Origin of the sequence: Pseudomonas sp. NPDC087697 (assembly GCF_044743155.1) — a bacterium.
GTDB lineage: Bacteria > Pseudomonadota > Gammaproteobacteria > Pseudomonadales > Pseudomonadaceae > Aquipseudomonas.
Window position 1 is genome coordinate 14083 of the sequence record NZ_JBIUVW010000014.1, and the last position, 56203, is coordinate 70285.

General features: G+C 58.0%; 53 protein-coding genes, 1 tRNA gene and 1 pseudogene (1 of these 55 cut by a window edge). 32 read left to right on the plus strand and 23 right to left on the minus strand.

The features are described from left to right. Window positions 1-104: 104 nt before the first annotated feature. Window positions 105-2375, plus strand: a complete 2271-nt coding sequence (clpA, locus tag ACIPIN_RS12620; RefSeq protein ID WP_401118986.1) for an ATP-dependent Clp protease ATP-binding subunit ClpA — start codon at window positions 105-107, stop codon at window positions 2373-2375. A gap of 955 nt (window positions 2376-3330) precedes the next feature. Here clpA and infA read toward each other — a convergent pair. From infA to trxB, 4 genes are all read right to left on the minus strand, one after another. Then, window positions 3331-3549, minus strand: coding sequence for a translation initiation factor IF-1 (infA, locus tag ACIPIN_RS12625; protein WP_401118989.1), 219 nt, complete (start codon window positions 3547-3549; stop codon window positions 3331-3333). A 112-nt stretch (window positions 3550-3661) separates the two neighbouring features. Then, window positions 3662-4369, minus strand: coding sequence for an arginyltransferase (locus tag ACIPIN_RS12630; RefSeq protein WP_123425891.1), 708 nt, complete (start codon window positions 4367-4369; stop codon window positions 3662-3664). Between the two features lie 58 nt (window positions 4370-4427). After that, on the minus strand, window positions 4428-5108 hold the full coding sequence (gene aat / locus ACIPIN_RS12635) for a leucyl/phenylalanyl-tRNA--protein transferase (RefSeq protein WP_401118991.1): 681 nt from the start codon (window positions 5106-5108) through the stop codon (window positions 4428-4430). A gap of 64 nt (window positions 5109-5172) precedes the next feature. Then, entirely contained in the window at window positions 5173-6123 is a 951-nt protein-coding gene (gene trxB / locus ACIPIN_RS12640; RefSeq protein WP_401118993.1) for a thioredoxin-disulfide reductase, read from the minus strand. Window positions 6124-6465: 342 nt separating this feature from the next. Here trxB and ftsK point away from each other — a divergent pair, with 342 nt between their 5' ends. The 6 genes from ftsK to cysG all read left to right on the plus strand — a co-directional run bounded on the left by ftsK (window position 6466) and on the right by cysG (window position 14107). Further along, the gene (gene ftsK / locus ACIPIN_RS12645) at window positions 6466-8871 is read left to right on the plus strand and encodes a DNA translocase FtsK (RefSeq protein WP_401118996.1); all 2406 of its coding nucleotides are present in this window, start codon (window positions 6466-6468) and stop codon (window positions 8869-8871) included. Between the two features lie 58 nt (window positions 8872-8929). Beyond that, window positions 8930-9553, plus strand: a complete 624-nt coding sequence (gene lolA / locus ACIPIN_RS12650; RefSeq protein ID WP_123425895.1) for an outer membrane lipoprotein chaperone LolA — start codon at window positions 8930-8932, stop codon at window positions 9551-9553. Between the two features lie 165 nt (window positions 9554-9718). Continuing rightward, window positions 9719-11041, plus strand: a complete 1323-nt coding sequence (locus ACIPIN_RS12655; RefSeq protein WP_401118999.1) for a replication-associated recombination protein A — start codon at window positions 9719-9721, stop codon at window positions 11039-11041. Then, window positions 11041-11415 carry a fluoride efflux transporter CrcB gene (gene crcB, locus ACIPIN_RS12660; RefSeq protein ID WP_123425897.1) on the plus strand — a complete coding sequence of 125 codons (375 nt, stop codon included), beginning with the start codon at window positions 11041-11043 and terminating at the stop codon, window positions 11413-11415. Before ACIPIN_RS12655 ends, crcB begins: the two co-directional genes overlap by 1 nt. Window positions 11416-11431: 16 nt before the next feature. Then, window positions 11432-12712: a serine--tRNA ligase gene (gene serS, locus ACIPIN_RS12665; protein ID WP_401119002.1), complete on the plus strand. Its 1281-nt coding sequence runs from the start codon at window positions 11432-11434 to the stop codon at window positions 12710-12712. Next, window positions 12713-14107: a siroheme synthase CysG gene (gene cysG, locus ACIPIN_RS12670; protein ID WP_401119005.1), complete on the plus strand. Its 1395-nt coding sequence runs from the start codon at window positions 12713-12715 to the stop codon at window positions 14105-14107. 148 nt (window positions 14108-14255) lie between these two features. Here cysG and ACIPIN_RS12675 read toward each other — a convergent pair whose 3' ends face one another. The 9 genes from ACIPIN_RS12675 to ACIPIN_RS12715 form a co-directional block, all read right to left on the minus strand. Next, a complete protein-coding gene (locus ACIPIN_RS12675) occupies window positions 14256-15263 on the minus strand; it encodes a glutathione S-transferase family protein (RefSeq protein WP_401119008.1) in 1008 nt (335 codons plus the stop codon). Window positions 15264-15351: 88 nt separating this feature from the next. After that, on the minus strand, window positions 15352-16335 hold the full coding sequence (locus ACIPIN_RS12680; protein WP_401119156.1) for a glycosyl transferase family protein: 984 nt from the start codon (window positions 16333-16335) through the stop codon (window positions 15352-15354). A 14-nt stretch (window positions 16336-16349) separates the two neighbouring features. Further along, complete coding sequence (locus tag ACIPIN_RS12685) at window positions 16350-16685, minus strand: TusE/DsrC/DsvC family sulfur relay protein (protein ID WP_401119011.1); 336 nt, start codon at window positions 16683-16685, stop codon at window positions 16350-16352. Continuing rightward, complete coding sequence (gene tusB / locus ACIPIN_RS12690; RefSeq protein ID WP_401119014.1) at window positions 16682-16981, minus strand: sulfurtransferase complex subunit TusB; 300 nt, start codon at window positions 16979-16981, stop codon at window positions 16682-16684. The genes ACIPIN_RS12685 and tusB overlap by 4 nt, the downstream gene beginning before the upstream one ends. Then, complete coding sequence (tusC, locus tag ACIPIN_RS12695; RefSeq protein ID WP_401119017.1) at window positions 16981-17343, minus strand: sulfurtransferase complex subunit TusC; 363 nt, start codon at window positions 17341-17343, stop codon at window positions 16981-16983. Before tusC ends, tusB begins: the two co-directional genes overlap by 1 nt. A gap of 3 nt (window positions 17344-17346) precedes the next feature. Beyond that, window positions 17347-17739, minus strand: a complete 393-nt coding sequence (tusD, locus tag ACIPIN_RS12700) for a sulfurtransferase complex subunit TusD (RefSeq protein ID WP_401119019.1) — start codon at window positions 17737-17739, stop codon at window positions 17347-17349. Window positions 17740-17804: 65 nt separating this feature from the next. Next, window positions 17805-18509 (minus strand): YoaK family protein, encoded by a 705-nt coding sequence (locus ACIPIN_RS12705; RefSeq protein ID WP_401119021.1) that lies wholly within the window; start codon window positions 18507-18509, stop codon window positions 17805-17807. Between the two features lie 3 nt (window positions 18510-18512). After that, on the minus strand, window positions 18513-18842 hold the full coding sequence (locus ACIPIN_RS12710; protein WP_401119023.1) for a DUF6388 family protein: 330 nt from the start codon (window positions 18840-18842) through the stop codon (window positions 18513-18515). Window positions 18843-18901: 59 nt separating this feature from the next. After that, window positions 18902-19150, minus strand: coding sequence for a hypothetical protein (locus ACIPIN_RS12715; RefSeq protein ID WP_123425907.1), 249 nt, complete (start codon window positions 19148-19150; stop codon window positions 18902-18904). 211 nt (window positions 19151-19361) lie between these two features. On the opposite strand from ACIPIN_RS12715, the gene ACIPIN_RS12720 reads away from it, so the two are divergent. Then, the gene (locus ACIPIN_RS12720; protein WP_401119025.1) at window positions 19362-19700 is read left to right on the plus strand and encodes a hypothetical protein; all 339 of its coding nucleotides are present in this window, start codon (window positions 19362-19364) and stop codon (window positions 19698-19700) included. A gap of 12 nt (window positions 19701-19712) precedes the next feature. On the opposite strand, the pseudogene ACIPIN_RS12725 reads toward ACIPIN_RS12720, so the two are convergent. Further along, window positions 19713-20156: pseudogene (locus tag ACIPIN_RS12725) on the minus strand (GNAT family N-acetyltransferase). Window positions 20157-20469: 313 nt separating this feature from the next. Between ACIPIN_RS12725 and ACIPIN_RS12730 the strand changes: the two are divergent. The 3 genes from ACIPIN_RS12730 to ACIPIN_RS12740 all read left to right on the plus strand — a co-directional run bounded on the left by ACIPIN_RS12730 (window position 20470) and on the right by ACIPIN_RS12740 (window position 22252). Then, window positions 20470-21105 (plus strand): lytic polysaccharide monooxygenase auxiliary activity family 9 protein, encoded by a 636-nt coding sequence (locus ACIPIN_RS12730; RefSeq protein WP_401119027.1) that lies wholly within the window; start codon window positions 20470-20472, stop codon window positions 21103-21105. A gap of 145 nt (window positions 21106-21250) precedes the next feature. After that, complete coding sequence (locus ACIPIN_RS12735) at window positions 21251-21850, plus strand: NUDIX domain-containing protein (RefSeq protein ID WP_401119030.1); 600 nt, start codon at window positions 21251-21253, stop codon at window positions 21848-21850. Window positions 21851-22060: 210 nt separating this feature from the next. Beyond that, the gene (locus ACIPIN_RS12740) at window positions 22061-22252 is read left to right on the plus strand and encodes an SPOR domain-containing protein (RefSeq protein ID WP_401119032.1); all 192 of its coding nucleotides are present in this window, start codon (window positions 22061-22063) and stop codon (window positions 22250-22252) included. Window positions 22253-22334: 82 nt separating this feature from the next. Here the strand turns inward: ACIPIN_RS12740 and ACIPIN_RS12745 are convergent, their stop codons facing one another. Further along, complete coding sequence (locus tag ACIPIN_RS12745) at window positions 22335-22535, minus strand: hypothetical protein (protein WP_401119035.1); 201 nt, start codon at window positions 22533-22535, stop codon at window positions 22335-22337. A 93-nt stretch (window positions 22536-22628) separates the two neighbouring features. Beyond that, entirely contained in the window at window positions 22629-23342 is a 714-nt protein-coding gene (locus ACIPIN_RS12750) for an SOS response-associated peptidase family protein (RefSeq protein ID WP_401119037.1), read from the minus strand. Window positions 23343-23768: 426 nt separating this feature from the next. Here ACIPIN_RS12750 and ACIPIN_RS12755 point away from each other — a divergent pair, with 426 nt between their 5' ends. The 4 genes from ACIPIN_RS12755 to ACIPIN_RS12770 all read left to right on the plus strand — a co-directional run bounded on the left by ACIPIN_RS12755 (window position 23769) and on the right by ACIPIN_RS12770 (window position 27729). After that, complete coding sequence (locus ACIPIN_RS12755; protein WP_401119039.1) at window positions 23769-25004, plus strand: tyrosine-type recombinase/integrase; 1236 nt, start codon at window positions 23769-23771, stop codon at window positions 25002-25004. Between the two features lie 96 nt (window positions 25005-25100). After that, entirely contained in the window at window positions 25101-25682 is a 582-nt protein-coding gene (locus tag ACIPIN_RS12760; RefSeq protein ID WP_401119042.1) for a hypothetical protein, read from the plus strand. A 126-nt stretch (window positions 25683-25808) separates the two neighbouring features. Next, entirely contained in the window at window positions 25809-26030 is a 222-nt protein-coding gene (locus tag ACIPIN_RS12765; RefSeq protein ID WP_401119044.1) for a helix-turn-helix transcriptional regulator, read from the plus strand. Window positions 26031-26331: 301 nt separating this feature from the next. Further along, window positions 26332-27729 carry an AAA family ATPase gene (locus ACIPIN_RS12770; RefSeq protein ID WP_401119047.1) on the plus strand — a complete coding sequence of 466 codons (1398 nt, stop codon included), beginning with the start codon at window positions 26332-26334 and terminating at the stop codon, window positions 27727-27729. A 455-nt stretch (window positions 27730-28184) separates the two neighbouring features. Here ACIPIN_RS12770 and ACIPIN_RS12775 read toward each other — a convergent pair whose 3' ends face one another. Together ACIPIN_RS12775 and ACIPIN_RS12780 are read right to left on the minus strand one after the other, a co-directional pair. Beyond that, complete coding sequence (locus tag ACIPIN_RS12775; RefSeq protein WP_401119050.1) at window positions 28185-28550, minus strand: hypothetical protein; 366 nt, start codon at window positions 28548-28550, stop codon at window positions 28185-28187. 173 nt (window positions 28551-28723) lie between these two features. After that, window positions 28724-28811: transfer RNA gene (locus ACIPIN_RS12780), tRNA-Ser, on the minus strand. Between the two features lie 124 nt (window positions 28812-28935). Between ACIPIN_RS12780 and ACIPIN_RS12785 the strand changes: the two genes are divergently transcribed. After that, complete coding sequence (locus ACIPIN_RS12785; RefSeq protein WP_123425923.1) at window positions 28936-29607, plus strand: Bax inhibitor-1/YccA family protein; 672 nt, start codon at window positions 28936-28938, stop codon at window positions 29605-29607. 134 nt (window positions 29608-29741) lie between these two features. On the opposite strand, the gene ACIPIN_RS12790 is transcribed toward ACIPIN_RS12785, so the two are convergent. After that, the gene (locus ACIPIN_RS12790) at window positions 29742-30179 is read right to left on the minus strand and encodes an Lrp/AsnC family transcriptional regulator (protein WP_019690796.1); all 438 of its coding nucleotides are present in this window, start codon (window positions 30177-30179) and stop codon (window positions 29742-29744) included. Window positions 30180-30311: 132 nt separating this feature from the next. Between ACIPIN_RS12790 and ACIPIN_RS12795 the strand changes: the two genes are divergently transcribed. Further along, a complete protein-coding gene (locus ACIPIN_RS12795; RefSeq protein WP_401119054.1) occupies window positions 30312-31205 on the plus strand; it encodes a DMT family transporter in 894 nt (297 codons plus the stop codon). Window positions 31206-31212: 7 nt separating this feature from the next. On the opposite strand, the gene ACIPIN_RS12800 is transcribed toward ACIPIN_RS12795, so the two are convergent. Together ACIPIN_RS12800 and ACIPIN_RS12805 are read right to left on the minus strand one after the other, a co-directional pair. After that, window positions 31213-32292, minus strand: coding sequence for an FUSC family protein (locus ACIPIN_RS12800; protein ID WP_401119057.1), 1080 nt, complete (start codon window positions 32290-32292; stop codon window positions 31213-31215). A gap of 29 nt (window positions 32293-32321) precedes the next feature. Then, a complete protein-coding gene (locus ACIPIN_RS12805) occupies window positions 32322-33947 on the minus strand; it encodes an NADP-dependent glyceraldehyde-3-phosphate dehydrogenase (RefSeq protein ID WP_401119060.1) in 1626 nt (541 codons plus the stop codon). Window positions 33948-34153: 206 nt separating this feature from the next. Here ACIPIN_RS12805 and ACIPIN_RS12810 point away from each other — a divergent pair, with 206 nt between their 5' ends. The 12 genes from ACIPIN_RS12810 (at window position 34154) to ACIPIN_RS12865 (ending at window position 51308) form a co-directional block, all read left to right on the plus strand. Continuing rightward, complete coding sequence (locus ACIPIN_RS12810; RefSeq protein WP_401119062.1) at window positions 34154-35566, plus strand: TolC family outer membrane protein; 1413 nt, start codon at window positions 34154-34156, stop codon at window positions 35564-35566. Window positions 35567-35699: 133 nt separating this feature from the next. Then, window positions 35700-37838, plus strand: coding sequence for a type I secretion system permease/ATPase (locus ACIPIN_RS12815; RefSeq protein WP_401119064.1), 2139 nt, complete (start codon window positions 35700-35702; stop codon window positions 37836-37838). Window positions 37839-37932: 94 nt separating this feature from the next. Next, the gene (locus ACIPIN_RS12820; RefSeq protein ID WP_401119066.1) at window positions 37933-39348 is read left to right on the plus strand and encodes an HlyD family type I secretion periplasmic adaptor subunit; all 1416 of its coding nucleotides are present in this window, start codon (window positions 37933-37935) and stop codon (window positions 39346-39348) included. 39 nt (window positions 39349-39387) lie between these two features. Then, a complete protein-coding gene (locus ACIPIN_RS12825) occupies window positions 39388-39846 on the plus strand; it encodes a hypothetical protein (RefSeq protein ID WP_401119069.1) in 459 nt (152 codons plus the stop codon). A 79-nt stretch (window positions 39847-39925) separates the two neighbouring features. Continuing rightward, window positions 39926-40492 (plus strand): hypothetical protein, encoded by a 567-nt coding sequence (locus ACIPIN_RS12830; protein WP_401119071.1) that lies wholly within the window; start codon window positions 39926-39928, stop codon window positions 40490-40492. A gap of 89 nt (window positions 40493-40581) precedes the next feature. Continuing rightward, window positions 40582-41193: a hypothetical protein gene (locus ACIPIN_RS12835; RefSeq protein WP_401119074.1), complete on the plus strand. Its 612-nt coding sequence runs from the start codon at window positions 40582-40584 to the stop codon at window positions 41191-41193. A gap of 11 nt (window positions 41194-41204) precedes the next feature. Continuing rightward, window positions 41205-41567: a hypothetical protein gene (locus ACIPIN_RS12840; protein ID WP_401119076.1), complete on the plus strand. Its 363-nt coding sequence runs from the start codon at window positions 41205-41207 to the stop codon at window positions 41565-41567. After that, window positions 41548-41913 carry a hypothetical protein gene (locus ACIPIN_RS12845; protein ID WP_401119078.1) on the plus strand — a complete coding sequence of 122 codons (366 nt, stop codon included), beginning with the start codon at window positions 41548-41550 and terminating at the stop codon, window positions 41911-41913. Before ACIPIN_RS12840 ends, ACIPIN_RS12845 begins: the two co-directional genes overlap by 20 nt. A 179-nt stretch (window positions 41914-42092) precedes the next feature. Beyond that, the gene (locus ACIPIN_RS12850; RefSeq protein ID WP_401119081.1) at window positions 42093-42470 is read left to right on the plus strand and encodes a hypothetical protein; all 378 of its coding nucleotides are present in this window, start codon (window positions 42093-42095) and stop codon (window positions 42468-42470) included. An 848-nt stretch (window positions 42471-43318) separates the two neighbouring features. Further along, window positions 43319-49054 (plus strand): S8 family serine peptidase, encoded by a 5736-nt coding sequence (locus ACIPIN_RS12855; RefSeq protein ID WP_401119159.1) that lies wholly within the window; start codon window positions 43319-43321, stop codon window positions 49052-49054. A 362-nt stretch (window positions 49055-49416) separates the two neighbouring features. Then, on the plus strand, window positions 49417-50304 hold the full coding sequence (locus ACIPIN_RS12860; RefSeq protein WP_401119083.1) for a Dyp-type peroxidase: 888 nt from the start codon (window positions 49417-49419) through the stop codon (window positions 50302-50304). A gap of 29 nt (window positions 50305-50333) precedes the next feature. After that, entirely contained in the window at window positions 50334-51308 is a 975-nt protein-coding gene (locus ACIPIN_RS12865) for a Gfo/Idh/MocA family protein (RefSeq protein ID WP_401119086.1), read from the plus strand. 27 nt (window positions 51309-51335) lie between these two features. Here ACIPIN_RS12865 and ACIPIN_RS12870 read toward each other — a convergent pair whose 3' ends face one another. Both ACIPIN_RS12870 and ACIPIN_RS12875 read right to left on the minus strand, forming a co-directional pair. Then, a complete protein-coding gene (locus tag ACIPIN_RS12870) occupies window positions 51336-52073 on the minus strand; it encodes a TorF family putative porin (protein ID WP_401119088.1) in 738 nt (245 codons plus the stop codon). Window positions 52074-52173: 100 nt separating this feature from the next. Next, on the minus strand, window positions 52174-53919 hold the full coding sequence (locus ACIPIN_RS12875; protein ID WP_401119089.1) for an amidohydrolase: 1746 nt from the start codon (window positions 53917-53919) through the stop codon (window positions 52174-52176). 104 nt (window positions 53920-54023) lie between these two features. Here ACIPIN_RS12875 and ACIPIN_RS12880 point away from each other — a divergent pair, with 104 nt between their 5' ends. The 3 genes in view from ACIPIN_RS12880 to imuA are tightly spaced (at most 47 nt apart) and all read left to right on the plus strand, a layout consistent with a single transcriptional unit that may run on beyond the window. Further along, complete coding sequence (locus ACIPIN_RS12880) at window positions 54024-54941, plus strand: LysR substrate-binding domain-containing protein (protein WP_401119092.1); 918 nt, start codon at window positions 54024-54026, stop codon at window positions 54939-54941. 47 nt (window positions 54942-54988) lie between these two features. Then, the gene (gene lexA, locus ACIPIN_RS12885; protein WP_401119095.1) at window positions 54989-55606 is read left to right on the plus strand and encodes a transcriptional repressor LexA; all 618 of its coding nucleotides are present in this window, start codon (window positions 54989-54991) and stop codon (window positions 55604-55606) included. Then, a protein-coding gene (imuA, locus tag ACIPIN_RS12890) for a translesion DNA synthesis-associated protein ImuA (protein ID WP_401119098.1) crosses the window boundary here: on the plus strand, window positions 55606-56203 show its 5' portion. It continues 20 nt past the right edge of the window; 598 of the gene's 618 nt are visible here — the first part of the coding sequence; its start codon is at window positions 55606-55608; the stop codon falls past the right edge of the window. The genes lexA and imuA overlap by 1 nt, the downstream gene beginning before the upstream one ends.

A 56203-nucleotide genomic window follows, 5' to 3' on the forward strand; every position in this document is an offset into this window, starting at 1 on the left:
AATGAAAAGCAATACAACAATTAAGAAAGTGAAAGCAATAAACACCTAATCTCTTAAAAACAGAAGGACGGTTAACGCCGACCACTTGGGTATGAGGTGAAGCTATGTTAAACCGCGAGCTCGAAGTCACCCTCAATCTCGCCTTCAAGGAGGCGCGTTCGAAACGTCATGAGTTCATGACCGTCGAACACCTCCTGTTGGCTCTATTGGATAATGAGGCTGCCGCCACCGTTTTGCGTGCCTGCGGCGCAAACCTCGACAAACTCAAGCATGACCTGCAGGAGTTCATCGACTCCACCACGCCTTTGATCCCCCTTCATGACGAGGATCGCGAAACCCAGCCAACCCTGGGCTTCCAGCGTGTATTGCAACGTGCTGTCTTTCATGTGCAGAGCTCGGGCAAACGCGAAGTGACTGGCGCCAACGTGCTGGTCGCAATCTTCAGTGAGCAAGAGAGTCAGGCGGTGTTCCTGCTGAAACAGCAGAGCGTTGCACGCATTGATGTCGTCAATTACATCGCTCATGGCATCTCGAAAGTGCCTGGGCATGGCGATCACTCTGAAGGTGAGCAAGATATGCAGGACGACGAGGGCGGTGAGTCTTCTTCTTCAGGCAATCCTCTGGATGCTTACGCCAGCAACCTCAACGAACTGGCACGCCAGGGCCGTATCGACCCGTTGGTAGGGCGTGAAATGGAAGTTGAGCGTGTCGCGCAGATTCTGGCGCGCCGGCGTAAAAACAATCCGTTGCTGGTCGGCGAGGCAGGCGTGGGTAAAACCGCGATTGCCGAAGGCCTGGCCAAGCGCATTGTCGACAATCAGGTGCCTGATCTGTTGGCCAATAGCGTGGTTTACTCGCTCGATCTGGGCGCGTTGCTCGCTGGGACCAAGTACCGTGGCGATTTTGAGAAGCGCTTCAAGGCGTTGCTCAATGAGCTGAAAAAACGTCCACAGGCGATCCTGTTCATCGACGAGATTCACACCATTATCGGTGCGGGTGCTGCGTCCGGTGGCGTCATGGATGCTTCGAACCTGCTCAAGCCGTTGCTGTCGTCGGGTGATATCCGCTGCATCGGTTCGACCACGTTCCAGGAATTCCGTGGAATCTTCGAGAAAGACCGTGCCCTGGCTCGGCGCTTCCAGAAGGTCGATGTGTCGGAACCTTCGGTCGAAGACACCATTGGCATCCTGCGCGGGCTCAAGGGGCGTTTCGAACTCCATCACAACATCGAATACAGTGATGAAGCCCTGCGTGCCGCTGCCGAACTGGCCTCACGCTACATCAACGATCGGCACATGCCGGACAAGGCCATCGACGTCATCGACGAGGCGGGCGCCTATCAGCGTCTGCAGCCAATCGAGAAACGTGTGAAGCGCATCGAGGTGCCTCAAGTCGAGGACATCGTGGCGAAGATCGCGCGGATTCCGCCAAAACACGTCACCAGCTCCGACAAAGAGCTGCTGCGTAACCTTGAGCGCGATCTGAAGTTGACGGTGTTTGGCCAGGATGCGGCGATCGACTCCTTGTCGACCGCGATCAAGCTGTCCCGCGCCGGTCTGAAGTCGCCAGACAAACCTGTCGGTTCGTTCCTGTTTGCTGGCCCTACCGGTGTTGGTAAAACCGAAGCGGCTCGGCAATTGGCCAAGGCGCTGGGGATCGAACTGGTTCGCTTCGACATGTCCGAGTACATGGAGCGCCACACCGTTTCGCGTTTGATCGGTGCACCTCCAGGCTACGTCGGGTTCGACCAGGGCGGCCTGCTGACTGAAGCGATCACCAAGCAGCCTCACTGCGTGCTGTTGCTCGATGAGATCGAGAAGGCGCATCCGGAAGTCTTCAACCTGCTGTTGCAGGTCATGGACCACGGTACGCTCACCGATAACAACGGGCGCAAGGCGGATTTCCGTAACGTGATCGTCATTATGACGACCAACGCCGGTGCCGAAACCGCAGCTCGGGCTTCTATCGGCTTCGCGTATCAGGATCACTCGTCCGATGCGATGGAAGTGATCAAGAAGAGCTTCACGCCGGAATTCCGTAACCGTCTGGACACCATTATCCAGTTTGGTCGCCTCAGTCATGAGGTCATCAAAAGCGTGGTGGACAAGTTCCTTACCGAACTGCAGGCGCAGCTGGAAGACAAGCGTGTACTGCTCGAGGTCACCGACGCTGCACGCAGTTGGCTGGCGGCCGGTGGTTACGATGCGACCATGGGTGCGCGACCAATGGCACGCTTGATCCAGGACAAGATCAAGCGTCCGCTGGCGGAGGAGATTCTCTTTGGCGAACTGGCCGAACATGGCGGTGTGGTACACATCGACATCAAGGATGGCGAGTTGACGTTCGACTTCGAGACCACTGCTGAAATGGCCTGACGGTTGTTGCTGTTGCTTTAAAGCGAAAGGCGCCTGTTGGCGCCTTTTTGCTGTCTGCGGTTTGGTCTGGATTGGGGTGTATATCCGTTGCTGCGGTAACGGCGGCTTAGGGTTTCGCCCTTACGGCGACTCACTTTTTTTACAAGCGCCAAAAAAAAGTAAGCAAAAAAACGCTCGCCCCGAGCGTACGGCACCTCGCTTAGGCTCGGCGTTCCCTCGCTCCGGTGTCCATCAGGAGGCATCGCCTACGGTCTGCTTCGCTACGACCTCCTCTCGATGTGTCCGGCTGCGCCGTACGGCGCTACGCGCCAACCTCCTGATGAACACCTCCACTCGGCCTCCCGAAGGGGCGGGTGGATCAAGATCAACGGCAATAGCACGGCGACCTGCCGGTCGGCCTGAGTGGTTGGGGCGTGTTTGGCTTTGGATGCTGCGCAGAGCGTTGGGGGTGATCGAATAACTGTAGGAGCAAGGCTTGCCCGCGATGGCGGCCTGACTGTTGACCGGTTTCTGGTGGGTGTACTCGAATTATATTGGGGCCGCGGAACGCTTTGGCTTTGGCTTTGGCTTTGACTTTTGATGTTGATCTGCTTCTGATCTCTCGCCCCTTCGGCAGGCCGAGCGTAGGTGTTCATCAGGGGGTAGGCGCGTAGCGCCGTTCGGCGCAGCCGAACACATCGAGAGGAGGTCGTAGCGAAGCAGACCGTAGGCGATGCCCCCTGATGGGCACCGTAGCGAGGGAGCGCCGAGCCTAAGCGAGGTGCCGTACGCTCGGGGCGAAGCCTTTTGCTTACTTTTCGGCGTCTGGAAAAGTAAGTCGCTGTAAGAGCGAAACCCTAAGCAGCCATCACCGCAGCAACGGATATGCCCCCAACCGACGGCCCAACCAATGCCCTAAACAAATCCCGGACAAACAAAAACGCCCGGCAGAGCCGGGCGTTTTGTATTGACTTGATTAACGGGCGCGGTAAGTGATCCGCCCTTTGCTCAAGTCATAGGGCGTCAGCTCGACGCGCACTTTGTCACCGGTAAGAATACGAATGTAGTTCTTGCGCATCTTGCCGGAAATATGCGCGGTTACGACGTGCCCAGTCACCCTCTCCACACGAAACATGGTGTTGGGCAGGGTGTCGACGACAGTGCCTTCCATTTCGAAGCTGTCTTCTTTCGACATGCAGTAAAGCCCTCGGTATCCAATGAATGGCCCGGTGCAACTGCGCCAGGCAAAAGCGGCGTGCATTGTGCCCGAAAAATGGGGTTTAAGCCAAGGGCTTTAAGGGCTGACCCTAGTTCAGAACCACCCAGCGTTGATTAATCAGCAGCTCGATGGGGCGATACTGGGTCTTGTAGTTCATTTTTTTGCAGTTTTTGATCCAGTATCCAAGGTAGACCGCGTCCAGCCCCAGGCGCCGGGCTTCGTTGATCTGCCAGAGAATCGCGTAACGCCCCAGGCTGCGACGATCTTCTTCGGGTTCATAGAAGGTATAAACCGCCGACAAACCGTTGGGCAGCAGGTCGGTCACGGCGATCGCCAGCAGGCGACCTTCGAGGCGGAACTCATAGAATCGCGAAAACGGCAGGTCGCGGACCAGAAAGGTCGAAAACTGATCGCGGCTGGGCGGGTACATGTCGCCATCGGCGTGGCGCTGTTCGATATAGCGCTGGTAAAGGTCGAAATATTCTTCGCTGTAACCCGGTTTGGCGGGGCGAACCTGCAGGTCGGCATTGCGTTTGAAAATACGTTTCTGCTGACGGTTAGGCGAAAATTGCGCAACGGGAATACGCGCAGGCACACACGCATTGCAATTCTGGCAATGCGGCCGGTACAGGTGATCGCCACTGCGACGAAAACCCATTTCCGACAGGTCTGCATAGACATGCACATCCATGGGCTGGCTAGGGTCGAGGAACAGCGTAGTAGCCTGCTCATCGGGCAGATAACTGCAAGAGTGGGGCTGAGTGGCATAAAACTTGAGGCGCGCCAACTCGGTCATGAATCAACCCTCGGGGATAGCTGTTCAATTAAGTGTAAGCCACGGGTGAAAAAGTCGCTCAGCAAACCCATGTGGCACGGCTGGGTTGATCAAGGTGTTGCCGAAGATAACCGGCAAACTCTCGGCGCGGGATCGCCCGGGCACCCAGGCTGTGCAGATGATCGGTTGGCATCTGGCAGTCGATCAGCGCGAAACCGGCGTCCTTGAGGTGATTGACTAAAGTGGCAAAGCCGAACTTGGAGGCGTTGTCGGCGCGGCTGAACATGGATTCGCCGAAGAACAGCTGACCCATTGCCAAGCCGTAGAGCCCGCCCACCAGCACCCCTTGATCCCAGACTTCAACCGAATGGGCGTATCCACGAGCGTGCAGCTCCGTATAGGCGGCTTGCATCGCGTCGGTGATCCAGGTGCCGTCGGCGTACTCCCGCGGCGCGGCGCAGGCGCTGATGACGGCGGCGAAGTCCTGGTCGAAGGTCACCTCGTAGCGTTTTTGCCGCAGCAGTTTGCCGAGACTGCGTGAAATATGCAGTTCGTCGGGAAACAATACGGTGCGTGGGTCAGGTGACCACCAGAGGATCGGCTGACCCTCCGAGAACCAGGGGAAGCAGCCGTGGCGATAAGCCCGGATCAGCCGATCAGCACTAAGGTCGCCGCCTGCGGCAAGCAATCCGTTAGGGTCGCGCATGGCTTTTTCCAGCGGCGGGAAGTTCAGGGAATCGCGTTGTAACCAGGTCAGCATGGCATCCAGGCTTGCAGAAGGGGAGGGCGGCGGCAGGCCAGGGCCCGTCGCGATAGGTGTTTCATCAGTTGTCGTCGAGGTATTTTTCGGCGTCCAGTGCCGCCATGCAACCGGCACCCGCGGAAGTCACCGCCTGGCGGTAGACATGGTCAGCCACGTCGCCCGCTGCAAACACCCCTGCGATCTCGGTGGAGGTGGCATCGCCTTCGCTGCCGCCCCTGACTCGCAGGTAGCCGTTGTGCATCTCCAACTGACCCTGGAACAGGTCGGTGTTGGGCTTGTGACCAATGGCAATGAACACGCCGGTCAGTTCCAGGTCTTTCATCTCACCGGTCAGACTGTCGCGCAGGCGTGCGCCGGTCACTCCGCTGGAATCGCCCAGTACCTCTTCAAGGTTCTGGTTCCAGTGCAGGCGGATATTGCCGTTTTTGGCGCGCTCGAACAGTTTGTCCTGAAGAATTTTCTCCGACCGCAGCTTGTCGCGACGATGGATCAGGTGGACTTCCCTGGCGATGTTGGCCAGGTACAGCGCTTCCTCAACGGCGGTGTTGCCGCCGCCAATCACCGCGACCACCTGATTGCGGTAGAAAAAACCATCGCAGGTGGCGCAGGCGGAAACGCCTTTGCCGGCGAAGGTTTCTTCAGAGGGCAATCCCAGGTATTGCGCCGAGGCGCCGGTCGCGATAATCAGTGCATCGCAGGTGTAAGTGCCGCTGTCGCCGGTGAGTCTGAACGGCCGCTGCTGCAACTCTGCGGTGTGAATGTGGTCGTAGACGATCTCTGTGTCGAAACGCTCGGCGTGTTTTTGCATGCGCTCCATCAGCACCGGGCCGGTCAGGCCTTCGACATCGCCTGGCCAGTTGTCGACTTCAATGGTGGTGGTCAATTGACCGCCGGCTTGCAGGCCCGTGATAACGGTCGGCTTGAGGTTGGCGCGAGCGGCATAAACAGCGGCGCTGTAACCGGCCGGGCCGGAACCCAGAATGATCAGGCGTGAATGCTTAGCTTCGCTCATAAAAACACCTCATAAGCCTTTGTCACAAAAGAGAATGCATGCTCAAATTGAAGCGCGCGCAACGTACTTTTGGCTATGCTACACCTTAGCTGCTCTGGCGTGGCATCGTGCGGGCAAACCCGTACAATGCCTGTCTGTATCGGGATGTTCCGAAATCGTGGTTAAAAAGATCGTCCGAACGCGGCCCGAGCCTTCGGCAGCTCCTACGGTTTCAGATTTCAATGTCAGAGTGTTAAAAGTAGTCTCTGTTGCGCTCGTTAACTTTGTTGCCTGCCCGGATTGGGCAGTTTTTTGTAGTCAATCAACAGTTGGACGCGCTACAGGCGCAGGAAAAGACGCGTTTTGAAGAAATCCACCGCAGCACCTAAAACAGCAGTTCCACTCTGGCGTCAGCATCTGCACTACCGGCTCAAGGAAGGTGCACTGATCGCCATCGGTGCCTTGTGCCTGTTCCTGATGATGGCCTTGTTGACCTATGGCAAGGACGATCCGGGCTGGAGTCATAACAGCAAAATCGACGATGTACAGAACTTCGGCGGGCCTGCCGGCTCGTACAGCGCCGATATTCTGTTCATGGTGCTGGGTTACTTCGCTTATATCTTCCCGCTGTTGCTGGCGATCAAGACTTACCAGATCTTCCGCCAACGCCATGAGCCGTGGCAGTGGAGTGGCTGGCTGTTTTCCTGGCGCTTGATCGGCCTGGTGTTTCTGGTGTTGTCGGGCGCGGCCCTTGCGCATATCCATTTCCATGCCCCAACCGGTTTGCCGGCCGGCGCCGGTGGTGCGCTGGGTGAAAGCCTGGGCGATCTGGCGAAAAACGCGCTGAATATTCAGGGCAGCACCCTGATGTTTATTGCGCTGTTTCTGTTTGGTCTGACCGTGTTCACCGATCTTTCGTGGTTCAAGGTGATGGACGTCACCGGCAAGATCACCCTCGACCTGTTCGAACTGTTTCAAGGCGCCGCCAATCGCTGGTGGGCTGCGCGCACCGAGCGCAAACAACTGGTTGCGCAACTGCGTGAAGTCGACGATCGGGTGCATGACGTAGTGGCGCCGACCGTGACCGACAAACGCGAGCAAGCCAAGGTCAAAGAGCGCTTGATCGAGCGTGAGCAGGCCCTGAGCAAGCACATGTCCGAGCGCGAGAAGCAGGTTCCGCCGGTGATTGCTCCAGCGCCGCCCAAAGCACCAGCGCCAAGCAAGCGCGTCGAGAAAGAGAAGCAGGCGCCGCTGTTCGTTGACAGTGCGGTGGAAGGCACCTTGCCGCCGATTTCGATTCTCGACCCGGCAGAAAAGAAACAGCTCAACTATTCGCCTGAGTCGCTGGCTGCGGTCGGCCACCTGCTGGAAATCAAACTCAAGGAATTCGGCGTCGAAGTCTCGGTGGATTCGATTCACCCGGGCCCGGTGATTACCCGTTACGAGATTCAACCGGCGGCCGGGGTAAAAGTCAGCCGTATTTCCAACCTGGCCAAAGACCTTGCACGTTCGCTGGCAGTAACCAGTGTGCGGGTGGTGGAAGTGATTCCCGGCAAGACCACAGTTGGCATCGAGATTCCCAACGAAGACCGGCAGATCGTGCGCTTCTCCGAAGTGCTGTCGACCCCGGAATATGATGACGCCAAGTCCCCCGTCACCTTGGCCCTGGGCCATGACATCGGTGGCAAACCGATCATCGTCGACCTGGCGAAAATGCCGCACTTGCTGGTGGCCGGTACGACCGGTTCCGGTAAGTCGGTGGGTGTGAACGCGATGATTCTGTCGATCCTGTTCAAGTCAGGCCCGGAAGACGCCAAGCTGATCATGATCGACCCGAAAATGCTGGAGTTGTCGATCTACGAAGGCATTCCGCACCTGCTGTGCCCGGTGGTCACCGACATGAAGGACGCCGCCAACGCACTGCGCTGGAGCGTGGCCGAGATGGAGCGTCGCTACAAGCTGATGGCGAAGATGGGCGTGCGTAACCTGTCCGGTTTCAACCAGAAGGTTAGAGAAGCGCAGGAAGCCGGTACGCCGCTGACAGATCCGTTGTACAACCGCGAAAGCATCCACGACGAAGCGCCGCTGCTGACCAAGTTGCCGACCATTGTGGTGGTGGTCGACGAGTTCGCCGACATGATGATGATCGTCGGCAAGAAAGTTGAAGAGCTGATCGCGCGGATCGCCCAGAAAGCCCGTGCGGCCGGCATTCACCTGATCCTCGCGACCCAGCGTCCGTCGGTGGACGTGATCACCGGTCTGATCAAGGCCAACATTCCGACCCGTATGGCGTTCCAGGTATCAAGCAAGATCGACTCGCGAACCATCATCGACCAGGGTGGCGCCGAGCAATTGCTGGGTCACGGTGACATGCTCTACATGCCGCCAGGCACCAGTCTGCCGATTCGTGTCCATGGTGCGTTCGTTTCCGACGATGAAGTTCACCGGGTGGTTGAAGCGTGGAAACTGCGCGGCGCGCCGGAATACAACGATGACATTCTCGCCGGTGTCGAAGAGGCCGGTAGCGGCTTTGACGGCGGCAGCGGCGGTGGCGACGATGACAGCGAAACCGACGCGCTTTACGACGAAGCGGTGCAGTTCGTGCTGGAAAGCCGCCGCGCCTCTATCTCGGCGGTTCAACGCAAACTCAAGATCGGCTACAACCGTGCTGCGCGCATGATCGAAGCCATGGAAATGGCCGGGGTCGTGACGTCCATGAATACCAACGGTTCGCGCGAAGTGCTTGCCCCAAGCCCAATGCGCGACTGACCGGTGCCGCGTGAGATCACGCGGCATGCCATTCAAACGAATATCAAAGAGGACTCCCATGCGTCTTATCCGCATGTTGTTGCTGCCGGTACTGGCTTTAACCACACTCTCGGCCCACGCCGATGACAAGGACGTGGCGCGTCTGACCCAACTGCTCGAAAAGTCGCAGACCCTGACCGCACGTTTCTCGCAACTGACCCTCGACGGCAGCGGCACTCAGTTGCAGGAAACCGCTGGCGAGATGTCCTTGCAGCGTCCGGGCCTGTTCTACTGGCACACCGATGCGCCACAAGAGCAACTGATGGTGTCTGATGGCAAGAAAGTTTCCTTGTGGGACCCGGACCTGCAACAGGTCACCATCAAGAACCTCGATCAGCGCCTGACCCAGACTCCAGCACTGTTGCTGTCCGGTGATGTGTCGAAAATCAGTCAGAGCTTCGCCATCACATCCAAGGAAGCCGGCGGCGTGATCGACTTCACGCTCAAGCCCAAGACCAAAGACACGCTGTTCGACAGCCTGCGTCTGTCGTTCCGCAACGGCATGGTCAATGACATGCAGATGATCGACAGCGTCGGCCAGCGCACTAATATCCTGTTCACCGGGGTCAAGGCCAACGAGCCGATTCCGGCCTCCAAGTTCAAGTTCGTCATCCCTAAAGGGGCGGACGTAATTCAAGAGTAAGACGCCGGATCAGTGTGGGAGCGGGCTTGCTCGCGAATGCGGTGTATCAGTCACCATCTATGCTGTCTGACATACCACATTCGCGAGCAAGCCCGCTCCCACAGGTACCGCGGTGTTCATCCGGCTTGAGCGTTAAGCAATAACCCGAGGTTTTAACCATACGTGATGGACCTGTTTCGTAGTGCTCCGATAGCTCAGCCGTTGGCCGCCCGTTTACGTGCGGCCAACCTGGACGAGTATGTCGGTCAGGAACACCTGTTGGCCCGCGGCAAGCCGCTGCGCGAGGCGCTGGAGCAGGGTGCCTTGCACTCGATGATTTTCTGGGGGCCGCCAGGCGTGGGTAAAACCACCCTGGCGCGGCTGCTGGCGGAAGTCTCGGATGCGCACTTCGAAACCGTCTCGGCGGTGCTGGCGGGGGTAAAGGAGATCCGTCAGGCGGTGGAAGTCGCCAAACAGCAGGCCGGACAATATGGCCGTCGAACCATTCTGTTCGTCGACGAAGTGCACCGCTTCAACAAATCGCAACAAGATGCCTTTCTGCCGTACGTCGAAGACGGCACGCTGATTTTCATCGGTGCGACCACCGAAAACCCGTCGTTCGAACTGAACAACGCACTGTTGTCCCGTGCGCGCGTTTACGTGCTCAAGAGCCTCGATGAAACCGCACTGCACAAACTGGTGCAGCGGGCGTTGACCGAAGAGCGCGGCCTGGGCAAGCGCCAGCTGAGCCTCGGCGATGACGGCTTCAAGATGTTGCTGAGCGCCGCTGACGGTGATGGCCGGCGTCTGCTCAATCTGTTGGAAAACGCCTCCGACCTGGCCGAAGACGGCACGGAGATCGGCATCGACCTGTTGCAAAGCCTGCTGGGCGACACCCGGCGACGTTTCGACAAGGGCGGCGAAGCTTTCTACGATCAGATTTCCGCGTTGCACAAATCGGTGCGTGGCTCCAACCCGGACGGCGCGTTGTACTGGTTCGCGCGGATGCTCGACGGTGGCTGCGATCCGTTGTACCTGGCCCGGCGCGTGGTGCGCATGGCCAGCGAAGACATTGGCAATGCCGACCCGCGGGCCTTGAGCCTGTGCCTGGCCGCGTGGGATGTGCAGGAGCGGCTTGGCAGCCCCGAAGGCGAGTTGGCGGTCGCACAGGCGATTACCTATCTGGCCTGCGCGCCGAAAAGCAACGCCGTGTATATGGGCTTCAAAGCCGCCATGCGCAGCGCCGCCGAGCACGGTTCGCTGGAAGTCCCGCTGCATTTGCGCAATGCCCCGACCAAGCTGATGAAGCAACTCGGTTATGGCGACGAATACCGTTATGCCCATGATGAGCCGGACGCTTACGCCGCCGGCGAAGATTATTTCCCGGAGGAGCTGGAACCGCAGTCGTTCTACCGACCGGTGCCGCGAGGTCTGGAATTGAAGATTGGCGAGAAGCTCAATCACCTTGCACAACTCGACCGTCTTAGCCCGAAACAGCGGAGAAAGTAGTGATTCGAACTATTCTTGCGGTGTCCGTGGCCGGTATCGCTGGTACATTACTGCGTTTCGCAGCTGGCAATTGGGTCAATGCCAATTGGCCGCGGCATTTTTATGCGGCAACCCTGGCCGTCAATCTGGTGGGCTGTCTGATCATCGGTTTGCTTTACGGGCTGTTTCTGATGCGCCCCGAAGTGCCGATTGAAATTCGCGCTGGCCTGATCGTCGGTTTTGTCGGCGGTCTGACGACCTTTTCATCCTTTTCACTGGATACGCTACGTTTGCTGGAAAGCGGGCAGGCACCGATAGCCTTCGGTTATCTGGCGATCAGCGTATTCGGCGGGCTGCTCGCGACGTGGGCTGGCCTATCCTTGACCAAACTTTGATAAACGAGAGACCGACATGCTCGATTCCAAACTGTTACGTAGCAACCTTCAGGACGTAGCGGACCGCCTGGCATCCCGTGGCTATGCCTTGGATGTTGCGCGCATCGAAGCGCTGGAAGAACAGCGCAAGACCGTCCAGACCCGCACCGAAGCACTGCAGGCTGAACGTAATGCGCGCTCCAAATCCATCGGCCAGGCCAAGCAGCGCGGTGAAGACATCGCACCGTTGATGGCGGACGTCGAGCGCATGGCGAACGAGCTCGGTGTCGGCAAGTTCGAGCTGGACGCGATCCAGACCGAGCTGGACGCGATTGTGCTGGGCATTCCTAACCTGCCACACGAGTCGGTGCCGATTGGTTCCGACGAAGACGGCAACGTCGAAGTGCGCCGTTGGGGCACGCCGACCGCCTTCGATTTCGAAATCAAGGACCACGTTGCGCTGGGCGAGAAGTTCGGCTGGCTGGACTTTGAAACCGCCGCCAAGCTGTCTGGCGCCCGTTTCGCCTTGCTGCGCGGGCCGATCGCTCGTCTGCACCGCGCCCTCGCACAGTTCATGATTAACCTGCACACCAGCGAGCACGGCTACGAAGAGGCCTACACGCCTTATCTGGTTCAGGCGCCGGCCTTGCAGGGCACCGGTCAACTGCCGAAGTTCGAGGAAGACCTGTTCAAGATCAGCCGCGAAGGCGAAGCCGATCTGTACCTGATTCCGACCGCTGAAGTGTCGCTGACCAACATCGTGGCTGGCGAAATCATCGACGCCAAACAGCTGCCGATCAAATTCGTGGCTCACACGCCATGCTTCCGCAGTGAAGCCGGCGCGTCGGGTCGTGACACTCGCGGGATGATTCGTCAGCACCAGTTCGACAAGGTCGAAATGGTCCAGATCGTTGAACCATCGACTTCGATGGAAGCGCTGGAAGGCCTGACCGCCAACGCCGAGAAAGTCCTGCAATTGCTGGAACTGCCTTACCGCACCATCGCGCTGTGCACCGGCGACATGGGCTTCAGCGCGGTCAAGACTTACGACCTGGAAGTGTGGATTCCGAGCCAGGACAAATACCGTGAAATTTCGTCGTGCTCCAACTGCGGCGATTTCCAGGCCCGTCGTATGCAAGCGCGTTTCCGTAACCCGGAAACCGGCAAGCCTGAGCTGGTTCACACCCTGAACGGTTCCGGTCTGGCGGTCGGTCGTACCCTGGTGGCGGTGCTGGAGAACTATCAGCAGGCCGACGGTTCGATCCGTGTGCCAGCCGTGCTCAAGCCGTACATGGGCGGCCTTGAGGTCATCGGCTAAATGGAATTTCTGCCGCTGTTTCACAACCTGCGCGGCAGTCGTGTGTTGGTCGTCGGTGGAGGGGAGATTGCCTTGCGCAAATCCCGTCTGCTGGCCGATGCCGGTGCGCTGCTGCGGGTCGTTGCACCCGAGATCGAAGCCCAGCTGCGTGAGTTGGTGCAGAACAGTGGCGGCGAGCTGGTGTTGCGCGGCTATCGTGAGTCGGACCTCGACGGTTGCGGGCTGATCATTGCCGCCACCGACGACGAACCGCTGAATGCGCAAGTCTCCGAGGATGCTCATCGGCGCTGTGTGCCGGTCAACGTGGTGGATGCGCCGGCCTTGTGCAGCGTGATCTTCCCGGCGATCGTCGACCGTTCGCCGTTGGTGATTGCCGTTTCCAGCGGCGGCGATGCGCCGGTGCTGGCACGGTTGATCCGCGCCAAACTGGAAACCTGGATTCCCTCGACCTACGGCCAACTGGCCGGGTTGGCGGCGCGTTTTCGCAACCAGGTCAAAGGTCTTTTCCCGGATGTGCAGCAGCGTCGGGCATTCTGGGAGGATGTTTTCCAGGGACCGATCGCTGATCGTCAACTGGCCGGGCAGGGCGCTGAAGCCGAGCGTTTGTTGCTGGCAAAAATCAACGGTGAATCCCCAAACGCCCCGGGTGAGGTCTATCTGGTAGGCGCGGGCCCTGGTGATCCGGACCTGCTGACTTTCCGCGCCTTGCGACTGATGCAGCAAGCCGATGTGGTGCTGTATGACCGTCTGGTGGCACCGGCGATTCTTGAGCTGTGCCGTCGCGATGCCGAGCGGATTTACGTCGGTAAGCGACGCGCCGATCACGCCGTGCCTCAGGATCAGATCAACCAGCAATTGGTGGGTCTGGCTAAGCAGGGCAAGCGTGTCGTGCGGTTGAAGGGCGGTGATCCGTTCATCTTTGGCCGTGGCGGCGAAGAGATCGAAGAACTGGCGGCCCATGGCATCCCGTTCCAGGTCGTGCCGGGTATCACCGCCGCCAGCGGTTGCGCGGCCTATGCCGGGATTCCGCTGACCCACCGTGATTACGCGCAGTCTGTGCGCTTTGTCACCGGCCACCTGAAGGATGGCACCACGGATCTGCCGTGGAGCGATCTGGTCGCGCCAGCGCAAACCCTGGTGTTTTACATGGGGCTGGTGGGGTTGCCGATCATCTGCGAACAGTTGATCAAGCACGGTCGTTCGGCGGACACGCCGGCGGCGTTGATCCAGCAGGGTACGACGCCGAATCAGCGCGTGTTCACCGGCACGCTGGCCAACCTTCCACAGCTGGTGGCGGAGCATGAGGTTCATGCACCGACGTTGGTGATCGTGGGAGAAGTGGTGCAACTTCGCGAGAAACTCGCGTGGTTTGAAGGCGCCCAGTCTCAAGTCTGATGTTGGTCAGTGGTACCGTGTCGCGCCCATCGCGGGCAAGCCTTGCTCCTACAGGTTATGTGTCGATCACATTATTGTGGTCCGACATCAATCCGTAGGAGCAAGGCTTGCCCGCGATGAGGCCATCAAAACCAACGCATCTTTCGGATCAAACCTCGGCTTTACGCCAAACCCCTTTCCCGCTCAACCGCTCCCGATCATGGGCCGCAGTGAAATCCTGCGCCGGTCCCTTCGGCACAATGCCAGTCGGATTGATCGTGCGATGGCTGGCGTAGTAGTGCCCCTTGATGTGGGCAAAGTCCACGGTGTCGCTGATCCCCGGCCACTGATACAACTCGCGTAGCCAGTTCGACAGGTTCGGGTAATCGGCGATCCGCCGCAGATTGCATTTGAAGTGGCTGTAATACACCGCATCGAAGCGAATCAGCGTCGTGAACAGCCGAATGTCCGCTTCAGTCAGGTACTCGCCCGCCAGATAGCGCTTCTCACCCAGTCGGTTTTCCAGCCAGTCGAGTTCACTGAACAGCTGATCAAAAGCTTCTTCATATGCCGTTTGTGAGGTGGCAAACCCTGCGCGATACACGCCGTTGTTCACCGCCGGATAAATTCGCGCATTCAGCTCATCGATTTCAGCGCGCAACGGTTGCGGGTAGAAGTCCAGACCGTTGCCGGTCAAACCGTCAAAAGCACTGTTGAACATGCGGATGATTTCCGCCGATTCGTTGCTGACGATGCGTTTTTGCAGGTTGTCCCAAAGCACTGGCACCGTTACACGGCCGGTGTAGTTGGCGGTGTCGGCGGTGTAGCGCTGGTGCATGAAGTTGAAATGGTCGAGCTTGTCGCCGGTGGAGCCGAAGGTCTTGTCGAAGGTCCAGCCGTTTTCCAGCATCAGCCAGCTGACCACCGACACATCAACCAGGCTTTCCAGGCCTTTGAGCTTGCGCAGAATCAGCGTTCGGTGGGCCCAGGGGCAGGCGAGCGAGACATAGAGGTGATAGCGACCGGCTTGTGCGGGGAAGCCGCCTTCGCCGCTGGGGCCGGGTTTGCCGTCAGCAGTCAGCCAGTTGCGGCGCTGTGCTTGTTCACGCTGGAACGCGCCGTCCTTGCTGCTTTCATACCACTGATCACGCCAGTGCCCTTCAATCAGCAAACCCATCTCGAACTCCTCGGTCGTTAAACGTTGGAGTTGAGTCTATGCCGATGGCTTCGAACAAAAAGCGCAAAGGTTGAGCGTTAATGATCGATTAAATAGATTTATCGCGCGCGTCCCAGAACTGCTGGGCTTTGACGAAGGCTTCATCACGCGGTGTACCGAGACCGCGCAAGGCTAACGCCATGGTCGAAATCAACGCCATGTGTGGATAGCTGTCGACCACATCGCCGCGCCATACGGCTTTCAAGTGTTCAGGATCAAGGGTTGCCGGTTTGACGTGACGCTGAGCCGACAGCTGCGGCCATTCCTCGTCCCAGCTCTCACCGCCGGTGGTGCCGTACAGGTGACTGTCGGCGTCCGGGTTGATCTCGATTTCGCCGCCCTCGCCCTTGATCACGATCACGTTATCGCCGAGCAAGCCACTGGCGTCGCGGTGCACGCCCTGATAGCCCGGGTGGAAGATGCTTTGCAGGCCGCAGCGCGCGCCCAGCGGATTGAGAATCCGTGCCAGCGAGTGGATCGGCGAGCGCAGGCCCAGGGTGTTGCGCAGGTCGATCATCCGTTGCAATTGCGGCGCCCAGTCGCCCAGCGGGATGAACGCCAGATTGCCTTGTTCCAGCGCTGTGCCCACTTGTTGCCAGTTGCGGCACAGCGGGATCTGCAACTGTTCGAGCAGTTGCTCGCTGTACAGCCGCCCGGCGGTATGCGCGCCACCGCCGTGCATCAGGATCCGCACACCGTTTTGTGCCAGGCACTTGGCGGCCAGTAAATACCACGGCAGGTGACGCTTCTTGCCGGCGTAGGTCGGCCAGTCCAGATCGACGCCCAGCGCTGGCGCGTTCAGCCGTTCGCGCAAGGCTTCGGTGAAGCCCGCCAGTTCTTCAGGGCTTTCTTCCTTGTGCCGCAACAGCATCAGGAAGGCGCCGAGTTGAGTGTCCTCGACCTTGTCGTCGAGCAGCATGCCCATGGCCTCGCGGGCCTCTTCGCGGGTCAGGCTGCGAGCGCCGCGTTTGCCTTTGCCGAGAATCCGCACGAACTGCGCGAAAGGGTGTTCGGCAGGTGTTTCAGTGATCAGTGGGGCGAAATCGGTCATAGACAATTCGTCGGTTTAGGCAGGCCCGCCAGCTTGGCGGCAAGTTTGGCGGGAGTGCCTTTGAACAATCGGTTCAGGTGCAGGCTGTTGCCTTTGTCCGGGCCCAGCTTCAGCGCGGTGTATTTGATCAGCGGACGGGTGGCCGGCGACAGCTGGAACTCTTGATAGAAGCCACGCAGCAGCTCAAGGATTTCCCAGTGTTCTGGGCTCAGCTCAAGTTCTTCGGCGGCGGCCAGGGCCGCGGCGACTTCGGTGGACCAGTCACCGAGATCAACCAGGTAACCGTCCTTGTCCAGGTCGATTCGACGTGCACCTACGGTGAGCGAGTTCATAACCAGCTGTTGACCTTATCGTAGTGAATCGACAGTTCGACGAAGGCCGGATAGTCGACGCTTTTGACCCAGTCAGGCACTTGCAATCCGCGGGCCTGAACGTCTTCGTCGAGGACGAACAGGCGCAAGGTTTCGCTTTGTGCTTGCAGCGCGCTGAGTGGCGCAGTGCCGGCTTGCAAGGCGTAAACCGCATCGCCGCTGAGCAGAACGGCATCGCTCGCGCCGAGCAGGCGCAGGCAACTGGTCAGCCGGTTGTCGGTAAACGGCGAGTGAGACAATACATGCAAAGTCGACATCAGAGGGTGATCACTTGGTCATAACGGTCAATAACAGCCGAGATTTGCTCAGCAGCCAGCACATGCAACGGGTCGAGGCTCAAGGCCGTCGGCACCAGGCCGCGAGCCGTTGCGCTGTCGCCACACACATACAGGTCTTCTATACCAAACAACCCAAGCGCCTGCAGGTTGGCGCTGAGGTCTTTTTGTTGCACGGCTTTGGCGTCCTGCCGGGTCGCCAACTGGAACACGCCGTCATCGAGAAACAGCAGGCCGATCGGCAAATCGAAGGCGCCGCCGGCGAGTACGATATCCAGAGCTTCACGGGCGCCTGGGCCAGACCAAGGCGCCTGCCGGCTGATAATCAGCAAGGATTTAGGCATGGTTTATGGCCCTCCAAAACAGATCAGGCGATCGGCGTCTTGCACCGCATCGTGCAACTGCCCAAGCCCGGACAATTCCCACGGTGCGCTGACATTGATTGCCGTTCGCTGATAACGCCTGGCTTCTTCTTCATCCAGCACACCACGGCGCAAGGCTGCGGCAATACAGACCACGCCGTCGAGTTGGTGCTCGCTGACAAAGTTGCGCCATTGCAGCGCCAGGTCCTGCTCATCCTGTGGCGTGACGACGTTGCTCGACGCGTTGTAAACGCCGTCCTGATAGAAAAACAGCCGCACAATCTCGTGACCACCGGCCAGCGCTGCCTGAGCAAACAGCAGGGCGCGGCGCGAGGAGGGCGCGTGTGCGGCGGAAAACAGCGCAATGGCGAACTTCATGGCGAACTCTGACAACAAATCTGTGGCCATGATAAAGCTTTATCGGCGGTGCGGCGAAGGGCGATTCAGCGCGGCATGTAGCCCAGCTGCCAGCGCCGCGGAATCTTCAGCGAAACAACCCCAAGCACACCGGCCAGCAGGCCACTGGCGTACAGGGCTTGCAGGCCGAGATGGTGTTCGAGCACCGCACCGATGACGGCACCGGCAAACATTCCGGTCCAAGGGATCAACTGCACCCGCCAGCCATTCCGGCGTTCGCCGAGCAACCAGCGTCCCAGGCCGCGACCGAAGCGCGACAGGGCGCCGGTGACATAGGTCAGCCCGACCGGAAAGCCATTGACCTGTTCGACAGCGGCATTGAGCATCCCCATGGCGATGATCGCCGCCAGCAACGCCGGATATTTAGCCTCGAATGGCCACGCAGCCGCGGCGCACAGCAGGGTGGCGATGCTCAGCATCAATGGCAGGGCGCGTCGACCGCCCATGCGACTGACCACAATACCCAATGCGTTGCCGGCGATGAACATGGCGACCAGCACCAGCAAGCGCACGGTCAGGAGCAGATCACCGTCACTGATCGCAACCGCCAGGCGGGTGGTGTTACCACTCATGAATGAGACAAAGTCGCCGGTGGCCATGAAGCCGATGGCGTCCGTCATGCCGGCCAGCACCGAGAGGCTTGCGACCAGCAACATACCGATCCGCCCGCGCCATTTCTGCACGTGCAACAGGCCGGGTGTATGGGCGCGATTAGGTGAAGACGGCAGCATTCGTCAGCTCTCAAGACCATGCAGTTTACGATATTCCTCCCAGTCCATGCCGGCCATTTGCGCCACTTCCTTGTGTACCTCCAGCCGTTGGGCTTCATAGTCCTCAACAGTGGCGGCGGTCAATTGCAACGTCAGCTCCCAGGCGAACAAGCCCAGACGTTCAGCCTCCGCTTCGTAGGCTTCATGCAGCCGCTCGTTGCGATACTGCGCCATGGTTTCGCCCTTGGCCTGGGCAGCCAGAGGGTTCAGGTGATCGAGTTCTTCGCGTAACGCCGGTCGCGCATTGAGAAACCGTTGCAGCGCCAGTTCGTGTTGCGATTCGATGGGAGCCATGGACCATCCTTTTCAAAGAGAAAGCATAAGCTTCTTGATGGCGTTTGCCTTGACGCGAGTCAGGAGATCTTTTTCTTGTTGGCTTTGGCCTCGGCCGCCAGGCACTCCAGAGCAAACTGCTCGGTGTAGGTCATCTGGATCGGCGTGGTTTCGCCTTTGACGGTTCTTTCGCCATCGAGGATGTAACGAATGCGCTTGTCGGTCACGCCGATGCGTTTGGCGATCCACGACGGGGTCTGGCCGATCTGGCTGATCAGTTTGTCGGCGTAGTCGGTGGAAGGTTTGTAGAACTCGGCATTAGGGGTCATGGGCTTTCCAGAAGAAGTTGCGCGGCGCGAGGCGCCAATTATGGCGCGACAGGGTGCGCGAATCGGCGCGGCCTGTCGCGATCAATATAAAGTAAAGCATGAAGTAAAGCAGAGCGGCGCCGAGGACGGGGCATGTGGAACAGCTCAGCCTGGCACTTCGGGACAGCCGCTTGCAGTGATACAGTCAGCGTTTTGCGAATAAGGAAACACAATGCGTATTTTGATGGTGGCGCTGGCTGGTGTGTTGCTGGCGGGTTGCGCGGGATCGACGATGAAAGAAGCGCGCTCCCAGAACCCCTACAAGACGCTCGCCTCGAACAAGCCTGATCTGGTCGTCGCCCAGTGCGTGCAGTTTGCCTGGCAGGACGAGGCGGTGTTCGGTGTCGACGCCAGTGGCTACCTGCAACCCGGCGAAACCGGCGGCTTCACCGTTTACACCCGTTCGGCCGAGGCCTTCATCGACGTACAAGGCGGCGCATTGAAGTACTACGCCACGCTGGACAACTGGGTTGCCAAGCGCCGACTGGCAGCACTGGCAACCTGTTTGTGAGTCAGTGAAGGTTTAGCTATTTTGCTCGGTGGCCGTGAGGCGTTTCTGAAAAAAGAAGCGCTTACTGCCCAGCGGATAGTCGGCTATCTGCCCAACTTCGGTAAACCCCAGCTTCTTGTAAAACTCCGGTGCCTGGAATTCGAAGGTGTCGAGGTAGATCCCAATGCAGTTCTTCTCCCGCGCCAGCTCCTCGGCCATTTGCATCAGTCGTGAGCCGGTGCCCTGGCCGCGTGCCTGCTCGGGCACTGACAGCAGGTCGATGAACATCCATTGGTAAAACAGTTTTGCGTAGAGCCCGCCGAGGATCTCGTTGCTCTGTTCATCACGAACCAGCAGGGCGATTTCCTAGTAATGACCTTCGCCGGCATGGGCGATGTTATAGGCGCGCAAGGGGCTGATAATCGCCTGGCGTTCTTCGGGTAGAGGGTTTTGCGATAGCTCGATGCGCAGTTTCATTCGTGACGTCCTTGTAACGGTTTGGAGTGGCAACCGATATCGAGATTACCGCGTGCCGTTCTCCAAGTGAATGCCTGTGGCGTGTAACGGTCCTGAGGCGAATCGTTCTGATTGCGGGTTCGTGTTGTAGTCCTTTTGCCAGTCTAGACGTAGGGCTTCGTATATTTAACTGTATGGATAGCCAGTATTTATTGAGTCCCGCTCGGAAACGCTCCTGAAATACGGAAAAACCGGCCGTGGACTTCATCCGTCATTCGGTTAGGTTGAAAGCGTTCCTCAGGAAGGAACGTTCTTAATCAACGGAGTGAAAAATATGAACAAGCCACAAACTCAACCGCAACTCAAACACGGTCGTGTGACTACCCCGGCCAGCCGCGGCTCTGTCGCTATCGAAGTCGGCCTCCTGGAGGGTTGGCAGGTCAACGAAATGGAAGGCGGAAAGAACTTCCCTTCATTGACCGCCGGGCCATTCCCCGCACCGTACGAGACGGACAGCGCCAGCGTTGCACCACCGGCTGATGGTTTCATTCTCAGTGGTGGCAAGGCTGATGCTCGTGATTGCATCAACTACACCAACGAGGAAATGAGCAAAAAGCTCAATCGTCCTTTCATTTGGCCACTGCTTAACGTGAACCCGGGGCAGACCTTCCATGTCACCTGGCAGTACACGGCGCCTCACACCACTCGCGGTTACAGTTGGTTTATCACCAAGGATGGCTGGGACCCGAAACAGCGCATCAACCGTGCGCAGCTCGAGGCCAAACCGTTTGCTGAAGACTTCTACACGCAGGTGCCTTACTACGCACACAGCAGTGAACTCAAAGCCAAAGTCGAACATGAAGTGACATTGCCCGTGGGCAAGAAAGGTCATCACGTCATTGTGCTGCTGTGGATTGTCGCCAACACCGGCAATGCGTTCTATCAAGCCTTCGACGTGGACTTCAAGTAAGGCCTCGTTCGTAGCGTGAACAGGTTCTAAAGGATTGGAGCCGAAAGCCCGGTAGCGCTGCCGGGCTTTTTTGTTGCGTGCCGTCACAGTCCTCGACCTGATGGAATACTATGGCGCCCTCTGACAACAAACAGGATGGATTGTCATGTCGAACACGGCCGAGCGCGTCAACATCATCGAGTCCCAGGTGTTGTCCGACGACTGGTACCTGCTGAAGAAATTCACCTTCGATTACCTGCGCAACAATGGCGTTTGGCAGAGACAAACCCGTGAGGTCTACGACCGTGGTAATGGTGCAGCTATTCTGCTGTTCAACCGCGCGCAAAAAACCATCGTGCTGACACGCCAGTTCAGGTTGCCGGTCTTCGTCAACGGTCATGACGGCTTGCTGGTTGAAGTGGCTGCGGGTCTGCTGGAAGGCGCCTCGCCGCAGGAGCGCATTCGCGCCGAAGCGGAGGAGGAAACGGGTTATCGCGTTCACGATGTGCAGAAAGTATTCGAGGCTTACATGAGCCCAGGGTCGGTGACCGAGAAGCTGCATTTCTTTCTGGCTGAATATGATGCTGCTTCACGCGTCGGATCGGGTGGCGGGCTGGAGGCGGAAGCTGAAGACCTTGAGGTGCTGGAACTGAAGTTCGATGACGCACTTGAGGCGTTTTACAGTGGGCAGATCGTCGACGGAAAAACCATCATGCTGCTGCAGTACGCGGCGATGAAGGACATTTTTGCGGCGGTTCAGACCTGAATCTTCTGAAAGGCAAAAAAAAAGCCCGCGGGAGGGGGCGGGCTGAATGTTTCTTGAATGAGCGGCGGGGAATATAAGCGCTGAGGGCTGAAACTACTGTGAAAGATGTTTCATGCGTTATCCGCTCGACCGCTCGACCTATTAAGCCCACAGAACTCTAAACCGGGTGTAAGTTAGGTCCGGGCTTATCTCTCGTGAATGGAGGTGACTATGAGCGTTCCGCTGCTTAGCAAAATGCACATGAACGGTTATCAAGTGGTCAGCGTCAACAGTGGTCTCTGGAAGGTCTGTACTCGTAATGACCGGCTCGGGTCCTTTGGCACCCGAGAAGAAGCGTTGGCCTACGCGGCGTCGTTGCCCGCCCGTCAATCCAGAGTGAAACCCGTTTCCCACACACAGTGACGTGATTATCTGGAGATGTGTGTCTGCCTTTTCTCCAGCAGCCGCAAACAAAAAAAGAGCCCGCTTGCAGCGGGCTCTTTCGTCAGGAGTTATCGGTCGACTCAGGTTTGCGTCGATCCTTGCCAGAAGGATTTCCGGTGTTCAGAAGCCTTCTCTCCACCAGCACATTTTCAAGTGCCTGGCGGGCTGAAGGTTCCAGCTGATGTTCCCTTTCTTTGAGTTCAAGCAGGATCGGGCTGGACCAAGTGCGGTAGGTCCGCTCGGCAATTCGAATCGGGTTCATTTACGTCTCCCAGACCAAGTGCTCGCTAACAGCGCGGGGTGTTTCCATATCGCGAAAATCCTAGTCGAGAAACCTGGGTGTCGCCAGCCGCTATCACTTGTTGCCCTTGTGGTCGCCGCTAATGATTTTGCCGATCGGTGTGATGAGCTCGGGTCTCTGGTTCCTCACATTACCGATAGCCATGTCGACCTTGAACCACTCGAAGATTTCGGTGGGTTCACCCTGATTCAACACCATCTGCTCAGCGCGTTCCTTTGGCATTGCCAGGTTGAGCCATTCTCGGGCCAACTCCGGCGATAGAACCACCGGTCGCCGATCATGTACATCGACCATGCCACCGATATTGTCTGCGGTGAAAATAACAAAACCATCGTCCTCCTTCGGTTCCCGGCCACCCGCAGGGTACTGACCAATGGCGGCGCAGAGAATGGGAGCTCGATCCCGGCGTCGAACGAGGTAGGGCTGTTTATTCGGGCCACCTTCATAGACCCACTCGAACCAGTTATCGATGGGCGCGATCGCGCGGTGTGGCCAGATTGCCCGGAAGAACGAGCCATGTGCGACTTTTTCGACCCGGGTATTGATCGGTACAGAGTGGTCTTTCGACCAATTCGGTCGCCATCCCCAGCGCACCCGATCAGCGTGCAAGGTTTCGCCTTCGAGGTGAAGGAGAGCGACCTGAGTCGATGGCGCAACGTTGTACAGATCCAGAGGCTCGTCGCCCACTGTGTTGACCAGAGCATTGGGCATGCTCAGCGCCGCGACGAAGTCGTGGATGCCTCGGTACTGTGAAAGTCGTCCACACATTGGAAAATCCTCCGGTGGAGATTTCAGCTTAGCCGAGCCGCGTACGGGAAGGTGGATCTATGCCGGAAACTGGCTGCTTTGGCAGGCCAATCGTCCGTAATGCGACCCTGATAGGACTTTGAGTGGTGTACGGTCGGCAGGACGCCGGAAGAGTTTTGAGCGCTTCGCGAGTAGTGGGTTTTTCACCAAACCCCAGAAACGTTAAAGCCCTGAATAATCAGGGCTTTAACGTACAAATATGGCGGAGGCGATGTCCGCCTCCGTAGAACTTTATGCCGTGCCATACCGTCTCAATATCACAAGTAAAGCCTTGTATCTACTTGCTATAAAGCCATTTATTTGCCTGTTACCGCATCAGCTCGTATCATCCAGTTGCAACCATATTGATGGGTGTATGTAGGGGTACGACTTGAGGGGGTGTGGACCATGCCGCGTAAAGCCATTGAACTGAATCCGCTGACGGTTTCCCGACTGGTCGAACCCGGACTGCATTTTGTGGGCGGTATTCCAGGATTAGCACTCCAGGTGCTACCCACCGGGGCGCGCACTTGGGTTCTCCGCATGACTGTAGGCGCCAAACGCAGAGACATGGGCCTGGGTGGATACCCGGCCGTAACGCTCGCCCAAGCCCGCGAAGCTGCACGTGAAGCACGCGCCAAGGTACGCCAGGGCGTTGACCCTATCGAGGAATCTCGCGCCGCACGTAGCGCCCTGAAAGCGGCGCAAGCGGCAGCCCTCACATTTGAGCAATGCACGGATGGGTTTCTGACCGCCCACAAGGACGGATGGAAGAACGCCAAGCACGCACAGCAATGGCGTAATACTTTGACCACCTATGCGTTTCCCGTGATGGGTTCCTTACTGGTGCGGGATATTGGCCTGCCCCATGTCTTGGCAGCGCTGGAACCCATCTGGCGCGACAAAACCGAAACAGCGTCCAGATTAAGGGGGCGCATTGAACAAGTCCTGGATTGGGCAACCGTGCGCGGCTATCGGGCCGGAACCAATCCGGCACGCTGGCGCGGCCACCTCGACAAGCTCCTACCCAAGCCTGGAAAGATTGCCAAGGTCGAACATCACGCCGCGCTGCCAGCAGGTGAGTCGGGCGCTTTTATGGAGAAACTGCGCCAGTTGAAGGGCATGGGCGCGCGGGCGCTGGAGTTTGCAATCCTGACCGCCACCCGTAGCGGCGAAGTGCGCGGGGCCAAATGGGCCGAATTCGATTTGAGCGCGAAGACCTGGACGATTCCCGCCGAGCGGATGAAAGCCGGCAAAGAACACAGGGTTCCACTATCTCCCGCTGCGCTTGCACTGATTAAAGTCTTGCCCAAGATAGCCGGGAGTGAACTGGCCTTCACCGCGCCACGTGGCGGCGCCCTGTCGGACATGACGCTTACCGCTGTTGTCCGCCGCATGAACGTAGCCGCTGTGCCTCACGGTTTCCGCAGCACGTTCCGCGATTGGGCCTCAGAGCGGACCAATTACCCTAGGGACGTGGCTGAGATGGCCCTGGCTCATTCCATCGGGGACAAGGTTGAGGCTGCCTATCGACGTGGCGACTTGTTCGATAAGCGCCGCAAGATGATGGACGACTGGGCCGCTTTCCTGTCACGTCTAGAACAGCCAGGGCAAGTCATCGACATAAACAGCAAACGAGCTTAATCAGTTTTGCCCCGGCTAGGCCCGCGAACCGAACAGCGGGACACCTTCACCCGCCTGCCGGGGCACCTCATTGAAGGGCACTTGAAGGAGTGCAGCATGGGAACATTGACCGAGATGCTTAAGCAGCAAGGGCCAAGCCTTTGCATTGATGATTTGGCCGCTGCATGGGGCGACCAAACAGCAATGAGCGGTCACTTGGATGCAATAGCCAAAAGAAATTGGGTGCTAGGCGAACTGCAAGAAGCGATTAACGGAGGCGCGGTACAAATCTTTGACACCGTAGGCAACCGTGAGCGGTCATATCGTCTCCGCGACGCCCCAGCACTGGAGCGCCATCGCGTTCGGATGCTGCCTCAAAGCTTCAACGCATGGCTAGAAAAACAGGGGCAGCCGCTTCTACTCAACGCACCCTTACTCGGTGCCAGCCAAAACTCTCAATCAATAAAACCGGTCCCCCGCCAGGAAGCCCAAGACTTAGAATTACTCGCCAAGCTGCGAGAGTTAGGATTCGACCCAGCTGCGCTACCACCCATTCAACCGGGACTACCTGGACCAAAAGCTGCCGCCTCCGAAGCACTAGGGAGCAATGGGATTTGGAGCGGGTCAACAGTCTTTAACAAAACTTGGGAACGACTTACCAAGAACAAGGAAATTCAATACCGGTCCAGCTCTTCGTAGGTGTCCTCCCCCGAACTGGGGCATAGGGGGACTCTTGCGAGGGAGGATACCGCAGGTGAAAAAGTTCATGTCGTGACATTCCCCGCGACGCCAATACATGGCGTGGCCCGCGAACCGGAAACCGACATGAAAACCAATCTCCCTATCCCTTCTGCGCTGGCAAACTTCGATAGCCTTCCAGATTCCGCGCATGTGCGCTTACCTGTAGTCATCGCGCTTAAAGGCGTTTCCGCAGCAACAATCTGGCGCTGGGTCAAAGCAGGCATTCTTCCCGCACCCGTCAAGCTGGGGCCGAACACCACCGCCTGGCGCGTGGGTGACCTGCGCTGCACACTGGGGGCAAAGTAATGGAAGCCTTCAGCGACAGCCTAGCCACCTACCTCAAGCGCAAACCCTCGGCGATGCGCATTGTTAAAGCCCTGACCTCCAACAGCTACGTTAGCCGGGAGGGTATCGACCAGGTGGCAGGCGTAAGCAACGGTCCTGAGGAAATTCGACAGCTTCGGCGTCGAGGTCTGGCAATCCCTTGCCAACGCGTTTGCATGAGGGACCGCGACGGGCGAGCAACTCACCCTGGCCGGTACTCCCTAACCCTAGCCGACCGCTCTGTTCTCCAAGAAGTCCTGGCCTACCTCAACGGTGCCGCAGTATGACCAGCCCAAGTAATACGCCGAGCGCAGTTGCGCAGGCATGGGCCAAGGCGGCGAATACCGCTGGTGGGTGGCATCCTCTCAATGCCTTAACGTTAGCCAGTGAAACCCGCTGGCTAGTTGATGGAGTCATCCCCGCCGCTAGCATTGTATGGGTGACCGGCAAGCCAGCGTGTGGCAAGACCTTCACCATGATGGACATGGCGGCATGCGTATCTAGCGGGCGCCGCTGGCAGGGCCGCCAGTGCGACCAGGCACTAGTCATCTATGTGGCTGCCGAGGGGGGCACGGATATTCACATCCGGCGAGCCGCCGCAGAACTCGCCGCTGGCGTCACAGGGTCGCTTCTCATTGTTCAGGCACGCCCCAGAATCGACGAGGCAGAAGGCCTGGCTGAATTGATGTCTTTGGTGCAGGAAGCCACCGGGGAAGGTATTCGCTTTGAACATGTGACTAAGGTTTCAGACGCCGTACGCGACTTTGAACAGTCCTTGAAGCCCGAAGAATTAGCAAAGTACCAGAGGGCGGAACGTTACGAGAATTTGAGCTACTGGGTCGAGGAAGGCAACAGCCTGGACGTGGACGACGCCTCAGAGCTAAGGCGACTTGAAAGAGAGTTGACCCCCGAGGAAAAGAAATGGGGCGAGAACAAGAGAAATGATTGGGGTTTTGCCCTTGCAGAAAGTCGCCTTTCGCCAATCGATAAGGCTGCATTCAAGTACAACGGCCTTGTCGATGCTCCGGCTGACATGGATTCGCGAAAGGTGCTTCTCATCATCGATACCTTTTCTCAAACCGCCGCAGATGATTCAAAGCCCGTGGTTAGTCGGTACATGAAGAACCTGCGCGAACTGGTGGAACAGTCCGGCGATAAGGTCAGCGTTGTAGTTGTTGACCACCTTACAAAGTCCGGCGATTCCTACATGGGGTCCCTAGCGAAACAAGGCGACACCGACGCCATGATAGAGATTGAGCGCAAGGGCCAGCTTGTCACAGTGACTTGCCCGGAGAAGATGAAGGCGGCGAAACCATTCGACCCAATCCACCTTGAGCTGGTGGAGTACACGATTGGGGATCACTCCGACGCCCAAGGACGACCATTAACCAGTTTGATAATGCAGGATGGAGAGAGGGTCCATCGACTGCGCAAAGCCGCTGGAGCTAGTACGGAAACCGCCGCTACCATCGTCCTGGAATTACTGGCAGACGATAGCCCATGCGACCAGGAGAGCTTACGCGCCAAGTTTTCCTCCCACTCGTCGAACGCGGGCAAAAAGGCCGACACCGTTCGACGCGCATTTTCTCGCGCAATCGAGAGCCTCTCAGACGACGAAGTTATCCAGCAGACCGGCGACGTCGTGTCTTTCTCGCTTATCTCATCCCTTCCCCCAGCATGACGGACAGACACCGGACACCACCCCCTTTCACAGAAAGGGGGGATGTCTGTCCACTTCCCGCCGTCCGTCAAAGCAATGTCCGGCACTTGCCGAATAGAAATTTATCCTTATAAATCAATCAGTAAAAACCGAACGTCTGGCCGTTATGATTTAACCCCGGACATTGTTCGTGGCCTATGTCCGCTGCATGTCCGGCTCAATGTCCGACGGTTTGTCTCGTAACGCGAACGCGCCGAATTTGCGCATTACAGCGAATACGCAGAACTTGCGGATTGAGGGCGACACGCTGCCCTATACAGCGACCCCGCACGCTTCGCACGCGTGCGCGTACTGGCCTCTAAATATCCAGCCCTTTTAAGGCGTGAGTTTCTTAGTGCCCTGCCTCTGAAATACGCTCCCTTTTTGAAGCGTACCTGTTTCGGGCAGGCAAGGCGCCACGACAAGTCATAGCAGGGCTATTGCTTGGAGGGCTGGTCTGGATGGGTTTTCTTCCACTGGCGATAGCCCATTACAACCGTGAGAAATTCTTGCTGCATTTGGTCTTTGCTCATGCGCTGGTGAGTAAGCATGTTCCGTTGCGCGTCGTTATCAAGGGTCGTATTGATGGCTCCGGTGACGCCTTGATACTCCTTCGCACATTGCATGGCCAGAGCCAGGGCTACGGTTCCCGCGTCTGAGATACCATCATCGACAGTTGGAACCTTTGCGCTTGCACAAGCATTTTCGACTTTCAAAGCATCCATCACTTGCGGTGCAACATCAGCAAATGCTGATTCGGCCGTAAGAACAACCATAGCGATAATCAGAGAGCGAAACGTCATGTCTTTTCTCTGTTATTCAAAGAGCGCTTGGACGCGGGCCTAAACATATATCACCCACCTACGCCAAGGCCTAGCGCATTTTCCGCTTGATGGGTTTGATGATGGGTGACGACAAATTGCCAAACAGCAGACACAAAAAAACCCTGAATAATCAGGGCTTTATCGTACAAATATGGCGGAGGCGATGGGATTCGAACTCATGGACCTGTTACAGTCGACGGTTTTCAAGACCGTTGCCTTAAACCACTCGGCCACACCTCCGTATTGCGTTGCGGGCGCCATAATACCTGAATGAAACACACTGTCAAACTCTCTGCATAGCTTGTTACAGAGCGTCTGTTATGATCTTTGCGACTGAACGTTTCAAACCTACAGGAGTGTCGCCATGCGCGAACAGGATTACGCAGTTAATAACAGCGTGCAGGCTGAGCAGCTAGAGGTTAGCCGCGTCCTGCGCAACACTTATGGCTTACTCGCCCTCACGCTCGCATTCAGCGGTGTGATGGCGTTCGTCGCTCAGCAGATGCGTGTCGGCTACCCGAACGTGTTTGTGGTGCTGATCGGCTTCTACGGGCTTTTCTTCCTGACCAACAAACTCCGTGACTCGGCCTGGGGCCTGGTGTCGGCATTTGCGTTGACCGGTTTCATGGGTTTCCTGCTGGGCCCGATTCTCAACCGTTACCTGGGCATGCAAGGCGGCGCTGAAGTGGTCAGCTCGGCCTTCGCGATGACCGCACTGGTATTCGGCGGTCTGTCGGCCTATGTGCTGATCACCCGCAAGGATATGAGCTTCCTCGGTGGTTTCATCACCGCTGGTTTCTTCGTCCTGCTGGGTGCGACGCTGGCGGGCATGTTCTTCAAGATCAGCGGTCTGCAACTGGCGATCAGCGCGGGCTTCGTGCTGTTTTCTTCGGTCTGCATTCTGTTCCAGACCAGCGCCATCATTCATGGCGGCGAGCGTAACTACATCATGGCGACCATCAGCCTGTATGTATCGATCTACAACCTGTTCATCAGCTTGTTGCAGCTGTTTGGCATCATGAGCCGCGATGACTGATCGCCAGCCTTGAGCAAAAAACCCGCTACGGCGGGTTTTTTGTTATCTGGCATTCGGGCAGGGTTCACTCGGTGACGATGATGCTGCCATAGCGGCAAACCACTCAATCTAAGCCGTTCGGAACAAGACAGCACTCATGCCATTGGTGGCAACCGCCGTTTCACCGGGGTCTTCTTGACGATCGCGGTGTTGGTCTCGGCATAGCTGTTGAGGCGGTCGAGCAGGGTGTCCAGCTGTTCCATCGAACGCACATGCAGGCGCGCGATAAAGCAGTCATCGCCAGTGACCTTGTCGCATTCGGTGAACTCGGGAATGGCCTGTATCTGCCGTTCGACGTTCTGCAACTGACCGGGCAGCGGGCGAATACGGACGATGGCCTGCAGTTGATAACCGAAGCATTTGGGATCGATGTCGACGGTGTAGCCCTTGAGCACGCCACGCTCTTCGAGCCGGCGCAGGCGCTCGGCGACGCTGGGCGATGACAGGCCGCTGATTTGCGCCAGAGCCTTAAGCGAACGTCGGGAGTCTTCCATGAGGGCTGCGATCAGCAGTTGGTCAATGTCGTCAGTCATGCAAACCTCATTAGGCAAATACTTGAATCTGCCTTGATAAAAAAGGTGAACTGGCAGTTTAGCCTGCATTTGACTCTGGAGTAGCACGGCGGTGGATTGGCATACTTTGGGCTCATATCGAGGAGCCTGATCATGGATACAACACTGCGCCGTGGTTCGTTGGAAATGACCGCCGCCATGCTTATTTCCGGGACCATCGGATGGTTCGTGCTGGTTTCCGGCCAACCCGTGCTGGACGTAGTGTTCTGGCGCTGTGTGTTCGGCGCAGCGACCTTACTGCTGATTTGCGCAGTGTTCGGCTTCCTGCGCCCGGGCATTCTGACCCGCACCACATTCTTGCTGGCAGTGCTCAGCGGGGTCGCGATTGTCGGTAACTGGGTGCTGTTGTTTGCCTCCTATTCCCGGGCTTCGATTGCCATTGGCACGGCGGTCTACAACGTGCAACCGTTCATGCTGGTTGGGCTGGCGGCGCTGTTTCTAGGCGAGAAGATCACCGCACAAAAGCTCTTTTGGCTGGGTGTTTCGTTTCTCGGGATGCTGGCAATCGTCAGTGCGCATGGCGAGCAGGGCGCGGGGGGCGGTGAATACCTGCTGGGGATTGCACTGGCCTTGGGCGCCGCACTGCTTTATGCCTTTGCCGCGCTGATCATCAAACGCCTGACTGGCACGCCACCGCACTTGATCGCGCTGATTCAAGTCTGCACTGGCGTGCTGTTGCTTGCGCCCTGGGCGAATTTTTCTGCGTTGCCGCAACAGCCGAGCGCCTGGGCCAGTTTGCTGACGCTGGGCATCGTGCACACCGGCGTGATGTACGTGCTGCTTTACGGCGCGATTCAGAAATTGCCGACAGCGCTGACCGGCGCCCTGTCGTTTATCTACCCGATTGCGGCGATTTTCGTCGACTGGTTCGCCTTCGGCCATCGCCTTGAGCTGTTGCAATGGGTCGGTGTGATCGCGATTCTGCTGGCCGCCGCCGGCATGCAACAAGGCTGGGGTAACGGAGTCCGTAAAGTCGCGACGCAGTGACCGACGCTCAGATTTTCCAACGGGGCGCGGTCTTCACCAATCGCTGGCGCATGTCGCCCAGGTTGGCGGCCAGTTGTCGGGTCAGTAATCGGTAACCGTCCAGTGCGCTGTAGACCGGGGTGTCCAGGATGGTCTGCGGCACTGTTTCATCGGTCGCACGCTCCAGGCGTTGTGTCGTACCGGATTGCAGCGCCCGGGCCATGCCGATCAGCAACACGCGAATCTGTCGGTGCTCGGCTTTCAGCGCCAATTGCATTTGCGCCATGGCCTGTTCGTCACCTGATTCGGGGCGGGTGTTGGCGAGGATTTCCAGGGTGCTGATGCACATCCGCAGATTGCGCTGGAGGGCGTCCAGTTCAGTCATGGAAATCCGCACTTCCTTGGATACCGAAGGCATCAATGAGCGCAGTTGCACCATCACACCGTTGAGACGGCTCAGCATCTTGAGGTAGTGGTCGTCGGTAACCGATTGGCCGCTGATGATCCGGCTGTAAATGCTTGCGCAGTCGCGCAAGGCACTGGCGAGCTTGTAGCGCCAGGAGTAGACCGCATATAGCGGCAGCGCGAAGGAAAAGGCCAGGGCCAGGACGATACCGATGAGGATATCGACCGTGCGCCAAAGCCCGTCGGTCACCGGATTATCGCCATGACCTGCGACGATGAACACGGTGATCGCCGACAACAGCGCGGTGTAACCGCCCTTGCCAATCGCATGGTAAGAAAAGAACCCGCAGACCACGGACATCGCGAAGTAAGTCAGCCATGGCAGGCCGAGCCAGGCCTGCTGCGCCACCAGCAGCAAACCCACGCCAGCGCCGATCAGCGTGCCATAAGCACGCTCAGCGGCTTTCTTGCCGATATTGCCGTGGTGCTGCAACCCGCCGATCACCACCAGCATGGTCACCGACGCCCATTCACCGTGGGGCAGGTTAATCCCGGTGGTCAGCAGGATTGTCGCCAACAGTCCCAGCGACACCCGCACGGCGTGGATCAGTTTGGCGTTGCGATAGCGCCGGTACGGGTCCAGAAGCGGACGCAGCAGCCGGCGCAGCAACGGTGGCAGTCGGGATGATCGAAGGGCTGTCATCGGGTTTGCGGGGTGTCCTCAATCTGCATTCAGAAAATATAGTCGGTGGTCAGGAAACTCGAATCACGTCCGCGGATGATGTCGCTGATCAGCTCCTTGTTGCTCTCCTGGAACTTGGTCGCCACCAGCGTACGGATCGAAAATGTCCGCAACGCATCGTGCACCGAAAGCGTACCTTCAGCCGAATTCTTGCGCCCGTTGAACGGGAAGGTATCCGGGCCGCGCTGGCACTGGGCGTTGATATTGATCCGCCCGACCTGGTTGGCAAAGGTATCCACCAACCGCCCAACCTCGACGGGATTGGTGCCGAACAGGCTCAACTGTTGACCGAAATCTGACTCAAGGACGTAGTCGATCACCGTGTCCAGGTCACGATAAGGCACGATAGGCACCACCGGGCCGAACTGCTCTTCCTGATAGACGCGCATGTCGGTGGTCACCGGGTACAGCACCGCCGGATAGAAGAACGAACCGCGTGCCTGGCCGCCATTCGCGTTCACCACTTTGGCGCCTTTTCTCACGGCATCGTCCACCAACCCATGCAGATAATCGACCTTGCCCGACTCCGGCAGCGGAGTCAGTGACACACCACTTTCCCATGGCATGCCGGGTTTGAGAGAGGCCAGCTTGAAGTTGAATTTCTCGATGAAACTGTCGACCACCCGCTCGTGGACAAAGAGGATCTTCAGCGCAGTGCAGCGCTGGCCATTGAACGACAGCGAACCGGTGACGGCTTCGTTGACTGCATTGTCCAGATCAACCTCGGGCAGCACGATGCCGGGGTTCTTCGCGTCCAGCCCTAAAGCTGCGCGCAAACGATGTGGTTTTGGGTGAAGTTTTTTCAGGTCGCTGGCGGCCTTGTTGGTGCCAATGAAGGCAAAGATGTCGATCTTGCCGCTGGCCATCAGCGCGCTGACGGTCTCGCGGCCGCTGCCATAGATCACGTTGATCACCCCGGCCGGGAAGCTGTCGCGGAAGGCTTCCAGCAACGGGCGAATCAGCAGGACGCCGAGCTTGGCCGGTTTGAACACCACCGTGTTGCCCATGATCAGCGCTGGAATCAGCGTGGTGAAAGTCTCGTTCAGCGGGTAGTTGTAAGGCCCCATGCACAGGGCGACGCCCAGCGGTACGCGGCGAATCTGGCCGAGGGTGTCCTGTTCCAGTTCAAAACGGCTGGAGCGACGGTCGAGTTCCTTGAGGGCGTTGATGGTGTCGACGATGTAATCGCAGGTGCGGTCGAACTCTTTTTCCGAGTCCTTGAGGTTCTTGCCGATCTCCCACATCAGCAGCTTGACCACCGCCTCGCGTTGCTCGCGCATGCGGGTAAGGAACGCTTCGACATGCTGAATCCGCTCGGCCACGCGCATCGTTGGCCAGTTGCCCTGACCACGGTCATAGGCGCGGACGGCAGCATCGAGGGCGGTTAGTGCGGTGTCGGCATCAAGCAGTGGCGTGCTGCCGAGAAGGACTTGTTCATCGCCATTTTCGCCGACCAGGTACACCGGGCTGCGAACCAGCGCCAAGGGGCCGTTCCAGATTTTCAGGACGCCATCGACGAGATATTCGCGTTGCTCGGTCTGTCCGTCGAGGCGGTATTTTTCCGGGATGTCACGGGCGGTCGGGAACAGGTTGCCAAGGATGTTTGCTGTGCTCATGTCGCTACCCCGTCTGGATTGGGTGATGCGGATAAGGTTTTTATCGCCAGACACTGCCATGAGGTCAAGACCTGTCAGCAGTGTCTTTTTCAAGAGTGATGGCCAGTAGCTACAAATCATTCTTGTTGCTGCCTTGGGCTCGGCGTAGGATGCGCGCCCTCATCAGCATAGCTGAATCGTTTTATCAGATTGCAACATGGATTGTTATGACTCATTCCACCTGTTTTTTCACACCGCTATTGATTCTCGCGATAGCGACGACCCCGGCTGTAGCCAATACAAGTCCGCAGCGTGCCGATTTACTGAGCGTTTACCGACAGGCCGTTGAGCACGATGCTCAGCTCTCAGCGGCGCGACATGATTACCAGGCTCGACGCGAAAGTGTTCCTCAAGCCCGCGCCGGATTACTGCCCACGCTCAATGCGGGCAGTACGGTGGAGTCTGTCCGGTTGCAACGTGACGAACCTGGCCTGACGCGCACCCGTAGCACACAGGTCTTTCAGGCCAATCTGAATCAACCGCTGTTTCGTGCCGATCGCTGGTTTCAACTCGAAGCCTCCCAGGCCAGTACCGCTCAGGCCGAACTTGAGCTGGGTTCGAAAGAGCAGGAACTGGTTCTGACGACAGCACAGACCTACTTCGAAACCTTACGTGCACTGGATCTGTTGGCTGCCTCCAAAGCCGAGGAAGCGGCGCTCAAGCGTCAACAGCAACAGGCTCAGGCTCGTCTGGAGAATGGTGCATCGAGCATCACCGACGTGCTCGATGCCCAGGCCGCTTACGACAACGCAGGGGCCAATCGAAAACTGGCTGAACGCAAGGTCGATGATGCTTTTGAAGGTCTGGTGCGTTTGACTCGCCAGGAGTATTCGGCGATCGAAGGGATTCAGCATCAGCTGCCGGTGGAGCTTCCGACACCCAACGATGCCAATACGTGGGTGAGTCAGGCAGTACGTCAGAACCTTGCGTTGCAGGCCAGCAGCTACGCCGTGATTGCCGCCGAGCAAACCAATCGCCAACGCAAGGCCGGCTATGCACCGACCGTCGATGCGGTGGCGTCCTGGCGCAAGGGTGACAACGACAGCTTCGGTTATAGCAATCCAACCGATTTCGGGCGTAATGGCTACCGGGGCGATGTCACCCAAGGTAGCATCGGACTGGAACTGAACGTTCCGTTGTTCGCCGGCGGCATGACCCGCTCGCAAGTGCGCGAAGCGACAGAGCGCCTGGCCCAGAGTGAAGATGAGCGTGAAGACCGGCGGCGTGAAGTGGTACAGAACACCCGCAATTTCTATCGCGCCGTCAATTCCGATATCGAGCAGGTGATTGCCCGGCGACAGACGATTCGCTCCAGTCAGGCCTCGGTTCAGGCCAATCAGGTCGGTCGCGATCTGGGCTCGCGTAATACCGCTGATGTGCTCAATGCCCAGCGCCAGTTGTACAGCGCCGTGCGTGAATACAACAACGCTCGTTACGACTACATCGTCGATACGCTCAAGCTCAAGCAGGCGGCGGGGACGTTGAGTCCAACCGACCTGAGCGACCTGGCGATGTACCTGACAAAGGACTATGACGCGGATCGGGATTTCCTGCCGCCGCAGGAGCGCAAGGCGCTCTGATCATCAATTCATACACCAGAGTGAAATAAATCTCAGGAAATGATGGCGTATTGATGTCTAATGTTTCAGAATTGTTACAACCTGTTGAAAGGTTTACGAATTTATTGCCGCACTGCGGCGCGCATGGAAGCTTATGAGTGATCAAGGAAGGGGCGCCGAGTCGCCCACGCCAGATACCGGTCTCGTGTGTCTGGTCATGCTGGCCCGTTTTCATACGGTGGCAGCGTCCGCCGAACAACTGGCCCACGAATTCGCCCCGGCGAACCAGCTGTTCACCCAACGCGAACTGCTGCTCGCAGCACGCAAGCTGGGACTCAAAGCCAAGTCGGTCAATACCACCATCGCGCGTCTGGACCGTACGCCTTTGCCGGCGATTGCGGCCAATGGCGACGGGACGTTTTTCATCATTGCCAAGCTGGATCAAGGCAAGGCGCTGATCCAGGACCCGCGTTCGGATCGCCCCGAAGTCATCACCTTCGAGGCGTTGGCGGCGCGCTGGACCGGCGAGCTGGTGCTGGTGCGTTCCGAGGCCGGGCTGCCTGGCGAAACCTCGCGTTTCGATTTCACCTGGTTTATTCCCGCCATCGTCAAGTACCGCAAATTGTTGGGCGAAGTGTTGCTGGTGTCATTCGCCCTGCAGCTTTTTGCGTTGGTGACGCCTTTGTTTTTCCAGGTGGTCATGGACAAAGTGTTGGTGCATCACGGGTTGACCACACTCGATGTGATCGCCGCCGGTTTGTTGGGCATCATGCTGTTCGAGTCGGCGTTGAGCGGCCTGCGCAGCTATGTGTTCGCGCATACCGCGAGTCGTATCGACGTGGAGCTGGGTTCGCGGTTGTTCCGGCATTTGATCAACCTGCCGCTGGCGTATTTTCAGGCGCGACGGGTCGGTGATTCGGTGGCCCGAGTGCGTGAGCTGGAGAACATCCGCAGTTTCCTGACCGGCAATGCGATTACCTTGCTGCTGGATGTGCTGTTCTCCCTGGTGTTCATTCTGGTGATGTTTTACTACAGCGGTTGGCTGACCCTGATCGTGCTGCTGTCGTTGCCCTTGTATGTGCTGGTCTCGGTGTTTGTCACGCCACTGCTGCGCGCCAGGTTGCAGGACAGTTTTACCCGTGGCGCGGAAAACCAGGCGTTTCTGGTGGAAACCGTGAACGGCATCGACACCGTGAAATCCATGGCCGTCGAGCCTCAGGCGATTCGCAAGTGGGACAACCAGATGGCGGCTTATGTCGCTGCCGGTTTCAAGACCCAGACCTTGTCCACCCTCGCCAATGAGAGCGTGTCGCTGATCGGCAAACTGGTCACCGTGGCGACTCTCTGGCTGGGGGCTCGATTGGTGATCGACGGTCAGCTTTCAGTGGGTGAACTGATCGCGTTCAACATGCTTGCCGGACGTGTCAGCGGCCCGATCATGCGCCTGGCGCAGTTGTGGACCAGCTTCCAGCAAACCGGTGTTTCGGTACAGCGTCTGGGCGATATCCTCAACACCCGTACCGAACTGTCCCAGGCCACCCGCAGCGCGTTGCCACCACTCAAGGGGCAGATCGAGTTCGACCAGGTGCATTTTCGCTATCGCGCCGATGGCTCCGAAGTCCTGCGCGGGATCAGCCTGCAGATCGCGGCCGGTGAGGTGATTGGCGTGGTGGGGCGTTCCGGCTCCGGCAAAAGTACCCTGACGCGTCTGCTCCAGCGCTTGTATGTGCCGGAGCGAGGCCGAGTGCTGGTCGATGGCATGGACCTGGCGCTGGCCGACGTTTCATCGCTGCGGCGGCAAATCGGTGTGGTGTTGCAGGACAACATGTTGTTCAACCGCAGTATCCGCGAAAACATCGCCTTGACCGATCCGGGGGCTCCTCTCGAAGCGGTCATGCACGCAGCCAGCATGGCCGGGGCCCATGAGTTCATTCTGGAATTGCCCGAAGGTTACGACACCATGGTGGGTGAACACGGCACTTCGCTTTCCGGCGGTCAGCGGCAACGGGTCGCCATCGCTCGTGCGTTGATCGGCAATCCGCGGATTTTGATCTTCGATGAGGCCACCAGCGCGCTGGACTACGAGTCCGAGCGGATCATCCAGCAGAACATGCAAAGCATCTGCGCCGGTCGCACGGTCATCATCATCGCCCACCGACTGTCCGCAGTGCGCGACGCCAATCGCATTCTGGTGGTCGATCGCGGACAAATCGTCGAACAGGGCAGCCATGCCGAGCTGCTGACGCATCAGGCTGGTCACTATTCGCGTCTGCACCGCATGCAGCAGGGCTGAATAGCCCCTCAATCACCTGTCACTGGTTTGTCGACCGTGCCCGCATCAGGCGCGGCGGCATTCACTGTATTCCGGATTCAAGGATCGATTTCCCATGAGCGCACACCCTTCGTTATTGCAGCGCTATCGTCAGGCCTGGCGACACTCCTGGCGCCAGCGCAAAAGCATGGACGGGCCGCGACGGCTACCCCATGAGGCGCAGTTTTTGCCGGCGGCGCTGGAGTTGCAGGACACGCCGGTGCATCCGACGCCGAGAATATTTGTCTGGAGCATCATGGGCTTTGCTGTGCTGGCACTGCTCTGGGCCTGCATCGGCAAGATCGAAGTGGTCGCTGTGGCGCCGGGCAAGATCGTGCCGAACGGCAAGACCAAGCTTATTCAATCCAGCGAAACGGCAGTGGTCAGAGCGATCCATGTCAGCGATGGCCAGGCTGTAAAAGTCGGCGAGTTGCTGGTCGAACTCGACCCGACGGCGGCAGACGCCGACGTCAGACGGATTCAAAGTGATCTGCTGGGCGCACGAATCGACAGCGCCCGCAGTGCCGCGATGCTCGATGCGATCAACCAGCAAAAGCCGCCGGCATCGCTGATCGGGGCGATTGCCAATGCCAACCCGGAACAAGTACTCAGCGCCCAGCGCTGGTTGCAAGGTCAGTATCAGGAATACCGCAGCAATCTGGAGTTGGTGGACGCCGAGATTCTTCAGCGCAGCGCCGAAATCCAGTCCGCCCAGGCGCAAGTGGCGAGCCTTCGACAAACCGTGCCGATCGCCACGCAATTGGCCGAGGACTACCAGCGGCTGTTGGCGCAACAGTACGTGGCGCGTCATGAATACCTGGAAAAGGAGCAGGCCCGACTCGACTTGCAACGTCAGTTGAGCGTGCAGCAAGCCAGCGTCCTGCAATCCACCGCCGCCCAAGGCGAGGCGCGGCGCCGGCGCGAAGGCGTCGTTGCGCAGAATCGTCGCGCCATGCTCGACCTGCAACAAGAGGCCAACCAAAAAGCCGCGAGCCTGGTTCAGGAACTGGCCAAGGCCCGCTATCAGGAAACCCTGACCAGCCTCAAAGCCCCGGTAGACGGCACTGTCCAACAATTGGCCATCCACACCGTCGGTGGCGTGGTCACACCGGCCCAGCCGTTGATGGTCATCGTCCCGGCGGATCAACCGGTAGAAGTGGAGGCGATGCTGGAAAACAAGGATGTCGGCTTCGTCCGCGCCGGCCAACCGGTCACGGTCAAGGTCGAAACCTTCACCTTCACCAAATACGGCACCGTCGACGGCGAAGTGCTCAGCGTCTCGAACGACGCCATCGAAGATGAAAAACGCGGGTTGATCTACAGCAGTCGTATTCGTCTCAACACCGATCACCTGATGGTCAACGGCCAGCGCGTGGCGCTGTCGCCGGGGATGTCGATAACGGCGGAAGTGAAGACTGATCAGCGTCGGGTGATCGAGTACTTCCTGAGTCCGTTGCAACAGCATGTGGATGAGAGCTTGAGAGAGCGGTAATTGGCGTCAGGTGTTGTTATCAGAACTCAGGAGGGTGGGTTGCGTATCTTTCGTTGGCTAAAGTTTGTATTGGCAGTTGTCGGTTTTCTGACACTGGCCAAGTATGGTCTTGTTTTTGTGCTGCATTCTATGGGGCCAGATCCCGATGATGATGTATCGATTACGGTGTATCCGTCACCGAGCGGACAATACAGCGCGGCCCGTGTTACCCGCTCGGGAGGTGGTGCGATTGCTCCGTTCTGTTCGGATGCAGTGATTGTGTTTAACGGTTATTTGAATGTCCGGGATTTTATCGCTCGTCACGAATATGAAGTTTATTCTGCCGAGTGTGATGATTTTTTCGATCATGAAAGCTCTCCGAAAATACAATGGGATTCTGGTGGTGAGCTTCGGGTCGACTTTGCGATTGGTTCGACACGTCTCTACAGTCGAAAAGTTAATCTGCGTGCTACCGATGCGTCAGGAAGTGTCCAGGTAAAGTTTGCGGCTTATCGTTAGAGATGTAGGCGAGAAAGATCGAGGTGGAAACGTTGTTTTTTTGAGAGGGATAGGCGTGGGTGAAATATCAAGGAGGCGCTTGTATTGGCTCGGCGTTGTAGTGGCTTTGTTTGTATTTCTGTATTACTTGATTCCAGAGCCGAAAGATAACCCGTATATGAAAATTTATTCACCGCGAGATGACGGTGGTTTCGCGGGTTGTGAGTTTTCAGAAGGCAAACAGTCAGGGGCGGTATTTCGGTTTCATATGTCTCCTGAAGAATGTCGGTTGGTTGATTACGGTGGCGGTGATGTTCTCACTGTTTCCATTGATTACCCCAGCATGAAAGTCGTCAAGCAGAGAATAGATAAGTCCGTCATCACGATACGGATGTTTCCGATTTTACGTTCCTCTTTTTGGGAAGGCGAATTTTTAGAAGGGGTGGAACCTTCGAAGACAGTTGAGGGTGTTAAGTTTTACGACTATGGGGGGCTTACTACTCGAACATTTGACGGAGGTGACGGCGAGACTGTATTTGCCACTGATCATGAACGCTATTGGCTGGCTAAGCGTTTGTTTAACGATCTACGGGTGTCTTATCAGTATGCGCGTACGTATGAAGATGTAAGGTTGATGGATGAATTTGTGGTGAGTTTTCTTAAATAGACAATAGTTAACTAATGGTTTATGGATGAGTGTCGTTAATTTTCGCTAATGGGTGTCCCCTTTGTTGCTTTGTTATTTGAGGAAGTGATGTGAGTAAGTTAGTAATGAGGTGTTTGTGTTGGCTAGGCGCTATAGCGGTTTTTGTGCAGTTTATGTTTTTCTTGAATTCGGGGCCGAAAGATAACCCATATATGAAAATTTACTCATCGCAGGATGACGCAGGTTTCGTGGGTTGTGAGTTTTCAGGTGATACGGAGGGTGGACTTGCCTATCGGTTAAAATTTACGCCGGGTGAGTGTCGTTTGGTGGAGTACAGCGGAAGTAATCTTATTAGGTTTGCTGTCGAATATCCTGGAATGGAGGTTGCTGACTTTAGTGGGGAGGTCAAAAAATCACTGGTGTTCTTTTATCTTGAATACGTTTCTCAGAGCAAGTTCGATGAAAATAGAGTACTTGAGGGGAAGGTGCCATCTTCGGTGGTTGATGGAGTTGAGTCTTATGACGTTGGAGGGTTTGTAGAGCGTAAGTTCAAAGGGGGAGATGGTGTGTTTGTGTATGTTTCCAGCGAGATAAATACTTTCCGGGCTAGTCGATTATATAGGCCGGGGCTGTGGGTGTCCTATCAGTATTCAAAGCTAAATGATGATGTGCGAAAAATGGATGACTTTGCCTTGAAAGTTCTCGGTAAAGCAGTTGAGTAAGGAGCGTTTTTGTGTCGATGGTAGATTTTAGTTCTGCGCAGTTACTGGAGTTAAAGCGGTTATTTGACGGTAAGGACTATCCTGGTGCGTATGGTTATATGCATGGGGTTGTTGCGGAAAAAATCGCAGTTGCAGGCAAGGGTGAGGATGTTACTCAGTTGCAAGTAGTTGCCAACTGGTTGATAACTGCAAAGGCTATCAACTCAAATGATCGTGGTAATTTTCTTGGTGATATCGTTCGAGGCTCCATAAAATTTGCAGTTGCAACAACGGAGCTAAAGGGGGCAGATTTATTTTTAGGATTGAATCTGATTTCGGAAAATAAATCTGTCCCCTTTGTTATTATGAGTGGTTATGTTAACAACGCTAGCTAAGAAGGGGCAGTTTGGTAAAGATGAATTTTTAGTCCAAACAAGGAAGGGTAAGGACGTTCCGGCCAAATGGCTTGATGATGGAGCCGGTAATTACATTATCGACCCCTGGACGAGTGAGCCTTACATGGTTCCGATGGAATACGACGTCAAGAGCGTTGTCAGTAAATACGCCGCTATTCGTGATGGCATAAATGGTGGAAGTAAAGGCGCGATTAACTATGAAAATCCTGAGATTTCCATCCAGCTAAAGGGGGCAGATTTATTTTTAGGATTGAATCTGATTTCGGAAAATAAATCTGTCCCCTTTGTTGTTTTTCTTGTGGTGGTTTCTCCGAGGGATTTATAGGGTGTGAGCTAAAGTGGGCAGATTTATTTTTTAGGATCGGAATTCGGAAAATAAATCTGCTCCTTGTTTACTATGGTTGGAGGTATCGTTTGTTGAGAGGTTCAGGTTTGAGAAAATTAATAAAGTCCGGTTTTTTTTGTATTGGGGTCGTATGGGTTGTCGGGTATTGTCTAAGTTATATGATTGCTCTGATTCCAGCTTCGTCAGATGAACCATATATAGAGCTGCATCCCTCTCCAAGTGGAGGGGTCGTAGCCGCGTTGGTTAGTTATTCAGGTGGAGGCGGACTTGCACCTTATTGCTATGACAAGATCTTTATATTTAACAGTATTCTGGATGTGCGCACTGCGATAAAAGAAAAAAAATATCAGGTTTACTCTGCTCTCTGCGCCTCGTTTTCTGGTGGAGGTAATTCCCCGAAATTAGAGTGGGTGCTCGATAGTAAAGTCCGTGTGGAGTTTGCCTTGGGAGACTCGCAGTTCGACGTTCGCAATGTTGATATGAAAGGCATGGATGAAACAGGAGGGGTGCGTGTTGAGTTTTATGCGCATCAATGAGTGTGTAGTTGTTAGAATTTTAATAAGGAGTGGTTATGTCAACAACGCTAGCTAAGAAGGGGCAGTTTGGTAAGGATGAATTTTTGGTCCAGACAAGGAAGGGTAAGGACGTTCCGGCCAAATGGCTTGATGATGGAGCCGGTAATTACATTATCGACCCCTGGACGAGTAAGCCTTACATGGTTCCGATGGAGTACGATGTTAAAAGCATTATTGGTAAGTATGCGGCTATTCGTGATGGTATCAATAGTGGAAGTAAAGGCGCGATTAACTATGAAAACCCTGAGATTTCCATTCGGGCCGAAGTTTATAAAGTCCTTTATGAATCGTTAAGGCAGGGCGGTGACGGGGACTTGCAGCGTGGCTATAAGGGCGCAAGTGGTGACTTGGGTGATCGTTTTGTCCCCGACTTTACAAATGCTGCCTCCTTTAATCTCGGTCTTATCGGCACTGTACTGGGCGTTTCTGGTACGGAAATAACGGCGGGTGGCGGCTTCTATAACAAGTATAATTATTTTGCGGATATTTTAAAAAACGGCTCCAGTAAACTTGATACGTCGGGCAGTTGGTGGAATAACCCAAACAATGTTAAGTCCATCGATACAGGTATTGCTTTTGCCGACTCAAAAAAAGAAGATATTAATCATTGGGACGGGATTAAAAATAACCCGGATCTTAAAAAGCTGATTGATATCGACATTGATCCCTTTCCCGAGGCCCGAAAGAATACTGCAAACGAAGGGAAAGCCCAGCAGGACGTTGCCAACGGTTTCGTTGAAAACACGGCGACCCATAAAGTCTCTGCGTTGGAAAATCTGCTCAACAAGACCGATTTCACCTCCACTCAAATGGCCAGCCTCGCCTCGGGTGGTGTTCGTCCCGGTGAAATGCAGCTTGATCCCAACGCTCGGCCCAACACCTATCTGTCGAGCTTCTACCAAGCCCCAAACAGCAGCAAACCGGATTTCAGCTTGCGCAATGCCGTGACCCTGAACGGTTTGTCGGCCATGTCGACGTTTAACACCTACGTTGACCCGCTGTTGCTGGATTTGACCGGTAATGGCGTGCACATGACCGATATCCGCGACGGTGTGCTGTTCGATACCGACCACAGTGGCACGCTCAAGCGCAGCGGCTGGGCGGATCGCAGTACCGGGATGTTGGTGATCGACGATGGCAGCGGTCAGATCAAGGACGTCAGCCAGATGTTCTCCGAGTATTACGGCGGCAGGGCCGGCGTCAACGGCGCGGCGGGCGAGACGAAGTTCAAGGACGGTTTCGCAGCGTTGGCCAGCGAGGACGCGAACAAGGACGGCGTGATCGATCAGAAAGACCCGATCTGGAGCAAGCTGCGGGTCTGGGTTGATGGCACACATGACGCAAAAGTCGATGCCGGTGAACTGAAGACACTGGCCGAGTTGGGCATTACCCAGATCAACGTCCGCGCCGCTTCTGGCAATGCTGAAATCCGTGATGGCAACAAGGTGCTCGCCACCGGTTCTTTCACCATCAATGGCAAGAATCAGGAAGCGCTGGCGGTCGATTTCCTTGGCGATCCGGTCAGCAACACTGTGAGTACGCAGGGCACCGGCACGCGAGTGACTTCCACCACCAACGGCATCACCACCACCGCGTATGCCAGCCAGAGCACCACGGGTGAAACCCTGAACGCAGCGCAATTGGGCGTGAGCAATCTGTACGGTGGCAGCGGCGACGACACCTTGATCGCCGCTCCAGCCGGCGGTTGGTTGGTGGGCGGTGCCGGCAGCAACACCTATGTCGGCGGAGCAGGCGATGACGTCTTTGTCATCAGTGCTTCGGACAATCCGGTCAATATTCACGGCAATGGCGGTCACGACACGGCGATCATCGTTGGTGACAAAGGCGTGGTGTTGAACATGGCCCACGCCGGTTTGACCATCGCCGAGGGTGGCAGTGGCAACGACACGATCATGAGCGGTGGCACCGGCAGCGCCTTCATCAAAGGTGGCTCCGGCAATTCGACCCTGGTGGGCGGCGCGGGCAACGACGTACTGGTCGGCGGCACCGGGCACAACACCATTATCGGTGGCAGCGGCAAAGCGGTGATTTATGCCGGGCCACAGGGCGACACCATTTACGCCTCCGAAGCCGGCAGCATCATTCACGCCGGTGGCGGCGCCGATACAATCTACGGCGGCGCCGGTAACGATGTGATCGAAGTCGGCCACGGCAATGCGACGATCGACGGCGACGGCGGGATCAACCTGGTGACGCTGCACGGTAATCATGGCGATTACCGCATCACCCGCACCGACAGCGGTTATGAAGTGGCCGACAAGGTTGCCGGTCGTGACGGCACGGTGACGCTGAAAAACATTCAGAAGCTCAACTTCTCGGATATTTCAGCCGTCGACCTGCAAACCCCCAACGCCATGCCGGTAGCGGATGTGCTGACCCATGACAAGGACGGCAAGGTCTTCGATCGTACGCAGACCCACCTGATTTCTGCAGAGAGCCTGTTGGCGAACGATCAACACCTCAACAGCCAGGGCGCGCTGCGTATCGCCAATGTTGGTGACGCGGTGGGCGGTACGGTCAGCCTCACGGCCCAGGGTGATGTGCTGTTCAACCCGGACGCGCATTACACCGGCCTGATCAGTTTCAAATACGGCGTGGCCGATGCGGCCGGCAATCTGTCCGCGTCGGTGGTGGACCTCGGTAGTGGGCAGACCGCGCCAATGCGTGCCGGTGTCACTTTGCTGACCCCTGAAGTGCCGCTCGATCCACTGGCGGCTCAGGAGTGGTACTTGAGCGACACCAACGTGCTGCCGGTGTGGAAGGACTACACCGGCAAGGGCGTGCGCATCGGTCAGTTCGAGCCGGGTGGCCAGTTCGCCACGGCGCCTGAGATCTTTGATATCGCCCACCCGGATTTGGCGCCGAACGTCGACAAAACCTGGTTGCAGACTCAACAGGCGGGCGGCACGTTGCCGGGGCTGGTGTCCAACCACGCGACGATGGTTGCGGGCGTCATGGTCGCGGCCAAGAATGGCGCAGGTGGCGTGGGCGTGGCCTACGACGCAACGTTGGGTGGTTATTACCTGGCCAACAGCGGCGCCGATCTGGCCGGGTTGGGGCATATGGTCAGTTTTGACATTGCCAACAACAGCTGGGGTTTCACCTCTGACTTCGCCCTCAGCAGCTATCAGGACGGCAACTTCACGACGGCCACGGCGCTGAGCGTGAATGCGCAGTACGCAGCGAGCAACGGTCGTGGCGGACTGGGCACCATTATTGTGGCGGCGGGCGGCAACAGCCGAGCTACCGGCGGCAATGCCCAGGGTTCGCTGACCAACAACAATCGCTTCTCGGTCGAAGTCGGCGCGATCAACGCACAGGGTGATCTGTCGACCTTGCAGATTGGTTCGTCGCCGTTTTCCAATCCGGGCGCCAGCCTGCTGGTGTCGGCACCGGGCAGCAATGTCGTGTCCACCAGCCACATGCTGGAAACCGAACGCGGCTCCACCTTCGGCAACGATTACACCAGCATGCAAGGCACCAGTTTTGCCGCACCGATTGTCTCCAGCATCGTTGCGCTGATGCTCCAGGCCAACCCGAACCTGGGTTATCGGGATGTGCAGCAGATCCTGGCTTTGTCGGCGCGCAAGGTCAACGACCTGTCCACCCAATGGAGCGATAACGCTGCCCACGGCTGGAACGGTGGTGGTATGCACACCAGCAACGATTACGGTTTTGGTGAGGTCGATGCTCGCGCCGCCGTGCGCTTGTCCGAGGCCTGGATGACCCAGAGCACCGGCGCCAACGAGCACGTCTACAGTGCATCGAGCGGTGCGCTCGGCAAACCTTTGGCGGCGGGCGCGACACTGACATCGTCCATCGCGATGAATGCCGGTTTGAATGTTGAGCACGTCGAAATCGACTTTGATGCTCAGGTCGGCCGCCTCGGCGATTTGACCCTCAACCTGATTTCCCCGGATGGCACACAAAGCGTGTTGCTCAACCGTCAGGGCAAAGTCCCGGACGGCATGCCGGGGGCCAGTGCAACCGACATCGGCAGTACGCAGTCCGGGGCGTTCAAGTACACCTTCATGACGACTCATGACTTCGGCGAACGCTCGGCTGGCAACTGGACGTTGCAGGTAACTGATTCGGCCTCCGGTCTGCCGGTTACGCTCAACAGCTGGTCGCTGCGTTTGTATGGCAGCAAGAGCAGCCCGGACGACACCTATTTCTATACCGATGAATACATCAAGTCGGTGGCCGCAAATGCCAATCGTGCGGTGCTCGATGATGCCGTCAATGGCGTGGTGGGTGGGCGCAATACCCTCAATGCGGCAGCCGTCTCGGGGGATACCTCGGTCAACCTGCTGACCGGTGTCGCCAGCATCGGCGGCGCGGCGTTGACGGTGAAAAATCCGTCGGCCATTCAGAACATCGTCACCGGCGATGGTAACGACACACTGGTCGCCGGTGCGGCCGATGCCTTGCTCGACGGCGGGCGTGGCAACAACACGTTGATGGGCGGTGCGGGCAAGGACTTCTTTGTGGTCCATCGCCGTGACGCGGGCCGCGATACCATCAGCAACTTCGAGGCCGCTCGTGGCGAAATCGTTGATCTGGTGGGCTTCGCCGGCAAGAAGTTCGCGGACCTGGTGCTGACGCAGCAGGGCACGGACGTCAAGGTCGACCTGGGCAAGGACCAGAGCATCGTCCTGAAAAATCAGGCACTCGCTGGCATCACCGCAGCGAACTTCAAGTTCCAGGACACCTTTGTCGCCCCGACGGCTTACGTCAACAGTGATGCTCAAGCGGTCAAGCCGCAAGAGGGTCTGGGCATCGTGGTGCTCAACGGTGGCGGTAAAGGCGTGATGTACGGCAGCGACGCTCAGGGAAAAACCGTGGCCTCGCTGAACGGCACGATCTACAGCCATGACAGCGCGACGTCGGATGTGTTTGTGGTGGCGGCTCAACCCGGCGCCAAGGATTACAGCAACGCCTTGCGCGGGTTCCGGCATGGCGTCGACAAGATCGACCTGCGTCAGACCGGCGTCACCGATTTCAGCCAGTTGACCGTCGAACACCAGAACCGCGCCACCTTCAATGGCCTGACGCAGATTCATGGTGTGTACGTGAAGCGCAGCGATTCGAACACCACGCTGTTGTATCTGGATGCATTGGATGTGGCACAGGTCAGTGCCTCGGACTTCCTTTTTGCCGATCATGCGCCGGTTGTGGTGCAGCCAGTCGGACCGGTGCCGCCAGTGGTCGTGCCGCCAACCGTCACCGTGCCGGGTACATTGACGCCGATTATCGATCGCCCTGGCGTCGACAAACCTGTGGTGGTCGGGCCGCTGCCGCCGATTGATCTGCATCCGACCATTGTCGTTCCCGACCCGGTCCTGCGACCTTCAATCACGATTCCAGACTTCAAGTTGCCGGAGACCAAGACCATCGATCAGATCCTTGCCGAGCGCGGCGTCGATCTGAACCCGAAAGTGCCGGAGCATAAAACCGTCGATCAGATCCTTGCCGAGCGTGATGCGAATCGCGGAGCGACGACGGTCCCTGAACGCAAAACCATTGAGCAGATTCTCGCCGAGCGCGGTGTCGGTTCGCTGGAACCGTCGAAGTTGCCGGACATCGGTCCGGTCGGGCGTGAGGTGGGCGGGCGTACCCCGATTGATATTCCGAGCCCGCGGCCGATTGTCATTCCGGACATTCCGGCGATCGATTTCTCTCATCGCGACCTGGATATCCCGACTCGTCGACCGATTACCGTTCCAGACGTTGTGGGTGTGCAAGATCCCCGGCTGACTGTCGATAACGCTCGCAAGATAACCGACGACTCGAACGCTGCGCTTGCGGCGATCCGGGACCGAATCCGCGGGGCAACCTCTTCGACAGATGCCCCGGCGCCTGTGGCTAGCGACCCCAACGTCATGACGGTCCAGGGTTTCTTCGCCGATGTCACGCTTGGCGACGAGAGCAAGACCATCAACGTCGAGGCCTCCAATGCCAAAGTGCTTGCCGGCAACGGCGACAACAAGGTCAATGTGACGGGCCGTCGGGGCAATATCACCCTGGGCAACGGCAATAACGTGGTGACTGGCAATGTCGACAAACTCACGGTTGGCCACGGCAATAACATCATTACCGACTCCGGGTCTTTCTCCACGGTAAAACTGGGGGATGGCAATAATAAGGTGGTGGTCAGCGGCAACATGCCGACGGTTGAAGTCGGGCACGGGGTCAATGACATCGAGTTCAGCAGTGCGAGTGGCGATCTGGTGTTCGGCAAGGACATCAACCCCGATCATCTGTGGTTCCAGCACAAAGGCCAGGACCTGCAGATATCTGTCATCGGCAGCAAGCAGGAGGTCACGCTGCATAACTGGTATGCCAGTACCCCTGAGCGTCCACGCGACATCATGGCCGGGGACCGCCATCGGTTGATGGACAATGATGTCGAGCACCTGGTCCAGGCCATGGCGGCGTTCGCGCCGGCGGCACCGGCGAGCATGACCTTCGGTGCCGCCGAGCAGCAGGTGTTGCAACCTGTGCTGGCGGCCAACTGGATGTAAATAACCCCGCGTTAACTCGGTAACACGGCCCGCGATACTCATCGCGGGCCTTCGACCGCCTCGTTCGAGACCGGTCATAATCCCAGACATCACCCGTCCCTGTAGCAGCTGCCGAAGGCTGCGTTCGAGCGCGCAGCGGTCGTAAACCCTGTATGCACGGTCATCCTGACGCACCGCAGTGCCTGATTTCACGACTGCTTCGCAGCCGAACGCAGCCTTCGGCAGCTGCTACGGGAGTCGTGGCGACGGTAATACGCGAGCGACATCAGCACAGTTTCGTGTCTGCACCGGTCTTGCACCTTTCTACGCACACAAACCGCCATGCGGCGGTTAAACTTCATGCCTTTCTAGAAGGAGTTCTCATGAGTTACTACCAGCCGGGCATCCTTGCCACCCCCGTTCCGCCTCAGGCGCGTCATTTGTTTTTCGCTCTCGAATCCGCCGAGGCTCTGCCGGCTGCGCTCGAGAACCTGATGCAACTGGTGGACGGCAAGTCGGCGGTGGTCGGTTTTGGCAAGTCGCTGGTCAATGCACTGGGCGTGAAAGTAGCGGGGCTTCGACCGTTCCCGGCGATGATCGGCGTTGGCGTCGATAACCCTTCGACCCAGCACGCGCTGTGGTGCTGGCTGCACGGTGAGGATCGTGGCGAGTTGCTTAACCGCAGCCGTGCCCTGGAAGTCGCACTGGCTCCAGCGTTGCGCCTGGTGCAGATGAACGAAGCCTTCCGTCACATGAGTGGCCACGACCTGACAGGCTATGAAGACGGCACCGAAAACCCCCACGACGAAGCCGCCGTTGCCGCAGCGCTGGTGGCTGAGGGTGAGGACAGTCCGGTGGGTGGCAGTTTCGCCGCGATCCAGCAGTGGCAGCATGATCTGAACGGTTTTAATGCGATGCCGTCCCATGAGCAGGACAACATCATTGGCCGTCGCAAGAGCGACAACGAAGAACTCGACGACGCGCCGATTTCCGCTCACGTCAAACGCACCGCTCAGGAAAGCTTCACCCCCGAAGCCTTCATCGTGCGTCGTTCGATGCCGTGGATCGAAGGTGATCGTGCCGGCCTGATGTTCTTGGCCTTCGGTCATTCCTTCAACGCTTTCGAAGCCCAACTGCGCCGCATGAGTGGCCTGGAAGACGGCATCGTTGACGGTCTGTACCGCATGAGCCGGCCGATCACCGGCGGCTACTACTGGTGCCCGCCGCTCAAGAATGATCGGCTGGATTTGCGTGCGCTGAACATCGGCTGAAGACGGGACATTGATACAGGGAGAGGGCGATGACCGTCGTGCGATGGGGAATGATCGGCTGCGGCAGTGTCGCCGAGCGCAAGAGCGGCCCGGCCTTCTACAAGGCGCCGGGTTCGGCGCTGGTGGCGGTGATGGGGCGACGGCTGGAGGTGGTGCAGGACTATGCCGCGCGCCATGGCATCGAGCGGTTTTACACTGATGCCGAATCGCTGATCGCCGACCCTGAAGTGGACGCGGTGTACATCGCAACGCCTCCCGACAGTCACCATGCCTACAGTCTGCTGGTCGCTGCGGCCGGCAAACATTGCTGCGTCGAAAAACCCATGGCGTTGAACGCCCGACAAAGTCAGGAGATGCAGCAGGTCTTCGCCAATGCCGGGCTGCACCTGTTTGTGTCTTATTACCGGCGCTCCCTGCCGCGTTTCCAGCAGGTGCGCCAATGGTTGCAAGAGGGCCGTATCGGCGAGGTTCGACACCTGACCTGGACCCTGACCAAAGCACCTTCACCGGCGGACCAAAGCGGCAGTGCCAACTGGCGCACCGACCCGCAAGTTGCCGGCGGCGGCTACTTTGTTGACCTCGCCAGTCATGGCCTCGATCTGTTCCAGTACCTGCTGGGTGACATCGTTGAAGTCGCCGGTTTTACCGCGCGTCAGGCCGGGTTGTACGCGGCTGAAGACGCAGTGAGTGCCAGTTGGCGCTTCGCTGGCGGGGCGCTGGGCATGGGCTGCTGGAACTTCGCCGCCGATCGTCGCGAAGACCGTGTCGAGCTGATTGGCAGTCAAGGCCGAATCAGCTTCTCGGTGTTCGATGAGCACCCGGTGCAGCTGCAAACCAACGAAATCCTCAGCCTGCACATCGATCATCCTGAGCACATCCAGTGGCATCACGTACTCGGCATGAACGCGCACATTCGCGGTGAATCGCAGCATCCTGCGACAGCGGACCAGGCCTTGAAAGCCGATTGGGTGATGGACCAGATTCTCAAGCGTGGCGGCAACTGACCTGACGCACGCCAGGCCAGCCATTAATCAGAACGACGAGCTGACACTCGCCACCCAGGTAGCGCTGCAGGTATCAGTAAACCCGGAGTTACTTGCGCACTGACTGTCCGACAGGTCGGTGTCGATGTAACTCAGGCCCCAGGTCAGGCCGACAAAGTCATGGGTCAGCTTGGCTTCCCATTCATGGTAGGCCTCGCTGCTTTGCCCGTCCTGCGACCAGAACCGCGGATCCTTGAAGTCCATCCGGCCGTAGCGCAGCTTCAGGCCGGTCTCCAGCGGCAAGCGCGTTTCGTAGCCCAGGTAATTGTAGAGCGTGCTTTGCTTGCTGTCCTCGCCGGGGGCGTCGCCGGAGTAGTAATTGCCGAGTATGAAACCGTAGGCGTTGAGAATGGCGTAGACCTCGCTTTGGTTGAACTGGCTTTCGTTGGGGTAGGCGTATTTGATGTAACCCAGGTCCAGGCTCACCGGTTCAGTGATCTGCCAGAGCCAGCCGGCGTAGTACTCGACCTCCTGACGGGTTTTGAGACCAAAGCCGAAATCGACGTTTGAGGTCCAGACCCCCAGGTACAGGCCGCTGATGTGCTGCAAGGTCGCACCGAACTGCGCGGCGGGGTCATTCTTGGTTTGCGAAATACCGCGGCTGCGGTAATCGCTGGCCAGGCTCAGGTCCAGTTGCACGGCCAACTCATCGTTGATCGCCACCGCGTGGCTGGTCAGCGGTGCAAGGGAAAAACAGCCAAGGGCGAGGAGGGCGAAGCGGTTCATGTGACGGTCCCGTTATTGTGGTTGTTATGGGCAGGTGCAGGCAAAGCGCCGCCCAAACCCTCGCGGCAAGCACGGGGCGGGCAGTGCGGACAGGCTTTTTTTATTGTGCGGCGGGGGCGTAGACTTCGCGACCAGCGAACCAGGTGCTCAGTACCTGGGTATCGTGCAGGGCTTTTTCATCGACCTTGAACACATCCCGGTCGACGATGATGAAGTCTGCCTGCTTGCCGGTTTGCAGCGAACCGATCAGCTGTTCCAGACCAATGGTGCGGGCGGCGTTGACGGTGTAGGCGTAGAACATGGTCTCGCGGTCGATGCTTTCGTCTTTGTTCAACACACCCTTTGGCCCTGCACGAGTGATGGCCTGGGCAATGGCGTTGAACGGGTTCGGCGATGACACCGGCCAGTCACTGGCGCCGGCAATCGTGGCGCCTTGCTTGAGCAGCGAGTGCGCCGGGTACTGATAGCGAAAGGCGAGGGCGCTGACGTACGGCTTGACCATGCCCAGGGTGTACTCGTCGGCCGAGGCCCAGAGCAGTTGCATCGAGGCGATCACGTTGAGTGGTTTGAAGCGCGCAAACTCCTTGGGATTGACCAGTTGCAGGTGGGTGATGGAGTGGGTCACGCCGCTTTGCCGATCTTTGCGCGCCTGCTCGATGCCGTTCAACGACTCACGCACCGCGCGGTCGCCAATCGCATGAATGTGCACCAGCCAGCCGCGCTGGTCGGCGGCACTGACCAGCTCACCGAAATGCGCCGGATCGATCAGCAATTCGCCCTGTTTGTGCGAGTTGGTATAAGGGTCGATCAACGCCGCACTCTGTGCCGGAAACTCCAGTACGCCGTCGGCGAAGATCTTGATGCCGGGCAGGCTCAGGTTCGGGATGCCCTGGAACTGCTTGCGCACGATGTCCAGGGTGTCGAGATCTGCCGGGCGACTTTGCGGATTGGCCACCAGCAACGCAGCGACGTGGGCACTCATCGCACCGGTTTCAGACAACGCCTTGTACACCGGCAACACGCCGACGGTCTTCTCCGTGGGTTTGAGGGCGAACACCGGTTCCCCCGGTGCAGCGTTGGCGGCCGGGTCCATCCAGGCGGTGATGCCCAGGCTGTTGTTGTAACGCAGCGCGGCCTGGGCGGCACGCAACAGGTCCGCCGGACTCGCTTTGGGCATCACTGACGCGACCCGGTCCCAACCGGCGTCCACCAGAAAACCGTTGGGCGCGCCATTCGCCAGACGGCCAATGGTGTCGCGCTCGGCGACGGGCAGGTTGTTGATCAGCGCCGCATCGATCCCGGCACGCGTGAGCATCTGGTTATTGGCCCAGGCCGTGTGGTGATCGCTGCCGATGAACACAATCGGCACCTGCGCCCATTCACCCTGATTGAAACGCTGGGCAAAGGCCTCGGCCTGAGCCCAATAGGTCGAACTCATGCCGGCCACGCTCAGCGCATCGCCGTGCTTTGCCTTGCCGTCGTCACGCCAGCCGCGCAGGCGTTTTTCCAGTTCGTCGAGGCTGACCTGCTCATCTTCCATATTGGCTGCGGCCAGTTCCAGACCACCGAAGATTGCGTGTGAGTGGCTGTCGATCAGGCCGGGCATCAGGGTCTTGCCCGCCAGGTCGATGACGCGGGTCGAGGGTTCGATCAACGCCTTGATCTGCGCGTCGCTGCCGACCTGCAGCACTTTGCCGTCCTGCACTGCCAGAGCCTGTGCCTTGGGTTGAGTGTGGTTGGCGGTGAAGATCTTGCCGTTGATCAATACCAGGTCAACGGCGGCCATGGCTTCCATCGAGGCAAAAGCCACGGCGCAGCTCAGGAGTGTCGGGATGAATCTATTCATGCGAGGTGCCTTGTATTTATTCGTCTGGAAGCGAGACTAGTGGCTTGGCACGCTGGGCAGAACGCCTCAAACCAGCAAAACCCTTTTGCCTGAATGGAAAAACCATGGACAAGCTCAGTGCCTTGAAAATGTTTGTCGCGACGGCGGAGCACGGCAGTTTCAGCCGTGCCGCGCAGCAACTGGGCAAAACCCCGTCAGCGCTGACCAAGGCGGTCAGCCATCTGGAAGATGAACTCGGTGCACGCTTGTTCGAGCGCAGCACCCGCCGCACTTTGCTGACCGAGGTCGGTCGGCTGTATCTGGAGACGGCGCGCCAGGTGTTGCAACGCCTGCAAGAGGTCAACGAGGAGATCCTGCAGTTGCAGCACGGTTTGCAGGGCACCCTGAAAATCACCGCACCACTGGCCTTCGGCCGGGCTTTTCTCGACGAAGCATGCTCGGGCTTTCTCGATGAATACCCGCAAATCAGCTTGCACATCGACCTGTGCGACGAGTTCGTCGATCTGCTCGAAAGCGGTTACGACCTGGCGTTGCGTGAAGGCCATGACGACTTACCCGGACAGATCGCCCGAGTCGTCGGCGGTAATTGCCTGGCCCTTTGCGCCAGCCCCGATTACCTGATGCGCAACCCGGTTCCACTGACGCCACAGACCCTCGATCAGCATCACTGGCTGCTCTATCGACATGCGGCCCTGAGCCGTGAGTTCTGGTGGGTCGAGCGCGACGGTCAACGGCTCAGCTTGCCCCAGCCGTCACGGCCACGCCTGCAAAGCGGCAATTACGACTTGCTGTTGGCCAGTGCGCTGGCTGGGCGCGGCTTGCTGCACACGCCGTTGTGGAGCGCCGCACCGTATCTGGCGGATGGTCGGCTGGTGCGGCTGATGGCCGACTACCAGATTGATCCGGACGCCTTTGGTTCGCACATCCTGGCGGTCTACCCCAGTCATCGTCGGGCCACTGCCAAAGTGGCTGCTTTCATCGATTTCATTTCGGCTTTTCTACAGCAGCGCGGCCTGGGCTGAGGCTCACGACTGACGGTTCTTGTCAGGAAAAGTCGAGAGGAGTACAAATGTACTCCATGACGACTTTGACTCCCCGCCGTACCGCCATCCTGACCTTTATTCGCGAGCGTATCGCGCAGCAAGGTCAGCCACCGAGCCTCGCTGAAATCAGCGAGGCGTTCGGTTTTGCCTCGCGCAGCGTGGCGCGCAAGCACGTGGTGGCGCTGACCGAGGCCGGCTTCATCGAGGTCAATCCGCATCAGGCCCGTGGTATTCGCTTGCTCAATCAACCGCATCGCCCTGAGTTGCTGGACATCCCGGTACTCGGGCGGGTGGCCGCCGGTGCGCCGATGGGCGTCGATGCCGAGGTGCACAGCCGCTTGTGGCTGGATCCGTCGATGTTCTCGCGCACGCCGGACTACCTGCTGCGGGTTCAGGGCGACTCGATGATCGGCGACGGCATCCTCGACGGTGATCTGGTGGGCGTACGCCGCAGTGCCAAGGTGCAGAACGGCCAGATCGTCGTCGCGCGGCTTGAGGGTGAAGTCACCATCAAACGCTTTGAACGGGCAGGGGACAGCGTGCGGTTGTTGCCGCGCAACCCGGCTTACAGCCCCATTGTGGTCAACGCCGATCAGGATCTGGCGATTGAAGGGGTGTTCTGCGGTCTGGTGAGGCAAGGGTGATGGGCACCGTCGTTGCGCTGGATACGCTGTTCAATGGCGGCCAGGTCTGGAAAGGCCGGCCTGCGCCACCCAGCGTCAGCCCACAGCCGACCGGGCATGCGGCACTGGACGCGGCCTTGCCCAGCGGCGGCTGGCCGGAAGCGGCGCTGAGCGAAATCCTTATCGCCGGGCAGGGCGTGGGCGAGTTGCAACTGGTATGGCCAACCTTGGCCCGACTGACGACCGCCGGTGAGCGAGTGGTACTGGTGGCGCCGCCGTATGTGCCGTATCCCCAGGCCTGGCAGAACGCCGGGGTGGATTTGCGGCAGTTGTCGATTATTCAGACCAGTGACCGAGAGGCTCTGTGGGCGGCGGAACAATGCCTGCGCTCGGGCAGTTGCGGGGCGGTGCTGTGCTGGCCGCAACAGGCGGATGACCGCGCCTTGCGCCGCTTGCAGGTGGCGGCGGAAACCGGGCAGACCCTGGCGTTTGCCTATCGCTCGATCAAGGACGCCATCAACCCTTCACCGGCGGCCCTGCGTATTGCCATCGATTCCCGACCTGCGCAGTTAAGGGTGCTCAAGTGCCGTGGTGGGCTGGCTCGTTCGGCACCGATTG

What these genes read in the sequence shown, in the direction of transcription:
- ACIPIN_RS12730 (WP_401119027.1), top strand. Translation starts at nt 20,470, where the DNA reads ATGAACAAGCCACAAACTCAACCGCAACTCAAACACGGTCGTGTGACT.
- ACIPIN_RS12735 (WP_401119030.1), top strand. Translation starts at nt 21,251, where the DNA reads ATGTCGAACACGGCCGAGCGCGTCAACATCATCGAGTCCCAGGTGTTG.
- ACIPIN_RS12655 (WP_401118999.1), top strand. Translation starts at nt 9,719, where the DNA reads ATGGACCTGTTTCGTAGTGCTCCGATAGCTCAGCCGTTGGCCGCCCGT.
- ACIPIN_RS12855 (WP_401119159.1), top strand. Translation starts at nt 43,319, where the DNA reads ATGGCCAGCCTCGCCTCGGGTGGTGTTCGTCCCGGTGAAATGCAGCTT.
- trxB (WP_401118993.1), bottom strand. Translation starts at nt 6,123, where the DNA reads ATGAGCGAAGCTAAGCATTCACGCCTGATCATTCTGGGTTCCGGCCCG.
- ACIPIN_RS12800 (WP_401119057.1), bottom strand. Translation starts at nt 32,292, where the DNA reads ATGACAGCCCTTCGATCATCCCGACTGCCACCGTTGCTGCGCCGGCTG.
- tusB (WP_401119014.1), bottom strand. Translation starts at nt 16,981, where the DNA reads ATGTCGACTTTGCATGTATTGTCTCACTCGCCGTTTACCGACAACCGG.
- ACIPIN_RS12760 (WP_401119042.1), top strand. Translation starts at nt 25,101, where the DNA reads ATGGGAACATTGACCGAGATGCTTAAGCAGCAAGGGCCAAGCCTTTGC.
- ACIPIN_RS12745 (WP_401119035.1), bottom strand. Translation starts at nt 22,535, where the DNA reads ATGAACCCGATTCGAATTGCCGAGCGGACCTACCGCACTTGGTCCAGC.
- ACIPIN_RS12710 (WP_401119023.1), bottom strand. Translation starts at nt 18,842, where the DNA reads ATGGCTCCCATCGAATCGCAACACGAACTGGCGCTGCAACGGTTTCTC.
- aat (WP_401118991.1), bottom strand. Translation starts at nt 5,108, where the DNA reads ATGCTGACCTGGTTACAACGCGATTCCCTGAACTTCCCGCCGCTGGAA.
- serS (WP_401119002.1), top strand. Translation starts at nt 11,432, where the DNA reads ATGCTCGATTCCAAACTGTTACGTAGCAACCTTCAGGACGTAGCGGAC.
- ACIPIN_RS12790 (WP_019690796.1), bottom strand. Translation starts at nt 30,179, where the DNA reads ATGACTGACGACATTGACCAACTGCTGATCGCAGCCCTCATGGAAGAC.
- ACIPIN_RS12870 (WP_401119088.1), bottom strand. Translation starts at nt 52,073, where the DNA reads ATGAACCGCTTCGCCCTCCTCGCCCTTGGCTGTTTTTCCCTTGCACCG.
- tusC (WP_401119017.1), bottom strand. Translation starts at nt 17,343, where the DNA reads ATGCCTAAATCCTTGCTGATTATCAGCCGGCAGGCGCCTTGGTCTGGC.
- ACIPIN_RS12880 (WP_401119092.1), top strand. Translation starts at nt 54,024, where the DNA reads ATGGACAAGCTCAGTGCCTTGAAAATGTTTGTCGCGACGGCGGAGCAC.
- ACIPIN_RS12875 (WP_401119089.1), bottom strand. Translation starts at nt 53,919, where the DNA reads ATGAATAGATTCATCCCGACACTCCTGAGCTGCGCCGTGGCTTTTGCC.
- ACIPIN_RS12815 (WP_401119064.1), top strand. Translation starts at nt 35,700, where the DNA reads ATGAGTGATCAAGGAAGGGGCGCCGAGTCGCCCACGCCAGATACCGGT.
- tusD (WP_401119019.1), bottom strand. Translation starts at nt 17,739, where the DNA reads ATGAAGTTCGCCATTGCGCTGTTTTCCGCCGCACACGCGCCCTCCTCG.
- ACIPIN_RS12740 (WP_401119032.1), top strand. Translation starts at nt 22,061, where the DNA reads ATGAGCGTTCCGCTGCTTAGCAAAATGCACATGAACGGTTATCAAGTG.
- ACIPIN_RS12805 (WP_401119060.1), bottom strand. Translation starts at nt 33,947, where the DNA reads ATGAGCACAGCAAACATCCTTGGCAACCTGTTCCCGACCGCCCGTGAC.
- cysG (WP_401119005.1), top strand. Translation starts at nt 12,713, where the DNA reads ATGGAATTTCTGCCGCTGTTTCACAACCTGCGCGGCAGTCGTGTGTTG.
- ACIPIN_RS12750 (WP_401119037.1), bottom strand. Translation starts at nt 23,342, where the DNA reads ATGTGTGGACGACTTTCACAGTACCGAGGCATCCACGACTTCGTCGCG.
- lexA (WP_401119095.1), top strand. Translation starts at nt 54,989, where the DNA reads ATGTACTCCATGACGACTTTGACTCCCCGCCGTACCGCCATCCTGACC.
- clpA (WP_401118986.1), top strand. Translation starts at nt 105, where the DNA reads ATGTTAAACCGCGAGCTCGAAGTCACCCTCAATCTCGCCTTCAAGGAG.
- ACIPIN_RS12820 (WP_401119066.1), top strand. Translation starts at nt 37,933, where the DNA reads ATGAGCGCACACCCTTCGTTATTGCAGCGCTATCGTCAGGCCTGGCGA.
- ACIPIN_RS12810 (WP_401119062.1), top strand. Translation starts at nt 34,154, where the DNA reads ATGACTCATTCCACCTGTTTTTTCACACCGCTATTGATTCTCGCGATA.
- ACIPIN_RS12845 (WP_401119078.1), top strand. Translation starts at nt 41,548, where the DNA reads ATGTTAACAACGCTAGCTAAGAAGGGGCAGTTTGGTAAAGATGAATTT.
- ACIPIN_RS12755 (WP_401119039.1), top strand. Translation starts at nt 23,769, where the DNA reads ATGCCGCGTAAAGCCATTGAACTGAATCCGCTGACGGTTTCCCGACTG.
- ACIPIN_RS12720 (WP_401119025.1), top strand. Translation starts at nt 19,362, where the DNA reads ATGCGTATTTTGATGGTGGCGCTGGCTGGTGTGTTGCTGGCGGGTTGC.
- ACIPIN_RS12860 (WP_401119083.1), top strand. Translation starts at nt 49,417, where the DNA reads ATGAGTTACTACCAGCCGGGCATCCTTGCCACCCCCGTTCCGCCTCAG.
- infA (WP_401118989.1), bottom strand. Translation starts at nt 3,549, where the DNA reads ATGTCGAAAGAAGACAGCTTCGAAATGGAAGGCACTGTCGTCGACACC.
- ACIPIN_RS12675 (WP_401119008.1), bottom strand. Translation starts at nt 15,263, where the DNA reads ATGGGTTTGCTGATTGAAGGGCACTGGCGTGATCAGTGGTATGAAAGC.
- ACIPIN_RS12865 (WP_401119086.1), top strand. Translation starts at nt 50,334, where the DNA reads ATGACCGTCGTGCGATGGGGAATGATCGGCTGCGGCAGTGTCGCCGAG.
- ACIPIN_RS12850 (WP_401119081.1), top strand. Translation starts at nt 42,093, where the DNA reads ATGATTGCTCTGATTCCAGCTTCGTCAGATGAACCATATATAGAGCTG.
- ACIPIN_RS12685 (WP_401119011.1), bottom strand. Translation starts at nt 16,685, where the DNA reads ATGAACTCGCTCACCGTAGGTGCACGTCGAATCGACCTGGACAAGGAC.
- ACIPIN_RS12715 (WP_123425907.1), bottom strand. Translation starts at nt 19,150, where the DNA reads ATGACCCCTAATGCCGAGTTCTACAAACCTTCCACCGACTACGCCGAC.
- ACIPIN_RS12705 (WP_401119021.1), bottom strand. Translation starts at nt 18,509, where the DNA reads ATGCTGCCGTCTTCACCTAATCGCGCCCATACACCCGGCCTGTTGCAC.
- ACIPIN_RS12630 (WP_123425891.1), bottom strand. Translation starts at nt 4,369, where the DNA reads ATGACCGAGTTGGCGCGCCTCAAGTTTTATGCCACTCAGCCCCACTCT.
- ACIPIN_RS12770 (WP_401119047.1), top strand. Translation starts at nt 26,332, where the DNA reads ATGACCAGCCCAAGTAATACGCCGAGCGCAGTTGCGCAGGCATGGGCC.
- ACIPIN_RS12785 (WP_123425923.1), top strand. Translation starts at nt 28,936, where the DNA reads ATGCGCGAACAGGATTACGCAGTTAATAACAGCGTGCAGGCTGAGCAG.
- ACIPIN_RS12765 (WP_401119044.1), top strand. Translation starts at nt 25,809, where the DNA reads ATGAAAACCAATCTCCCTATCCCTTCTGCGCTGGCAAACTTCGATAGC.
- ACIPIN_RS12775 (WP_401119050.1), bottom strand. Translation starts at nt 28,550, where the DNA reads ATGACGTTTCGCTCTCTGATTATCGCTATGGTTGTTCTTACGGCCGAA.
- lolA (WP_123425895.1), top strand. Translation starts at nt 8,930, where the DNA reads ATGCGTCTTATCCGCATGTTGTTGCTGCCGGTACTGGCTTTAACCACA.
- ACIPIN_RS12795 (WP_401119054.1), top strand. Translation starts at nt 30,312, where the DNA reads ATGGATACAACACTGCGCCGTGGTTCGTTGGAAATGACCGCCGCCATG.